Consider the following 41,263-nt stretch of genomic DNA (forward strand, 5'->3'; position numbering starts at 1 on the left):
CTCGACCCTTGGGTATCTCAGCCCTGCCGAGTTCGAAGCCCACCATCTTGCCAGACAGCCAGCCGCCGCTTAACTTGAAGTACGCAAAACCGGCACAACCTCAAGTTGCACATCGACGCTTTACCGGCAGTCTCTGCTCACTCGGCGCTCAACCCAGTCCTCTCTACGCTTAGTAGCGCGTCAATCCGGCAAGGCCACCGTACTCACTGACCAGTTTCTCTGCGTGTTCGCCGTACACCCGCTGAACCTCCAACCCGTACAGGGACTGCCACTGTGGCACCAGTTCCTCCAGGGTCACGCGTTCCATCAGACTGCCGTCCAGCGGGCTCTCGTGGACATTCTTCCGGCTGGTAAAGTAAGGCACCTCTGGATTGTGGCTGCGGTACAGGTGCAGTTGCGCGCCGTCCTCGGGAATGACGAGCAGGTGGATCCGGCCCTCCTGCACCATCTCGAGCACCCGTTCCATCTCCATCACGCCCTGCTCCTGCACCTGCTCCATCAGCCGGGTCTGGGCCCACTGGTGGTGCTCAGCCAGCAGGGGCATGAGCCGGTCGAGCAGCATCTGGTCCGGAGCGTCGCCGGTCCCCACCTCCACGTTCGTCTCCCCGATCACCTCGAAGGAAGTAACATCAGGAAGTTCAGCCCTGAACTCCGCGACCCGCGCCACCGGCCCGACCAGCGCGAGAAGGTTGACGCCCTGGTCTTTGAGCAGCTTCGAGAGCTGCTGCGCCGTATCGTTGTAAAAGCGCTGCTGGAGGGCGTCCAGGTGCCGCTGGAAGAACTCCTTGCCGCTGTCACTGCGCGGGCCGGTGCCCTGCGGCGCAAAGCCTCCGCCGTCCCAGGCACGAGCCGCGCCCGGTGCTCCCGGAACAGCGTGCGTGGACGCGGTCAGGTCATCGCGGTCCACATCGTCCAGAGCAGCGTGGGCTTCGCGGCGCAGTTCGATCAATTCACCCTGCTTCAGCACGAACATGCGGGCCCAGTCCCGGTCCACCGCCAGCACCCCGAGGGGCGGGTGGGCCTGTGTGGCGGAGAGCAGCATGCTGGGTAGAGGGTGACCGAAGTGGTAACGCTCGGGCAGGTCCAGCTGAACGTCGTAACGCTCGTCGAGATCTTCACCCAGCACGTACACGGCACTCTTGCCACTGGCTTCACGGGCCCGGGCGAGATCGGTCAGCAGGCGCTGACCCAGGGTCGGTGGAACGCCCAGGTCATTCAGAGCGCTTCGGACCCGGGTGGTGAGAGCGTCCCCATGATTGTCCGGATCAGCAGGATTGACGTGCACCACCGCCATCAGGACGGACTGGTCGGCAGGCAGGGCCTGAACGCGGTTGAAATCAGTTTGGGTGATTATAAAATCTCCTTGTGGCGCGATTCGTGATTTAAAGCTGCTGGTTGACCCGCTCCTCGGCGCCATCTGAATGTGAGTTCCAGCCGTGGGGTGCGGCCCCTGGGTTTTTCCACTCAGGCGCCTTGCACAGCTAAGTCCAGTGACCGGGCAGTCAGCACGGGAATAGGAGATTCGCGAACGATCTGCTGTGCCACCGAGCCGAACATCAGCCGCTCGAAGCCATCCCGCCCGGCCGTACCCAGCGCAATCAGGTCGTATGCGCCACTGCGCGCGCGTGCGAGAGCGACCTCGGCGGGGTCACCTTCCACGATCTCGCCCCCACCCAGACGGGCCAGCTGCTCGCGTGCCTCCTGAACCCACTCGCGGTTGCGTGCGGCGAGTGACGCGGCCGTGATGGCGCGTCCCGCTGGTGCAAGGGAGAGAGGCGCGGTTAGGGCAGTGGGTGATACGACATGCAGCAGGTGGGCGTTCGCATCAGGAAAGTACTGCTGAGCCGCGCTCAGGGCCTGATGCGCAGCCGACGAGAAGTCGGTCAGGACCAGGATCCGGCTGGCTGGCCCATGCCCGGCCTGACGGACGGTCATGACCGGACGCGCCGATTCCCGCACCACGCGCTCAGCGACCGAACCGAGCAGCATCCGGGACAGACCGCGTCGGCCACTGGTGCCCATGACCACGAGGTCGAAGGCATCACTCGCCGCGCGACGCAGAATCTCACTGGCTGGGTCACCGCCGTCTACCAGTTCACCGTCCCCAAGCGCGCGCAGCTGCTGCTGGGCTTCGTTTCGTGACGGTTGATCTGTACCTACCAGGACCACAGGACCGCCCAAAGATGACACTGTTTGAGGGACGGCAGGCAGGACGTGCAACAGGTGACACGCTGCGTGAGGAAAGAAGGAGCGTGCGGTCGCCAAAGTGGTCGACGTCATGTCGAGGGTGTCCAACGCAATGAGGACACGCGTGTTCATAAGCTCACCTCCTGAAGACGAGTGGCAGGGCGTGCCACCATCAGCCGGCAGCCACAGAAGCTGTACCGATCAGAGGTCGTCGTAGGCGTCATCCAAAGACAAGGGCGAAGCCCACCGACTGACTCCGCCCTGTCAGCGTATGGGCGCTGAATCCCTGAAGCCCTGCGGGCCTCTTTCTTCCCTTTGACCGTACACCACTCGTGTCATTCGTGCTTTGCAGGTTTCCTCAGTGTTACCTCAGGAAAAATGGTATTCAGACACCTGTCGAGACACTTGCGCTGGTCACCACGAGCGGGAAAGATACGTTCAAAGCTTCCGGACCGGATGGCGCCGGGAACGATCAGGGTCTTGGCCCTCAGACGTGAGTAGAGTGCGCCCACCTGCCCTGGAGGTCCGCTGCCCTGGGTTCAGCAGACCCGCGATCAGGGCAGGCACTGGCAGACGTGGCACCGGAACCTGATGAACGACCACGTGGTGCTGCTGTGTTCCATCTGGTCCGGATGGCCAGGCACTCAGCGCTTCAAGGGGGTCGTCAAGGTCACCTTCAGGCAGTCCCAGATGTTCACTCCATAGCGCCAGCCGCAAACTCCGGGCAAAGCCGCAGACGTCCACCGTTTGCCCCCCCATGCGTCCGGAGATCGTCTGGCCGTCCACAACCGCGAGGGCCAGTTCCGAGTCTGTGGCACAGCTGCGGCGGCTGACGTTCATCGAACCCACGATGGCAAAGCAGTTATCCACGACCAGCAGCTTTGAGTGCAGGTAGATACCGCGCCGGCGGGAACGCTGCCGAAGGTGAAACAGGTGGACGTTGTGCGGTGCTGCGGAACGAATCTGTTCAAGAACCTGATGGCGCAGCGTGTTATGAAAAGCCGCCACTCCAGGCAGTTCGTACACCCGGGTCATAACCAGCATGACCTTGACACCCCGGGCGGCCGCATCACACAGGCGTTCGGTGAGGCTACTGGGCCAGATCAGTTGATCCTCGATGTAGATATAGTGTTCTGCCTGCTCAATGGCCCGCTCATACGCCTGACGCAGGCTCTGATCTCCCTGAGGCGCGAAAGGGTACACACCGGAAGCCAGGGTGCGGAGTACTTGGACATGCTGCTGCCCACAGCGCTGACCCTCCGGTCGCGGAGTCCGGATGGGGCTCGGTGGCGCATCAAAGCGTCCCGGGAGCGTGCGGTCATTCCACCGCTGGGTGAAGTTGTCCCACACCTGCGTGGCGGCCTGCCCCGTTACCACGCATTGCACGTCGTGCCAGGACTCGAAGTCCCCTTGAAGCTCTTTGGGACGTTCCGCATGGACAGGCGTGTCCCACCGTCCACGGCACAGGTCGATTCCACCGACATACGCCTGCACCTGCTCTCCTGAGCGCAGCACGACCGCCTTCTGGTGATGCGAGCTCGGCACGTCCCGCCGCAGCCGCCCATCCAGTACGGCCTCTCCACCGTTCCGGCGCACCTGCCGAGCGAAGACCACATTGTCACGAAAGCGGGACAGAATCCATCCGGCTGGTGGAAAAGGAAACCGCCACAACAGGGCCCGCACCCGTACGCCCCTCGCACTCAGCCTCCCCAAGGTCGCGGCCAGGGTGGGGGACCCGGGCAGGTCAGGCCGCAGGCGTTCCGAAGCCGTCACTCTCCACCCGGAGAGGTGCACCTCGTCTCCTGCTTCCATTCTGTCCAGCTGACCAGCCAGGTGGGTGAAGTACGCCGCGCCGTCAATCAGGGCTTCAACCGCGTTGCCGCTGGTGTAATGGGGCGTAAGAGAGAGCTTGTCAGGCCCAAGAAACCAGTAATTTGGGTCAGTAACGGCCATGTGCTGCCCGATCCTCTTCGACCGCAGCTGTCACCTTCGGCAGGGCACCGGGCGCGATCAGTCCAGTGGCCTGCGCATGCTGCGCGGCAGAGAGACTGTCAGGGACCAGCTTCAGATCCACGCCTTCTGCCTCCAGTTCCCCGCGTAGCTTCACGACCTCCGTTTGGCGTCGACCTCCAGTCACGTTGCGGATGTAAATCGCGCGTACGCGACCTGGGAAGCGTCGTGCGGCCTCACGGTAAATTTCCGGGTCCTCCTGGCCGCTGTCGCCAATCAGAACGAAAGGCAGGTCAGGGTAGGTGGTCATCATCTGCTGGATGGCTTCCAACTTGTGGGTGTCGTGGGACCCCGCGAGGGTTTGCAGGTTCCAGTCGCGTAAGAGGAGTGGCCCAAGCGGCACCTCACGCTTGTTCAGGAACCGCCAGATAAGACCGTACAAGTTCCATGGGCTACTGGACACGTAGAACACCGGATTGTCCCCCCGGCCGTCCGGTCCGCGTGCCAGGGCATGGTACAGCTCACCGACGCCCGCGAAGGGCAGCCGGGTACGCGAGTTTTCAAACAGTACCGTTTCCAGCATCTGCCAAAGCTGGTGTGCTCTGGTCCGGATTACCGTGTCGTCCAGGTCAGAAATGATTCCGAAATCGGCTACGCCAACCACCCGCACCGGGACACTGCCGTGTTCTGCGTGGTCAGGCAGAGTGACCTGAGCAGTATGCCAGGCTGCACAGAGCGGTTCAGGCAGGGAGAAGCGCAGTTCAAAGTACCCCTCCCGACTCGTTGTGGCGCGCGCCTCCGTGCTTTTCAGGTACCCAACCACTGGTACTCCGCTCAACTCCCGACTGAGGAGACGCAGGATGATGCGCCAGAAGTTGAGCCAGGCAGAATCGGATGGCGTTCCAGGTTGGAAATCGTACTGACGCAGCACGCGACCTTTCACCGTGACAGCATGGGGCGTTCCAAAGCCGCAATAGGTCCGCAGATCAGGAGGTCCCGCCCGTCGCCAATGTTGCACGAGGGGGCCGAAGGTCTCGTCCAGCCCTCCTTTACCGGCTTGCAGGGCGTGCAGAAGTGCATGCTTCATTCAGCCACTGTAGGCATCGGGGGAAAACACCCTGCCAGCTTGTTATGTTTCATGAAGTCTGCACCCATTCATTCGTTCATCTCTCCCGCCACAGCGGGCAAGCATGACGTGTGCGCTGTGGCAGGAGTCAGGCCCAGTGGACCTGAGGCAGCACAACAATCAAACGCCCGCAGAGGCTGGCGGTGGATCATGTTGTCGTGTCAATTTTCAAGAAAGAGTACCAATCCTTGCAGTCGAGCATGTGTTTCAACATCCCTCACATTCATCAACACGTCCGGAAGATGAAAAGAATCGACACGGTGCCTGGAGGCACCGTGTCGAATGATTGAAAGTGTTAACGTCCAGCGTCTTTCGCGTCACGCTCACTGACGTTCTCATGCAGTTCGGCTTTGCCCCGGTCAACCATGCCTTTCCCTTTTTCCATCGTGCGGTCAACAGGATTGTCGGCCGTTTCCGCTTTAGCATCGTGAGCTTCAGCACGGCCCCGATCTGCCATCTCGTTCACCTTGTGTTTGGCAGCGTCGGCTGCATTTCCCAGACGCTCTCCAATGCTCTTGTCGTCTTCAGACATATGTTTACTTCCTATACCTTACTTTATTCCTCAAGGCTGGCGGGCGCCTCATGGTGACGCGACGGTCTGGAGGCCGCTGCTGTAAGTTGCCGGCTCAGCCACGTTCCTCCTGAAGTGTCACAGGCGAGGGATCGAGACTGGAGGCGCGAGCTCCCTGCGGATGTCTGTCAGGACAATGTGCTTCAACCCCCGGTACGCTGAACAGACCATGCTGACCGGCTGCCGACCCGCGCTCACTCTCCTCCTGACCGCCACCGCGTTGCTCAGCCCGGTGGCAGCGCAAACGCTGTACACCAGTAAAACGGCCTACAGCACCAGTGAAACGATCCGGGTCACATTCAAAGAGGTCCCGCTCGATCACGAGGTGGGTGGACCACGGTACGTGGTCGTCGTTCCTGCGTCGGCGCCGGACGCCCAGACCAGTGCCCTGGAAACGCAGTACCTGCAATCGGACCCTGACGGCACGGTCGTGTTCCGGGCACTTCAGCCCGGGACCTATCAAGCCCGCCTAAAGTACATGAGTTCAATGGGGCTGGTTCAGGCCCGCACGGCCTTTACTGTCGGTATGTCAAAAGCGGTTCCCACGCCACCGAACCCACGGCCTGCAGTGCCCGCCCCCACGCCGGGCGGTGCTCCGGTTCAGGTGCCCGTACCGGCTCAACCCGCAGGGCAGGCGATCTTACCAGCGAACCCACCCATGGGAGAGTACGCGGTGTACCAATGGAATGGTCCGGGTGGCTTCGTGTACGGGTACCGGTTTTCCCTAGTGGATTCGAAACGCTACCGGGTGCGTGACAACGAGTGGGGCACGTATGCGTACACTGCGTCGAGCAAGCGTCTCAAGTTCCTCACGGGTCCCTTGAAGGGCTTCGAGGGGCTGTATTACACCAAGGGGCGGAACGCGGATGGACCGACCATCGCACTGAGTCCTTCGGGGCCGGTGGTGAACCTGGAATCGCGAGCGAATGGGGCGTACCAGTTTGGGTTCTTCCGGCCAGGGGGAGTGAAGTAGGTTCCAGATAGACTGGGAGAAAGAAAGATGGAACTCAGGGCCTTGCCACAGGTGAGGTCCAGGACCCGCATGCCAGGACGCAGGTGCATGGACTCGCGCAGCCATTCCGTGAGCCCCAAGGCGTGGAAGCCCATTTCGTGCTGGACAATTGCTGCAGGATCATAGGCAGCTGACCGGGGGAACTGGGGAAGCTGCAACAGGTGCAATTGGGGACCAGAAGCTTCATCGGACATAGGTCCTCCGTGTATTGATCAGGCGGCCCGGGGCACTTGCCAGTTCAGCCCTACCGAAACTCCGTATACTCATTGAAACCGCCTTTTCTCAATTACGGGGAATAGCGGTTGACCCTCAGCAGCTGACACTTCGAGATTTTTGCGTTTCGGTGGCGGCCTTGATGGTCTGGAACCAGTTCCCGGCGACCAGGAGCGGCACAGCGCTTATCAAATGGATCACCGCAGTACCACCAGTCACCAGGTAAATGATCTGATTCCGTGGCGGAACAGGAAGAAAGGGAATGAAACCCGCCACCAGCGAGACCACCACGCTCGTCAGAATCACACCCATAAACGCTCGCTTTCCCAGGTCCGGCCGTCCCCGCCAGATGCCGAAGACCAGAACTCCCGCAGCGGCCAGAAGAACTAAGACAAGAATTGGATGCTGGAACGACTGAGCAGGAGACACATCAACAGCAGAACACAAGGACCAGCAGCATGATGCTGAACTTGCGTACGTCCTATACCGTCGCCAGCCCCGTGCCCTGCCTGTCGTGTCTGAGCAGAACCTGCCAGTCCTGTGCTGCGTGACTGACCATCCGCTCAGGGTGGAATCCCATGTTCCCGGCGAGCCGGAGTGACGGCGTATTCTCCGGCTGAATGATGCAGAAGGTGCTGCCAGGTTCCATCGCCGGGTCGGGTTTAAGGGGGCGGGGGCATAACAGCGACGTCAGCGTCGTCGATCTCGTCCAGCGCCCTGGCAATCCTGGCACTCATCCTGCCCCGGTGTACATGAACACGCGTATGCGTGCCGTCGAAAAACCAGCGGACCTCGCTGCCTTCATAGCGGCCTTCCGTCGCGCCAGGAGCGGTGGGAGGGAAGCCATACCGTTCCAGCCCCTCAGGTGCGCCTGGGACGTAGAAGTAGTATTCGTCGGTGAGGTGCCAGTGGTCCGTGTCATCGCCTTCGGTCCCGGTGGGGGGCACCGTGCCGTTGTCTTTGTTCATTCCTCACTGTGGCAGGTGCAGCGAGACTGGGCAAACAGGGATCTTCTGGTCGCTCGAGCGTGCTGCGCTGGTGCCCACGTATCGCTTCTATCTGGCGTGACGCGCCCCACATCTGCTTGCCCACCTCGTCCCTGACCCGGACAATAGGCAGGCACGCCTGACCTGACCGCTCTCACGACGACCGGAGCCCTCCATGACCTACACCCGCTCTGCTCAGCTGCTCGCGCCACTGGCCCTGACCCTCGGCACCGCCCTCGCTGCCGCGTCCTACCGCTCGGTGCATCTCACCCTGACGCACGGCGCCGGAGACCTGTCCATCACCCGGCACGACAACGCTTCGCCCACCCTGAAGGCTCCGAACGTGCGCGTGCAGTCCGGGGTCGCGCTGGTCAGCGCTGGACGCGAGGTCGGCGACTGGGCCCTCGGCCTGAGTCCTGCCACACCGGTCAGCCTGAAGGTCCGGCACAACGCCGGCGACATCCGCCTGGACCTGCGGGGTCTGAATGTGCCTTCGCTGGCCCTGACGCACACCACGGGCGACGTGAAGCTGGCGCTGGGCACCGCCGCAATGACCGGCACGGTCGCCATCGGCCAAGGTGACCTGATGATCAAGGTGCCGTCCAGCGTCGGCCTGCGTGTTCAGTCCCGCCTTGGCCAGGGCTACGTGAAGTTCCAGGGCCGCGCCCTCAAGGAGGGTTCACAGGTCAACGATGCCGCCCAGACCGACAATTACGCCACGGCCCACACCCGGGTCATCCTGAACGTCACCGTGGATACCGGCTCGGTCACGGTTCAGTAACCGCTCTGTCGTGGTCTGACGTGTCCCAATCTGAGATCAGCACGGGGGAATCCACAGCGGACGGGTGGGCGACGACCATAGAATGCAGACTCACACCCCCTGCCTTCTCCATCCCCCTCCACCCTATCTCCTCCCCCTTTCCCCTCCAGCGCCAGCCCTTTCCGGCATGGCCCGGGCAGCAGCACGGAAGGCACAGACCCAAGGCCGCGCTCCCCCTAGAGGTTGCGCCACCTCACCAGTGCGCAGTCGCCCGGTAGCCTGACCCTATGCCACTGGAACTCGTGCAGGCAGACATCAGTCAGGAGACCACCTGCGCCGTGGTCACGGCCGCAAACAAGGAACTGGCCGGGGGAGGTGGGGTTGACGGCGTCATCCACCGGGCGGCCGGACCGGAGCTGCTCCGGGCAATCCGAACACTGGGGGGTACCCCGACGGGCACTGCAGTGATCACCCCGTCGTTTGACCTGGCCCGTCAGGGCGTGCAGTACGTGATTCATGCGGTCGGTCCCATCTGGCGGGGTGGCCAGCAGGGAGAGGCCGCCCTGCTGGCTGGAGCGTACCGCGAGAGCCTTCGACTGGCTGTCGAACACGGGTGCGATTCCGTGTCGTTTCCCGCGATCAGTACGGGCGTGTACGGGTACCCGCTGCCGGAAGCAGCGGCGGTAACGCTGGAGACCATCCGGACGTTCCTGGCGTCTCACCCTGCCCTGAGGGTGCGTCTGGTGTTGCATGGGGCAGGAACGGTGAACGTTTTCAAGCGTGCGTTGAGTGAGCTGGAGCGGGCTAACACGCTGGAGTCGTGAAGATAGGGGGAGCAGGACTGAGTTGATTGGTGGGTGTACGGCACACGGCGCCTGATTTCGGCTTTCTCAACCCCTCCGGCTATGGCCCGGGCAACAGCAGGAAGAGCGCGGCCATCTGCTCCCAGGTTTTGCTCCGGCAGGCGTCCCGTAACGGCAGGTGAAGTTTCTCCGGAACGTTCTCAGGGATAGTGCCGTGCGCGAGCTTGTCCAGTGCTGCTAGCCCGAGATCGGTCGTGATACGCCGAGCGATAGCAGGGCCCACGCCTTTAACGAAGTGGGCGAGGTACGTCTCAGCGGGTTCAGTGCCACGCGCGATGATCTTCACAGTGCGCACGGCCATGCTGTGCTCGCGGGTGAGTTCGCCGTGACCCTGGAGGTAGTCGCCGGGTATGGCGGGTTCAGGGAGGGTACCGATCCAGGCGAGGGTGCGACCCTGGAAGTCGCGGATGACACCGCCGAGGGCGGTGCGTTCCTGCAGGAGACCGCTTACAAGCATGAGGGTTCTCGTCCTGGGGGATTCATGCCTTCTACGATGATGGGGCGCACGTGTGTCAAGCAAGGTTCAGGCTGTGGGGCGCAAAGAAGAAGGGAGCCTCGCGGCTCCCTCTGTGGGTTCAAAGGTTCTGGGGGTGACCCAGTGCTTTGTTCATGCCGTCAATCGAACTTCCTGCATCAGCCTCAGGAGCGAAGGCGTTTGCGGTGGTTCATGGCTTGAGCCTACTGAAGGATGGCCGACACATCTTCAAGGATCTTCACGTGCAACTCGCTGTCCGGCCACCGGGAAGCGAGGTCGTAGATTCCAGGCTTGTGGTTCATCGCGCCCTGTCCCGACAGGCTGGTGCCCAGTTGGTGGGCGTACTCCCACTTGATTCCGCTGGTCGACAGTTTCACCTGATGGCGGTCGCCACTGAAGGTGCCAGTGACAGAAAACCGGATGTTGGTGGTGCCGGAATCGGTGACCGACTGAACCACCTCGCCGGAAATGACGAGTTCCATTCCGTTTTTCAGCGTTGCGACTCTCGCGTAGATCCCGTCGTGCCGACTGAGTGTACCGGCGACCCGGGTCAGCACCGGTTTCAGGACCTGCGCCTGCCAGGCATCGAACTCCGCGATCTTGTTGTTGGGTCCGGCATAGGCAGGCGCTGAATGCGGCCTGGTCGGGGTCAGCAGCGAGGAAATGCCCGCCTCAAGCTGGCTGCTGGTCTGAGGAATCGGCTTATCCGTAGACTTGTTTCGGGGCCGCTCTTGAACCACGCTCTGAACACTGGCGTACGAAGTCAGCGTCGTCTTCACGGCGTTGTGGAAGGTCCGGAGAAACGCCTCCACCTGCTCGGGGGACACATCAAGTCGAGCCGCCAAGTATCTGATGTCCCGGGTATGGGTGTTGCACAGAATTCGTTGCTCACTCGAATCTCCGGTGACGCGGAAGTGACTGGTGAGTGTACCGGTGTAGGACATGCCCAGTTCCGTTCGGGCCTTCGTACCACTGGGCACGGGCACGGACCTGAACTCCCGCACTGTGTCCAGAGCGCTTTCCAGTCTGCGAATAAAACCGTCCTCAAATTCCCACAGCTTGCATTTCCCTCTCAGGTCACGGTAGCTGCTGGACATGGCGTAGAGCACAACCTCGACCGGTCTGTGTCGGCTGAGCAGCAGGGAGACCCGGTGCTGTTGTATCGACGTCAGCTCAACTTCAACTTCTGAAAACATAGCGGTCCCTATCGTCCAGATGGTTGACCGGCAGCAGGCCCAGCTCCTTGAAGTGACATTCGAAGGATGCTGCCCGCACTGAATTCTCGCCTGCGCCCTGGGTCATCCAGAAAGGGGACCCTCATGCAAGCACCACTGAACTACAAGCCAACCCGTACCGGAACCGCCACCCGCTCGCTCACCCTTACTGGCGGCGCCGTCATCGGCAGTCTGACCGCGCTCCTGCTGAGCCGGCAGGACAACCGCCAGTGCCTGTCCCAAGCCTTGGGCCGATCCCTCCGGAACTTGCGCGGCACCCTGGCCAGTGCAGTGCAGGTCACCTGGCCGCTGACAACGCTCAAAGCGTGGCTTCAGGCGTTCAGCACGGAGCAGCCACCCTGGTAGACACGGTGGCCGACGTGGCCCGACCCCTTCCAGGGGCACTGGCGGGCGGTGTCGGCGCTGTCATGCACACCCTGAGTTCAGCGGAGGACACCATGTGCAATGCCGCTCATGACGCCCTGCAGAACCACCGTCCATCACCGTCCCGCACCCCGGATTCAGCGCACCTTCGCGCCCTGGTGCAGACAGAAGTCAAGAACCAGATCGGCCGCCACCACCAGCAGCTGGAGCACCTCATCCACGAGCACTTCGACCAGCAGGACGCGGAACTCCGGAGGCTGGCCACCAGCCTGAATCACATGACCGTGGACGTCTGTGCCCGCCGGGGCGGCATCCCGTGGATTCTCCTGCTCCTGGCTGGGGGCGGGTACTACCTGGCGCGTCAACCCCAGGTTCAGGAGAAACTGAGGACCTACGCCGAGAAGCTCAGCCCGGACACCCGCAAGCACCTCCAGCAGGCCGGCGAGTCGTTGCATGAAGGGGTTGATCATGTCAAGAAGGGCGAAGATCCTCGCCCGGCCCTGCGTGACGCCATGCAGGAAACGCAGCAGGCTGTCGGGCAGGTGATGAGCCGCGTTCAGGAGAACGCTACGGGCGACCCGCCAGCAGCACCGGCCGACACCCACACCAGTGCCGTTGCCCCGAGTTCGCCGCCGTCCACCACTCCGACCCGTCCGGTGGACGCCCATTCTGGCCCCCAGGCGCCCGTGACTACGGATTCCAGGAACCACAAGAAGCTCATGTAAATCCCGGGAGCCTGCAGGCCAGTGGAGCGGGCGCGTCGTGCTCCCGCTCCACTCCCCAGTCGTGGGGAATCATCGCGCCTTGCCCCCGTTCTTTCGCCTGCAGGTGACTCATGATCACCAGAAGCGAGCCCGGTTTTAGCTCCACTCCTGACATCTGAAGGCATGACGCACAACCAGCAGCGCAGGACAAGGCGGTGACTGCATAAGTTTCTCTTCGCCTTCAGGATTTCGCTGACCACCACACGAGGGAGCCACATGCAGCAGAGGCACGTGAAGACGTTCGTGTTGCTCGTTGAAGACAACCTGCTCGACCTGGAACTCGCCCAGATCGCGTTGAAAGCCAGCGACATCTGCTGCGAAGTTCAGGTGGCTCAGGATGGCGCAGAGGCGCTCGATGCGCTCCGGCAGCAGCGGGTCCGGCCTACCCTGGTGCTGCTCGACCTGAACATGCCCAGAGTTAATGGTCTGGAGGTGCTGCGCGCCATGCAGGAGGACGAGGACCTGCGCCAGATCCCGGTCGTGGTCTTCACCACGTCCGCCGAACCGGTAGACCTGGCCGCCTGCCTGGCCGCAGGGGCCTTAGAATACCTTGTCAAGCCAGTTGACCCGGACGACCTGATCGTGATCCTGAACCAATTACATCAGCGATGGTTGAGCCCTGCCGCGGGATTATCGCCCGAGAACGGCTCATTCAGGATGCAGCTGGAATCAGAAACCTGAACCGTCTGGACGTGTCACCCTCCCGGGCCCCTCTGAACAGATCCTCCCGTTTACGACATGACGCTCTGACTACTCCGGCAGAGGACGACGGTATTGTCAGAAATGAAGCTGAAACGACCGCAGATGGGAGGGCCACTGAAAGCGTCGACCAGCAAAATGATGATTTTTTACGGGGGTCTGCTTCGAGGCTGGTTAACCATTGAAGTCACCCACCCGGAGCCGCAGAACTAACGTTCACAGGTCCTGCGGGCCGGGCCGGTCAGCGCGCAGGGTGACCAGTTCCTGCCGGATGGCCCGCAACTCGCTCTACAGGCTGACCACCTCTTTTTCGTCTGCCGGTGCCTGCTTCCTGTCCTGGTCAATGAACAGACTGGCGATGGCCGCCGTGATGTACCCGAACACCGCCAGCGCGTACAGGGCCAGCAGGAACGTGAGCAGGCGCCCCTCCAGGCTCACCGGCCAGTAATCCGATCCCAGTGAGGTCATCAGCATCGCCGTCCACCACAACGCTTCCGGGTACGTGTTCAACCCCGGCCTGCCGGGCGTCTCCGAGCGCTCGAAGGCCAGCATGCCAGCGGCGCCGCCAAGCGTCAGGATCACGGTCAGCAGGACCACGTAGCCCAGGCCCCGGTGCCGGACCGCCCCGCCCACGGCCTTGAGGCCCCGGTTCAGTGACGTCAGGAGCCGCAACAGGTTAATCGAGCGGGTCGCGCGCAGAAGCCGCAGGGCGCGGAAGGCCCGGAAGATCCTCAGGATGCGCAGGGCAGGCAGGAGCAACGAGAAGGCGGTCAGCAGGTTGGCCTGCAGGTAGCGCGACCGGTCGGGAGCCACGAGGAGGGCGAGGAGGAAGTCCAGGATGGACAGCCCCCAGATCAGGTTGCTGACGGTCTGCCAGAAGGGGGTGAGGTCCACGATCAGTAGGGCGAGCCAGACGAAGGCCAGCAGGGTCATGGGAACGTTCGTGAGGCGGTCGAGGCGCCGCAGGAGTTCCCAGCGTTGATGCTGCTGCTCGTGCTCCGAGGGGGGAACGGTCACGCCCGCAGCTTAACGGGACCAACCACTGGCCTGGGAGCAGGAGCAGCACCTGGGCTGACGTGAAGCCCGCAGGCTCAACATCAGGGCCGGGGTCAGGTGCAGCCATTCCTTGTCGGCGCCTCGCCCGTCAGCAGACCTGCCGCCCAGGTCACGTCGCCCCCCACCGTGACCAGCGGGATGAACACTCAGCCATGAGTGCTCCCACCCTGGATATGAGAGGCTGGACAGCCAATGAGACCGTCCGTCCGGAGTTCAGGGACCACCGCAATGACCCAGGTGGCTGCGTCGTGGTCGCCGTTCCGGCTGGGCATGACCGCCCTGGCCCTCCTGTTCACGCGGATGGTCTGGGGCGCGTACCAATTTCAGGTTCGAGAACTGACCACTGACCTGCCCGGGCTCACCCGCCCCGTGCGTGTCGTTCACCTGACGGACCTGCATTACGGCGCGCTCGTCCCGTCCTGGCAGGTCTGGCGGTGGGTTCGTACAGCGAGTGAGGCGGATCCGGACGTAGTGGTGATCACGGGCGACCTGGTGGACGAGCACCAGCCAGGCCGAGATGTGGCGGGACTGCTGCGGCCCCTGCAGGCCCTGCGCCCACCCTTGGGCGTCTGGGCAGTCTGGGGCAACCATGACCACCTCCGCTTTCCCGGTCACCTGACGTCGTTCGAAACTCAACTTCAGGCCGCCGGCGTGCAGGTCCTGTGCAACCGCGGTGTTCTTCTGCGCGATGACCTGTACCTCGCGGGCGTGGACAGTCTCCTGAGGGGGAATCCTGACGTGGAAGGGGCCTTACAGGCGCGTCCCCGGGCGGGCGCGTGCCTGCTCCTGAGCCATCACCCGAACGTGTTGCCCAGTGTCCCACCGGACCGCGTGGGCCTGGCGTTGTGCGGCCATACCCACGGAGGTCAGGTCGCGGTTCCAGGGCTCGCGTGGCTATACCGGCACACGCCGTGCGGGTCCCGCTTCCTCAAAGGCTGGGTAACGGCACCGGTCCAGGCGTACGTGTCAACTGGTGCCGGAGTGAGTGGCGTTCCATTCCGCTGGGGTGCTCACGCGGAAGTCGTCGTGCTGGATCTGCGTCCAGGCTGAACGCTTCACGGTGCCCGCGAGGACAGGGAAAGCCCGCTGGGCCCAAAGGAGTCCCGCACCAGGCGCGTCCACCCGGAGGGTGGAGGGGCGGAGCCTGCCGACCACTCAGATGTCAAAGCAGATGAACCGGCAAGAATGAGGCCGGGGATGAGTGTTCAGTTGCGCCGCCTTGAACCCATTCTCGTGAGCCGGGGATAATCGCTGTACGACGCTTCATGTGTCAGACAGGTCAGCCACTGGTGGGATGGTCATGATCCATGCACTGTGCCGAGTCTCCTGCTGGTCCGCGCGTTATCCTCCACCCGGTCCTTAGCTGAGGATCTGGGTGATCAGGAGGCGTTGCGCCGCCTGGACGTCATACACAGACGGCCCCAGCCGTTACTGGTCGATGAACAACGGTACGTCCTCCATGAAGTGATGGCGATCCACGAGCACCTCAAGACGAAGATGACGGATGATCACTCCGCTGCTTCTTGAGCTTTCCACGCTGTGAGGGTGTGCGCCGGACTAGCCGTCGCTGCGAAATCAGCTGTTACGGAGGCTGACGGAGATCTGCCTTCTAAAGGAAAGGAACGCAGATCAATCGTTTACCGCCTCACTTCATTCGTTCTGGTCGGAAACAGGGAAGAAATCCATAGGGCGGATCTTCTGGGTGTAGAGAGGCGTGTTCCTCCGCGCCATTGCACGTGTCTCATCGGCTTCGTGATGGTGCCTCAACGCGCGGGTAGGGCCAGGACCCGGCGCCCGTTCCGAACCCGGAGGACCTGCCGGTTCCTGAGGAGAGACTTCCCCTGGAAGCGCCTTCGGCGGACTCCTGGGGAGACACGGACGGGTGGTCGGATGACGGCATTCCCACGGATGAGGTGAGTCCATGGGAAGAAGACCTGGGCGGAGGATCCCCAGGGACCGCACCTGAAGAAGACTGGACTTCAGAGCCGTCATACGGCCGTCCTGAAGAAGAACGTTCCTGGGAGGACTTCTGGCCAAGCGGCTGAGGGTGGCGCGCTAATCCGTTCCGGGGAGGGTGAACTGTCACACCCGCATCTGGACAGGCGGCTTGTGGGATAACGTGCCCTATGGACATGTGGCTGTCGGTCTTGCAGGACCTTCTGACGCCGCAGGGCGGCTGGTCCGTGGAGTTCCTCGTACGCGTCATCCTCTCGGTGGTCCTGCTCTACATACTGGTGATTTTTATCGCGCGCGGCTTTGGCGCGCGCACATTCGCGTCCTTCACTTCCTTCGACTTCCTGATCAACGTCGCGGCGGGCTCACTGGTCGCCAGTTCGATCATGGGCCGGAACCTCACTGAGGGCGCACTCGCCCTGCTGTGCCTGGCGCTGCTGCAGTGGGCCACCTCCTTCCTGAGCGCCCGCTCCCAGCGTTTTCACGACGTGGTGGACAATCCCCCGGTGGTCCTGATCGAGTACGGCCAGTACCGTGAGGCGGTGATGCGCCGGGCACGCGTCTCCAGACAGTCCCTGGAACAGCAGCTGCGCAGCCAGGGGGTCAGTGATGTGGCGCAGGTGCGGTTGGCCGTCCTGGAGTCGGGTGGCAGTGTCTCTGTGGTTCAGGGAACCGAATCCAGACACCCCGGCACGTTTCCGCGTCGCGCGGATTGAACTTCCGCACGTTCCTCACCGCTGAACCGTCGACCTGGGTGGGATTGCTTCTGATCATGAACATCCACCGCTGAGAGCCGGTAGCCATGGAGGCCTGCTCCGACGGGGTGTGATCACCAGAAATTCAAAGCGGACCGGATTCACCCTGCCCGCCTGCTGCGCAAGTTCCTCAGTTTGGCATTGCCTCCCTGACATAGTCGAACACGACAGCCACACCCTCTAGATGGTCGTTCACGACTATCGGGTTCTCCGGGTGACCCACCACGATTTCGTACCCTGCTTCTGGCAGCGCCCGGCCACCGACCTCCAGTTCCATATCAGAGACACCGATATCCGCCGGGAACGACAACGTGTAGTGGTTGAACGCGAGGAGACCGTGGTAACTCCAGTTCTCGGCGTCGGTCAGAGTGCCTCCACTGGCCTCAATCTGCTCCCGTGCTTGATTCATGACGTCGTGAACGTAACTTTTTGCTTGTTCCCTCTGCTGAACCTTCTTCAGGTGCCGGACGCGTGCCTCATTCACCAGTTCCGCGAAATCTGCCATTTCTCACCTTCTCCGAGAAGTTGACCTCGCCAGAGCCTGCGGTCACCGTTGGAACTGCAAGTCGACCCGGGCTCGGTTGGTGGACCTTCTCGCTTGGAGTTCAACCGTCAACCGCTCATCGCCTCGTGCAAATCGGTATGTCGCCTCGGTGGCGCCTTCCCGCGTATCGCCGCTCTCGATAAATCCCTGCGAGATGAAGAACGGAAGCTAGAAGGCCGTGAGCTGCGACAAGGAAAAGTCACCATAAAACTGCAGACTGACGACGCCGTTGCGGTAACTGGCGAGATCAACAGGAACGTCCGCTGGAGGGGTTAGGAGCAGACGTCCGCGTTCTGCCTGCATGGTCTTCAGGTCAACGGGGCGGCGTACACCTCCAGGTCGAACGGCAACTGACTGACCATCAGACGTTCTGGAAGATTCCCGTCCCGGAAGCGGTACAACGCCTGCGTCACTTGCTCAGCGACCTGGATGATGCGGACCTCCAGGAGACGTTCATTGCGTCGCAGGAGCGCTTGCGCCCTGCCTTCCCCAAGCCAGGACCTGAACGTCAGCTCAAACCCCTGGCGTTGCAGTTGATCCACGGCAACCTCCAGCGCGTGACGCGCATTCAGGTTGTCGCGATAAGACAGCAGCGCCGACTGGGTGCCGGCGTCATATTTAGCACCGAGCACCCTGGCTCCAGAGCGAGCGCTCAGCTGCAGGCGGGATTCGTCCTTCTGCGGCCGGGATTTAGCCCCTGAATAGAGGCCCCAGGGCAGGCCAAGCGTGGTGCCTGAGAGCAGGCGTTCATGGTTCATCTGGGCGAAGGCTGAGCCTGGCACCAGACTTAACATCAGCAGAGCGAGACGCATCATAGAAACCTCCTGGTCTGGGTTGTGCGTTTGGCGCGCTCCTCTGAACGGCTTGGGGAAACGAAGCGCAGAGGAGAAGTGACAACATGCGGATTGATCTCAAGTCGCTGATCCTGTGCCTGCTTGCGAAGCACTGGACGAATCAGGTAGGTGCCAGGTGCCGCTCCTTCAGCTTTGAAAGTTATGGCAAACTGTTAATGAGCTTGTCGTAGGCGTATTTCGCGGCGTCATCCTGCTGTTGCCAGAGACTCAACAGGGTGAACTGCTGCTTCAGCAGGAGTTGCTGACCGTTCTTCCGTTCGAAGATCAGCTTCAAATCGAGTTTTCCCCAGGGAAGCAGAACTTTTGGAGCCTGGATGACAGGAGTGACCGTGATCACATCCTGGCCTGCGGGTGTCGTGCCCACTGTCGCTTTGGGGTAACGGCGTTTCAGCGAACCGGCCAGGTCATGACGCATGGAGTTGAGCACGATCGTGCGTTGCTGCTCGGTGAGGCCCTTGGGCTTCCCTTCAATCCGCGGGGGAAGAATGATGTACTGCGCGCCTGCCATGGCGGAGGTACTCCACGTTGCGCTTTCCTGTGCTGTGGGGAGAGCCCCTGCCGGCAGGAGCATGGCACTCACGCTGACCATCACCAGGGAGGACCAGACGACCCGGAAGGCTTGAGGCCAGGTCTTGCGCACTCTGATTCCGGCAGAGGTCATTCGACGTTCCTGGCAGCAAGGTTCAACACGAGTTCACGTGTCTCGCCATCACGCTGAATCATGAGTTCGACCGTTCCTCCACCCTGCTGGGAAACAAGTGCCGTCTGGATGTCCTGCAGGGTCGTGACCGGTTGTCCGGCAATCCTCGTGATGACGTCACCGCCCATCAGGAGCGCTGCCTCCCCCAGTTCAAGACGCCGCAAGCCGCCTTGAAGTCCGGCACCCGCCGCAGGGCTTGCTGGGGAGACCTCCTGCACCAGCACACCATCATCCGGAAGGTTGAACTCCTGACGCACCTCGCCTGGCAGCAACGCGACTGGAATGCCCGTGACGCCAATCCGGGGTACGTTGACTGTTTCTCCTGCCTTGAGGCGTGGCAGGATCGCCTTAGCAGTATTGATCGGGATGGCAAATCCAACCCCGGCGTTCTGACCCGTACCGGAGGCCGCCGTTCCTGGGGAAAGGATCATCGTATTGATCCCGATCACCTCAGCAGCACTGTTCAGGAGCGGGCCGCCTGAGTTCCCGGGATTGATGGCCGCATCAGTCTGGATGCTGTTCTGCGGGATGCCGTTGATGCCGGTCGGAACCACCCGGTTCTTGGCTGAAACGATGCCCTGAGTAACGGAGAATTCCAGGCCGAACGGAGACCCCATCGCGATGGCTTTCGCCCCGACTCGCACCTGATCACTGTCGCCCAGCTCCAGTGGGTCGTACAGGTCGTCGGGGATGTCTGTGGTCTGAAGGAGCGCCAGATCGTACTCGGGAGCCACACCGACAATCCGGGCCGGGAATTCTCTCTTCCGGTCAGGCAGATGCACGGTCACTTGCTGGGCTCCTTCCACCACGTGGAAGTTCGTCAGAATGAATCCCTGGTCGTCGACAAAAAACCCGGAACCCGTGCCCGTGACATCCTGGCCGGAGGCGTCTTCGCCTGCTTCGCTGGAGTCCATGCCGGTCCCGGGCATCTGGTTGCGACGCGTGATGAACACCACCCCGTTCTGGCTCTCGTCTGTGACTGAGATGGTGTTCTCCTCGTACTCCAGAGCCGCTGATTCAGCGGGTGCAGAAGCAGGGACTGAGGCAGTCACGGGAGTGCGTTGACTGGTCTGCTGTTCGCAGGCACCTAAAAGGATAGTGACTGCAAGCAGACCTGGTGTGAAAGTACGTAGCACAATTCACCTCCAAAAGTGAATGTGGTCATAGGAATTTGGAACTCTGATTGCGTTCGGCAGCACAGCACGATAAAATTTTGGTGTTTTCTGTACAGTGTAATATCTTTGAGTCATGGCTTATATCTACAATGCCAGCCTTTATTGTTAATAACAAAGCCTTACATCAGTCATGGGCTCATCTGCAGCGACAAGTCGAATATATCTGCCATGGATGATTCCAGACACCAGAAAGTATTTTGTCCGCCTAAGCAAGTATTCAGCTGGGATTCAGCCCAACATCTAATTCGGTTCAAGAAGCCCGTGCTGGACCGTTACATCCCGCCATGTATCTACCGTTATCCACTCCTGATCTACTTATTGTTTTGCGAGAAACCTCACCCTTTATAGATAACCACACTAAATTGATAACACCTTTTTCCGCTCTGCATTTAGTGTGGAGTGATGAATAGCTCTGGGGAAACGAAAGGCCATCAACCTGACCCCACCTCTTGGATGAAAGTACTGGCACGTCTCGGCTATTTCGTGAAAGGAATGGTTTACATCACGCTTGGCGTGCTCACCGCCAAGGCGGCAATCCTGGTGACGATCCACCCGCCAGGAACCCGTGGCGTTCTCGAAATGATTGGGGAGGACCTGTTCGGACAGGTAACCCTGGCCATCACCGCCGCTGGCTTGTTCGGGTACGCCCTGTGGCAAGGCTTCCGGGCCACTGTGAACCCCGAGCGGTACCCCCGCACCCTGAAAGGGGTCGCCAAGCGCCTCGGTCTGCTCCTGAGTGCAGGTGCCTACGCCAGCCTGACCTACTTTGCAACCGTCCTGGTCCTGTTCGATAGTCCAGACCGCCAGAACCTGAATGCCGAGGATGACTGGACAGAATGGCTGCTCTCCCTGCCCTTCGGACAGCTCCTCGTCGGACTTGGTGGCCTCGTCGTGGTGGCTGTCGCCCTGAACCTGTGCTACGTGGCGTACTCCGGCATGTTCATGAAGCGTCTGGAACTGGTAGGCGGCCATGAAACGCAGCGGCGCCTCATCACGACCATTGGCCGCCTTGGCATCGCTGCACGAGGCCTGGTGATCGGAATCGTCGGTATCTTCTTTATTCAGGCCGCGTGGGATTTCAGTCCGGAGAGAGCAGGAGGGCTCAGGGAAGCCCTGCGGGCCGTGGAGAATGGTCCATATGGACAGTGGCTCTTAAGCTTCATAGCGGTCGGGCTCGTCGCCTTTGGCCTCTACGAGTTGCTTCGCAGCCGGTACCGGAGGATCCCAGTGGACACGTAAATGGGCCACCCGCCGCTCTTCTCTCAATCACCTAGAGGGCCCCATGGTGTCAACGGTCCAGGAATTACGTGGCCCATGACCTGAACTCGGGGCAGAGTCCAGAGTGCTACTTGTGGTCGTCCTGCCGAAGCGGGGAAGTGAGGGTACGCTCAGGTCTCGCGCTTGAGGGTGACCTCAACCCGTGTTCCCTGACCTTCCCCGCTTTTCAACTCGATGCGGCCCCCATGCTGCTCCACAATCCAGGCCGCAATCGGCAGGCCAAGACCAGTCCCGCCAGGATCCCGACCCCGTCCTGGATCCGCCCGGTAGAACCGCTCAAAGACGTGCGCCTGATCGGCGGCCGGAATGCCCGCCCCTTCATCCTGGACCACCAGCAGGACATGGTTCTGGTCTTCTAGGACGATGAGGTCGACAGACCGGCCTGCGGGCGTGAATTTCAGAGCATTGTCCAGCAGGATCAGAATGAGTTGCCGGAGTCGGTCGGGATCACCGCAGACACGAACACCAGGTGCGACGGTGGCCTGAACGACCTGCCCACCCGCCAGGCGTTGGGCGTTCCTGAAGGCTTCAAGCGCAATCCTGGAGAGGTCCAGGGGTGCGGCGCGGAAGGGCACCCCGGCATCCCGCCGGGCGAGGAGGAGCATGTCCGAGACGAGCCGGGCAAGCCTCGTGGTTTCCTTTTCAACGTCGCTCAGCATCTCGTGCTTCTCCTGAGGGTCCATGTCGGGATGCAGTCTCAGGAGTTCCAGGTTGCCCTGCATGATGGTCAACGGCGCACGAAGTTCGTGGGAAGCGTCCGCCAGGAAGCGCTGCTGAACCTGAGATGACGCCTGGAGACTGCCGAGCATCTCGTTGAACGTCAGGGCGAGTCGCCCGAGTTCATCCGGGTGTTCCACCGGACCGACGCGGCGAGAGAGGTCGCCAGACTGCGCGATGTCCCCAGCCGTACTGGTCAGGCGAGCGACAGGTGCCAGGGCCCGCTTGGCAATGCTTCCTCCCAGGCCGATGACAGCGATCAGCGAAACCGCCCCCAGGGAGAACAGCAGATTTCTCAGGTCCCGGACCGCACGGTCGAGCGGTCCGAGAGGAGTGAGCGCTTCCACGAACCCGTGGAGGCGGTCCTCTTTTTTTAAGGGGAGTACATACTGCCGCCAGCGTTCACCCTTGACCATGAGGATTCCGAACGCGTTCCTGCTGGACTGCACTGGGTTCGCACGAAGGGCAGGCACCAGGGCTGCCGCTGAATCGTAAGCGGGTCCGGCGGGCGCAGTGATGGTCGCTCGAGGTGATGCTGGGGGCACCTGCTCCGCGCCCGGCGTGGCCTGCACGAGACGTTCGTTAGCGTTGTACAGCCGGAGGACGATATTGGCACTATCTGGTTTTGTGTCCAGGATGTACGACCGACCCGCGCCCAGCACGCCTGCAGCGACGTGCCGGGCACTGAGCCTGAGAACCTGATCCTGAGCGACGTACTGACTCCGCGTGAAGAGGGCGTAGCTGAAGAACGCCATGAGGAACAGAGCTGTGGCGCTGAGAATGCCGTACCACAGGGCGAGACGCAGGCGGATGGAGACAACGTTACTAGGCACGCAGCACGTAGCCCGCTCCGCGGATGGTGTGAATCACACGGGATTCGTCGTTCACCTCCAGTTTCTGGCGGAGCTGCTTGACGTACACCTCCACGATATTGTCATCCCCGTCGTAGTCCGGGTCCCACGCCTGGCTCAGGAGCATGGATTTGCTCATCACGCGTTCTGGCTGCTCAACAAAGACCCGCAGGACCTTGAATTCCTGTGCGGTCAGGATCACTTCCCGTTCGCCTTGCCAGACCTGATGCTTCGTGACGTCTACGACGATATTGCCGAAGGACAGCACGTCAGCCGTCCCGCCTTCAGAGCGGCGCAGCAGGGCACGAATACGGGCACGCAGAATCTCGAACGTGAAGGGTTTGACCACATAATCATCGGCCCCAGCCTCCAGCCCGCCCACCTGGTCCTCCGCCGCGTCCCTCGCGGTTAACAGGATCACGCAAAGCTGTGGATCTTCGGCACGCAAACGCCAGAGGACCTGCAGGCCGTCCATGTTCGGCATCATTACGTCGAGGACCACCAGATCCGGAGGATGAGTACGTGCGATTTCGAGGGCTTCCTCTCCTGATCCGGCCACATTCACCGTATAACCGTCGTAGGCGAGGCCCCGGCGCAGCATACTCGTGATGCCTGGATCATCATCGACCACCAGGATTCGCTGCATCAGATCAACCCTCCAAGGTATTTGACCTTCAGTTTACTCCTGTTCACGCAGACACCACGAACGGTTCAGCCGGGCTTCAACTTGAAAACAGTCCAACTTCAGGGCACGGAACTACTGTGGCCGTGGTCTTCAGGAGCAGGCTGCATTCGCACCTGAAATCCACCCGTGTGGGCTCCGACTCACCTGACCTCCCTGGAAAGGCCAGGCCTCTGGTCGGGACCCCTGGGATTAACCTCCTGACGCCACCGTGGCACAGGTGGGTTGCCTGGAGGCCAGGGCGCAAGCATCGTTCGGGTCCAAGCAGGGGGCCTGAGCGGCACCAGAACCCAGCTGAATGACGCGGAGGACCTTTTGGAAGGGGGATCTTCCGATGCGTCAGTTAGGGCAGCGTGCACGGCTTGCGCCACCACCCTGAAAGTTCATACCAAAGGAGACCACCATGAATACCATTCGTATCCTGACATCCGCTCTCGCGCTGCTCGCCCCTCTGGCCGTCACGGCTCAGGCTCAGACGCAACGGGCAGTCCTGTCCGGTTCGACCCTGGATATGCCCTGGACGGTCTATAGCCCCGGCTTTCTCCAGGGCCTCAACGAGAACTCTGCCAATCTGCGTTTCGCGCCACCCCCGAACAGCCAGGTGCTGGGTGTGAAGTACGACAACCGCACCATTACCCTGGCGTCGCGCTCCATGGCCAGCGTGAGTGCCCTGTATACGCACCATGACAATCAACTGCGTGAACAGGGATTCAAACGCATGTCCGTTGATCTCACGAACAATACTTACCGCGCGGTGTACAGCAGGGCCAACGACACGGTGGAACTGCGGGTGATGAAGTCATCGAGCAACGCCTACCGTGCCATGCTCAACCTGAGCGGAGTTCAAGCCGGTACTCAGGGCAACACATCGCTTCTCCTCAAGGACGGTACCCCAGAACAGCTTGGGTACGTCCTGTACGGCCCGGTGATGATCACGGACCAGTTGCGCAATGACCCGGAGAGAATCCAGCTGTCCGTGCCCGCCGGGGCCATCGTGGATGATGTCAATCAGGAGAACGAGGACTTCACGGTCAAAGTACGCTCTGGCCTGAGTCTCGCGCAGATGAACGAGTTCTACCGCGAGCAGTTCGCCAAGCAGGGCTTCAACCGGATGTCCGGTGGAGTACCGGAACGGGACAAGGTGGCCGCGGTCTATACGCGCGGGCAGAACCGCCTGGAATGGAGTGTCGAGCGTGAAGGGAATGACACCTATGAAATCCTCTTCAACTTTGAAGGCGTTCGAGATGGGAACAGTTGAGTCCCAATTGATTCCCGGGGTTGCTCCGTGGAAACGCGAGGCATCCCCACAAGGAACCCGACTGACGCATGCCAGCTGGCTGAAGACACAGACGTCCGGTGCGGTTCAGGACCACCAGGAGAAACTGCCCTTCCGGATGGCAGTGAGCACGAACCCTTTCCCGTGACCGCAGTGTCACTGCTTAAAACTGCACCTGGGTGTCAGCAGTGACCTTCTCACCATGGATTCAACGGTGCCAGACTGTCCTCTCGCTAAGCAGTTCCTCGTTTCAACCGGAAGCCATCAGGCCTGTGACCCAGGCCCCCGCATCACCAAGGAGACCACCATGCCGCACCTACACCGACTGTCCGAGATCTCCAGCCGCCACAGCCAGGACTTCCAGCAGGCTGGAATGCATAACCCGGTCGGCCAGCCCGCCCACATCAGCGGCGGCCAGACCATTGGCCGGGTCGCCGACGCCCTGGTGGACGATACCCAGGGCCGCATCCGCTACCTGGTGGTCGACCAGGACGGCGGTGACATCAACGGCTCGGCCCTGATCCCGATTGGTCTGGCGCGCATCGAGAACGACGGCGTGTACTTCGATGACCTCACGACCAGCCAGTACTCCAGCCTGCACCGGTACAGCGATCACGAGGAGTACACCTTCGAGCACCAGAGCAGCGATGAACGGGTCCTGCGTGGCGCGACCGGCACGGCAGCGATGACCAGCACCACCACGACCGAGACCACCCAGCACGGCTACAACTACCGCGACGAGGACACCAGCGACCGCCTGTTCAAGACGCCTGAGCGCCTCCAGCTGCTTGAGGAGCGTCTGGTGGTGGACAAGGAGCGGTACCTGGCCGGCAGCGTGCAGATCGGTAAGCACGTTGAAACCCGTCAGGAGAACGTGGCCGTGCAGGTCGAGCACGAGGAAGTGGTAATCGAACGTCACGCGGTGGGTGACGGCCGTCCGGTCGAGGGCAACGTCCATCTGGGCGATAACACCACGGTGCGGGTCGACGTCGAAGCCGAGCGTGCCAACATCGGCAAGCAGGCCTTCGTGACAGAAGAGGTTTCGGTCGGCAAGCGCACCATCACGGAGACGGAAACGCACACGGCCGAAGTGGGCCGGGAAGTGCTTGACGTCGATAAATCCGGGGACGTCAACCTGAACGCGACGCCAGACGATCGCCGCGACCGCTGAGCAGACATTCGCCGCATCAGGGAGGCTGCCTGAAGAGGGGACCGCAAGCGTCAGAAGCGTGAAATTCAGCGCCTGGTCCCTGGAGTGAACGAGCACACCATTCACAACGCCGTCCGAGGCTGGGAAAGCGGTTCCCTGGCCTGGCACTGCCGGATCGGATCTCAACTCAGTATGTTCATGCCTCGGTTCGCAGCCTGCGTATGTTCCCTTACTTGCATCACTTCAGGAGGCATCACCATGACCACCATTCAGAAGATCACGCTTGCACTGGCCCTTATCGCGTTTCCAGTCACAGCCGCGGCACAGACGGATGCAACCCCGAATACCGAGAACAACCCGGTTACCACACCTGCAGAGAGCGATGAGATTCCCGGTAATGAGGGTGGAGTGGTGACGGATCCCGACGCCATCGAGAACGATGCGGTGACCACGACGCCTGAGGATGACGGCATCGCCGGGAATGAAGACGACACTACCGGACAGACGGATGCGACCCCCAATACCGAGAACAACTCGGTCACCACACCTGCAGAGAGCGATGAGATTCCCGGCAATGAGGGTGGTGAGGTGACGGATCCCGACGCCATCGAGAACGATGCGGTGACCACGACGGCCGAGGATGACGGCGTTGCCGGGAATGAAGCGGAAACGGTCGCCGACGTGAGTGCGACGGAAAGTGTTGAGCGTGAGGACGGGAACTTCCCCTGGGGGCTTCTTGGGCTCATTGGTCTGGCCGGCCTGGCTGGTCGAGGTGGCAAACCGGAAGTAAAAAGGGAAGTCAAACTGGGTGGACCGACGGACGGCCCACGTCAGTAACGCACGTTACTACTAAGGCGAGCGAGATTCCTCCTGGTTTATTTCGGTCGTAGTGCGCCTCAACGAAGGTACTGTGCGACGGGCGCCGTGTACGACAACCTGATCATCAGCACCTAGAGTGAATGTCAACAGCAGGTCAGACGCCCACCAGCGGAGCTTACATTTGAGATGAGCAACCACGTCATGAGGGCCACAGGATCCGCCTCCCGTGAAGCATTCCTGGAGATGTCATGCACACCCAGCCCCTGTTTCCCCTGTACTTCCGCCCGGCAGCCGCCTGGTTCCTGATGACAACCAGCTTCAGCACCCTAGCCTTAACGCCTGCACAGCAACAAGCCCACGTGAGCTGGATGTTCCAGCAGGTCAACGCGACGTCCCACCCGTGTAGTTCGGCAGCGGGAACCCTTCCCATGAGGTGCGCCCGCACGCCTCTCCCGGTGGCTACGGTGCAGACCGCGTGGGAGAGTCACGCGAACCTAGGTGTCATGACGCGTTACCCGGCAACCAGCACGTCCAGCAGGTGGACGATGAACACGCAGGGACAACCCATGCGGGTGTACGCGCATGCGGACGGCGCGACGTATTCGGTCACCCTCGTGCCTGGAGCCAATGGAACCGAGATTCACCTGAGGTACCTCTCTTCCGGTGACGCTCTGGCGCTCCCGGCGGATTCCCGGCTTGCCCGTCTCATTCACCCTGCCGCCCGGCCAACGTATGCCGGGCCTTTGAAACCGCCGGAGTATCGCACGGCAGACATGGACGGACTGCGCGGGAACGTATCGAGCGTCACGACCCGGTCCTATGACGTGAAGCCCGACGGGAGGCGGACGCTCATCAGGACGCAGGTCTCCAGGTATGACGCCAGAGGACGACTGGTCAGCGTCAGCGGCCTGGACAATGCTAGGAGGCTGACGTTCACGGACACGTATGCCTTCGAAGGGAATCTGCTGAAGAGGCGGTCGTTCAGGAATGAGGCCGGGACGTTTCGTCATGACTTTGCTTATGACGCTCAGGGTCACTGGCGTGAACGGAAATCATTCGGTCCTGATGGGGGGGTGGACTGGCTGGTCAAGGTCAGAGTATTTCCGAACGGGTACGAGCAGACGTTATACGGGGCGGACGGGACCGTGTCCTCGCGTCGGCGCGTGCTCCTGAACCGCCTGGGGGTGCAGGTGGCCTCGGAGGACCATCAAGGTGAAGCAGGTGATCCCCGCGGGGTGTACGAGAACGACCGATTAGTCCGGCACATCATTGGCTCGGAGCAGTCCGGGTTCATGATCGTGACTGAATTTGATCCGCGGACCGGCGAGAAGCTGAAAAGCACGGTGAGCAGCACACAACTCGAGCCGAAGGTGAGCACCTTCACGTGCGAGGCGAGGGACCCTCAAGGGAACTGCAGGCTGACCGTGGAGCGGGGCTCAGCGTCCGGATCATCCTGGGCTGCCGGTGTGAAGGGCATCGTGGAGCGGACCATCCGGTATCACGACTCGGGATGAGCTCCGGTCAGGTGCGGGCGGTGGCATAGGCATGGTGCTCAGCACCATGCCTATGCCACCTGTGCTTTGTGCCTGACAGCTCGTCCCATTTACGCATAAGCCCCCGGCCGGCCGGTCTCCTCGCCCCCCACGTAAACCCGGCGAGCACTGCCCCCTTCCAGGGCCAGGGCGACAATAAGCGCAGCCTCAACCGGCCTTCAGCCAGGCTTCAGGACCCGTCCTTACAGTGCGCGCACGAGGAGCGGCCTGGAGGTTCTTCAATCTGGGGCGACCCTCGACATTCAATTCAAAGTCGGCGAGCCGATGGAGAGACTCGTGAGGTTGATCAGGACATGGTTACGGATGCTCCGTAAGGCGCACTACGCACCACCTGTCCCGGAGGTTTCCTGCGGGTGGGTGATCCAAGCATTCTGCACCTCACCTTCAGGCAACGCCCGTTGGCCAGCTGAAGGGGCATAGCGAAGGGCCAAGTTCCGAGCAGTCTTGGGAACTGGATTGCCAGCCGTCACGTGCGGTCATGACCGCGAGCATCGAGCGTGCCCCGTCTGCGCTACCGCCGTAGACCCAGGGCAACCCACGAAGGGAGCTCAGGCCCACACGCTCGTCGAGGTTGATAACCAGTTCCGCCAGCACGACACCTCCCAGCGCCATCAAGGCAGGCAGAAACCAGAAGCTGTCCCGAACGCCCACCCAGGTGGCTGCCAGGCGTCCTCTCACGAGCGGTTCTCCTCATTCGGTTTCCGCGACCGATCCTCGTGATACACCTGACGCTCGTGCAGGATGGGGATCACCCACCACACGCCGAGCAGCAGGGCCATCCCACCCGGCACGATCCAAGACAGGATCCCGGAGACGACCTGGGTCGCTACCATCCTCTGATGGCTCTGTGTCTTTGGGCTGACCGTCCAGACAAGTCCCAGCGAGAGGCACACTTACAAGGAGCCTGATGACTTCAAAACACACAGACACCACCCGCACACACCCGGAAACCCCTCGCATCGCGCTGGTGTTCGACTTTGACGACACGCTCGCACCGGATACCTGGGACGGGCTCCTCAGCGACCTGGGCCTTGACCCGGATGAATTTGACCGCAAGCACATAGACCCGCTGCTCCAGGACGGCTGGAGCTCGATTCCAGCAAGATTTTACGCGTTGGTCAACGCTTCCGGTACACAGGTCGAGACCATCACGCGGGAGCGTCTTGCCGCGTATGGACGCAACCTCACTCCCTATGAAGGAGTGAAGGACATGTTCAGCCTTCTGCGTGAGCGCGCGGCACGGATCACGCCGGAGGTCGAAGTGCTGTTCTACGTCGTGAGCTCGGGGTTCGCGGACATCATCCGTGCCACTGACATCGCCGAACATTTCGACGGCATCTGGGGATGCGATTTTCACTTCGGAGCGAACGGCGAGATTGAGTTTCCAAAAGTAATTGTCGAGCACACGGAGAAACCCCGTTACCTTCACCTCGTGGAGAAGGGCGTCAACAAGTACCAGGACCGTCCAGCGTACGAAGTGTTCCGGCACCTGCCGGAAGAAGAACTGCACGTTCCCCTTCACCAGATGATCTACGTGGGTGACGGTAGCAGTGACGTGGCCTGCTTTGTCCTGCTCACGTCACATCATGGTGTGGCACTGGGAGTGAACAAACCGGGAGCGCCTGTTCACTGGGGCAAGGACGGTATTGACACCGAAGAGCGGATCGATGACATTGCCGCACCGGATTACACCGAAGGTTCAGAACTGATGCGGTCGCTGTGCCTGGCGGTGGATAGCATCTGCTCACGCATCGCGATCGCAGGTCAGCCTGACCGGGAGTAAATGCCGACTGTCGAATGGTAGGAGCACACACGTGAAATCTGCTCGTGAAACCCTTGGTGATAGGACTGGCCGGACCCTGAAGAGCGGAATCTTTCGACTTTCGTTGACCACTAAAGTGTTCTGACCCGCATCCACTGAACTGGTGGTGTCAATTCAGTGCAGTTCTATCCGAACAGTCTGCACGCCGGCTTCGACCTCAACTCCTGGACTGTTGGCCCGGTCTTGGCGGTAATGACACTCAGTTGCCCGCTGCGTTCAAGCCGCGTTACCTGCACAATGGCTGTGTCGTCCACGCTGGCCTGCAACCGCAAATCATCATGCGTGACCAGCAGGCGCCGCATGGGGCCAGTCTGCATCACCCCATCCTGCACCACCACGCTCGCGGTGCCTTTCACCAGCTTGCCGAACCACGGCAGGACGAACGCTAGGGCCGACAGCATCCAGTGCATCCCAATCCCCCACCGCTTTGTCTGTCCTGGGAGACTTCATGCTCGCTGAGGTTAAGGTGCCAGAACCCGGGTGATCGACTTGAAGCAATCCTGTCAGACTCGGCGCATGTCGTTCGATCCGTCGAATCCTCTCATAGTGCAGGCAGACCGAAGTGTGTTTCTGGAGGCGTTTAATCCCCGTGCAGAAGCGGCACAGACAGACATTGCGCCGTTTGCAGAACTGATCAGCAGCCCCGAGCATCTGCACACCTATCGGGTCACGCCCCTGTCGCTGTGGAACGCGGCTAGCGCGGGCCTGACGGCAGACGACATCGTGGGCGCCCTGGCCCGGCACGCCAAATTTCCGCTGCCCGACAATGTGGCCACGGACGTCCGCGAACTGGTGGGTCGCTGGGGCCGCCTGAAGCTGGAACAGTACGACTTCGCGCTGCTGCTGATCGTCGCGCCCGGCGACGAGGCCCTGCTGACCGAACTCGGGCGCCACAAGGAGATCAGGCCGCTGCTGGGCGAGGTGATGTCGCCCACAGTTGTGACCGTTCCGGCGGCGCACCGGGGGGTGCTCAAGCAGCAGCTGATCGAGGTTGGCTGGCCGGTGGACGATCAAGCCGGCTACACCGATGGCGCCGCCTTCGCGGTGCAGCTCTCGGCAACACTTCAGGTGCGCGACTATCAACAGGAAGCCGCCGAAGCGTTCTACCGCGCCGGCAGCGAGAAGGGCGGGTCGGGTGTGGTGGTCCTGGCCCCGGGCGCAGGAAAAACGGTGGTGGGCATGGTCGCCATGAGCCTGGTCGGGCAGCGGACCCTGGTGCTGACCACCAACCGGACCAGCATCAATCAGTGGTACCGGGAATTACTGAACAAAACGGACCTGAGCCCCGAGGACGTCAGCGAGTACGCCGCCGGGAAAGCACTGACCCCAGTGACGCTGTGCACCTACCAGATGCTCACCCACCGCAAGCGGGGCAGTCTGAGTGGGGATGACGGCGCCTACCCGCATCTGGCATTGATCGGCGCTTCTGAATGGGGGCTGATCATTTATGACGAGGTTCACCTGCTGCCGGCTCCGGTGTTCCGCCTGACCGCCGAGGTGCAGGCCCGCCGCCGCCTGGGCCTGACCGCCACCCTGATCCGCGAGGACGGGCGCGAAGGCGACGTGTTCGCGCTCATCGGCCCCAAGCGCTATGACCAGCCCTGGAAGACCCTGGAAGCGCAGGGCTGGATTGCCCAGGCCCACTGCCTGGAAGTCCGGCTGCGTCTGCCGCCAGAAGAGCGTGTGCAGTACGCGGTCGCCCCGGACCAGGACAAGCACCGCATTGCCGCCGAGAACCCAGCCAAGCGCACGGTGCTGCGGCAAGTGATGGCGCGGCACAGCGGCCTGCCGACGCTAATAATCGGGCAGTTTCTGGATCAGCTCGAACTGATAGGCGCCGACCTGGAGGTCCCCGTGATCACCGGCAAGACGCCGCAGCGCACCCGCGAGGACCTCTTCCAGGCTTTCCGGGAGGGCCGCCTGAAGACGCTGGTGCTGTCCAAGGTCGGCAACTTCGCCCTGGATCTGCCTGACGCTGAAGTTCTTATTCAGGTTTCAGGAGCTTTCGGGTCGCGGCAGGAGGAAGCGCAGCGCCTGGGGCGGCTGCTGCGGCCCAAGGCCGACGGCCGCGCCGCCTATTTCTATTCTCTGGTCACCCGCGAAACCAGCGAGGAGGACTTTGCCCACCACCGCCAGCTGTTTCTGGCCGCACAAGGCTACTCTTACGGCATTCTGGATGAAGATGAGGTCTGAAGCTGATTCGGCAAAGCGTATGGGCCACCCGACTCCAGCCGCTGTGGCCCTTCGCTCCATTCGGGCGACAGGAGAGCAGACATGACCCAGGCACCCAGGAAACGTGGTCGCCCGCCCAAAAGCGGCAAGACCCTGCCCCCAGAGCCGGCGCCCAAAGAGGCCCAGCCCACGGAGGCAACGTTCCAGCCGCTCCTGCCGGGGGTACGGCGTGTGGTGGCCCATCGGCCCCTGAGTGTGCTGGAGGTGCAGGACAGCACCGATCTGGACATGCTGCTGCTGGACGCCCGCGTGGCGGGGCAGGTCGTGTCCCGGCTCGGCCCGAACTTTGCTCTGCTGGTTCCGGGCAGCGAGAAGGCGGTGCTCGACGCCCTGCGCAAGGCCGGTCACCTGCCGAAGGTAGTGGGGCCATGAGCGCCCCGAATTCGTCTCTGAGCCACTCGGCCCTGGACCCCTCTCCTCTACACCTGGAGGACATGGCCGACGTCTTCGGAACAGGACACTTCAACCGGGTGGCTAGGCGCTACAGCGGTGAGAAGGGAATCAACGGCAAGGCCGCCGCCCGGGAGGCACTGAGCCGGACCTTTGCCGATGCCAGACGCTTGGACGCACTGGCCGCCAGCCTGCATCCCACCGAGCTGCAACTGCTGGGTGAACTTCGTCGGCACGGCGGGGCCATGGACGGCTGGGCGCTGTACACCTTCGCGCGGCTGCGTGGACTGAAGGCGCCGCCGGTCAAGCTGAGTCCCTCCTCGTCGAATCTCTTCGAGGGGTACCAGGGCGCTGATTTTCCCGGAGCCGATCTGATCTGGTCGCTGTTCGCCGACGGCCTGCTGGTTCCGGTGTCGGTTCCCAATCATTGGTTGCGCGATTCTTACGCCTATTATCGCCACCGGCCCTTCCCGAACCTGCCGGCAACCTGGGTGCTGGCCGACCCTCGCCTGCTGACGCATCTCCCCCCGGTCGAGACTGTGCCCTTGACCGTCAAACTGGACCGAGTGCAGCCGCTCACGGTGCAGAACGGAACCCCATCGGCCGCGAGGCTGGCGTTGCACCTTCAGGAGGTGATGCGGGGCCTGCGGGTGCTGGGCGGCCTGGGCCTCACCCAAACGGGGACCTACAACAAAGCGGGCCTGGGCAAACTGAACAAACTGCTGCCTGCCCTGGAGGAGCCCGGGTTCTGGCTGGCCGCAGCACAGCAGCTGGGCCTGCTGCGACTGGACGTGTCGGGCAAACAGGTGCAGGTCTGCCCGGAGCAGGAACGGGCCCTGGCCCAGGCTGGCCCACAGCATCTGGTGAACCGTCTGGCGGCGCTGGTTGGCGTTCTGGATATGCCGGAAGACCAGGCACACCGCCTGCCGCATGCCGGGGCGCTGCGCTCGTGTCTGCTGGCTGTGCTGCGCGACCTGCCCGGGTCCATCACCGAGCCCGAGCTGCTGCGGCTCCTAGGTACGGTCGCTCCGCTGGAGCTGCGCCTGCAACTTCGTGACTACCGCGCCGCGCCGAATCCGCAGGCCTGGGCCGACTGGTTCGGTGCCACGCTGCGCGGCACCATGATCGATTTTGGTCTGGTGACCCTGGAGGACCGGGACGGACAGGTGGTGGTGACGCCGGGCGAGGCGCTGGGCACTTCGACAGCCAGTCCCGGGGCCAGTGCACCTGCCAGCGTCGCTGCACAGGCCCCCGTGTCAGCGCTGCCCGCCTGGATTCTGCAACCCAACTTCGAGCTGCTGGTGTATCCTGCCCACCTTCAGCCGCATCAGTTTGCCATCCTGTACGCCGCCGAGGCAGTGCGCTTCGATGCCCAGACCGCCACCTACCGCCTGACCCGGGACAGCGTGTATGCCGCGCTCGAAGGCGGCCTGAGTCAGGCAGACCTGCTGGCTGGCCTGCAATCGGGTTCGGCCACTCCCTTGGCGCCCAGCGTGCAGAGCACCATTCGGGACTGGGCAGCGCGCCGCGAGCGCCTGACGGTGCATCGGGGGGTGACGCTCTTGGAATACCCCACCCGCAGCCAGCGCGACGCCGCGCTCAGCTCAGGGGGGACGGCGATCGGTGAGACCCTGCTGATGCTCGCTCCAGGGCAGAAGGTCGGACCCGGCGTCAGCGTCCTGAAGTACGATCAGGCGCCCCCGAAACCCTTGAAATTCAACGATGACGGAACATTCACCATCACCGGCGCACTGGATTTCCTGACCCGCCAACTTCTCGAGGGCCGCATCGCGGCTGCGGGCCAGGACAGGTACACCCTCCGCCCCGCCCTGGCGGGCAGTCTGCCTGTCTCCTTCCTGAACGATCTGGAGGCGCGCAGCTCTGGCCGGCTGCCCGGCCTGCTGCGCCTTCAGCTGGGCGTTTGGAGTGGTCAGACGCCGCCACCACGCGTGGCAGCCGTGACGCTTCTTCAGCATCCACAGGCACAGGCCCTGGCACAATACCCCACTCTGAAAGGCCTCATCGGCGGCACTGTTGGCCCGAACCTGTGTATGGTGCAACCTGGACAGGAACAGGCCCTGGAGTTGGCCCTGGGCGCCCTGGGCCTAACCCCCCAGCATGAGATTCTTGCTCCACAGGGCGCCGCCTCTGATCTGCTGATGATCACCGATACCCGCAAAAAGCGCGAGTTCCTGGAAGAAGCCATTCGTAGCGGCCATAACCTGCTGATCCAGTACAACGAGGAAAAGAGCATTGGCGGCTGGTACAGCAGTCGGACGACGCCGGGCAAACGTCGTCTCGATGAATTTCAGCTTGTGCGGATTGACCGTGCCGGCGCCACACCGTATCTGGAAGCACAGAACCTGAAAAGCGGTGAGCAGGAGCGGATTCGCATTCAGTACATTACGGGGATGGCGCTCCGGTAGATGTGAGTGACGGGGGCCGTGCTGAATGTCGTGCCGGTGCACACGGCCCATACTCCACTGGTGAGATGTCGATGATGCTGCTTTCAGGGTTACCCGTGTGAGCGTCACCTACGCTTACACGGATTGCGCGGTGGCCACTTCTGGCGCCGCTGGCTGGGGGGTCGTCATTCACATCTCTCTCGAGTACCGGTCAGCAGGCACCCGGTCAATGCCGACCTTCTCCAGGCGGTCAAGGACGCGCAGCGCCTGTGGAACCGCCGCCGGCGCCAGACCCAGTCCTTTGAAGTATCCCTGCAGCACCTGACGGTTGTTGATCCAGATGCAGAAGGGGCCGATGTCCAACCGGGTCAGGGCGTCATTGGCCACCGCAGGCAGGACGGTGTCATACAGCAGGTTGAGAGAACCACGGCCGATGACATCGATATCCGCCTGGTAGAACTCCCGGTACCGACCCGCCTGGGGCCGCTCACCGCGCCAGACCTTCTGAATCTGGGACCGTGCTGACGTATGTGCAGGGTGAGCTGGCGTCCCTGGGTCTGGACAACCAAGCCATCGCTGGGCGCAGAAGCGGGCACTAAACAAGGGGGAGGCGGCGGACGGTTCAGCACTTCTTCGTCGGGAGTGACCTAGCGCATGCTGAGATCAATGCGCTGGGAACGGGGGCAGGAGACCCGCGATGGCGGCCGGGTCGAGACTGGCGTCCAGACTCGCTCGCCAGCGTCCCTCGTAGGTCAGCCTCAGTGCACCGGGACGTCTGCCGCAGCGGAGCTCAAAGGCCTCCCGCTGTTCCTCCACCTCCAGGCACTGCAGAGGCAAGTTACTGCGCCTCCTCATGTGCTGCCACAGGGCCTCAAGGAAGCAGGAAGGCGGAACACACGGATAAAGCGCAGGCTGGAGGCATGAGTAATTCAACTGGCCTCTTCGAGCAGGCGGATGAGTCCTACCGTCCCCTGGCTGAGCGCATGCGCCCGCGCACCCTGGACGACCTGGTCGGCCAGAAGCACCTGATGGTGCGCGGCGCGCCCCTGGAGGTGGCCCGGCGCACCCGCAAGGTGCAGACCATCATCCTACACGGCCCCCCAGGCACCGGGAAGACCACGATCGCGCGCGCCCTGGCCAAATCCGTCGACGCCGAGTTCATTGCCATGAGCGCCACCAACGCCGGCAAGGCGGAGCTCACCAAGGTGGTCGAGCAGGCGCGCGCCGCCCGATTGCGCGGCCGCAACACCATCCTGTTTCTGGACGAGGTGCACCGCTGGAGCCGCACGCAACAAGACGCCCTGCTGCCCGAGATCGAGTCCGGGAACCTCACGCTGATCGGCGCGACCACCGAGAACCCGGGCTTCACGGTGGTCGGGGCGTTGCGTTCCAGGAGCCGTATCGTGGAGGTCAAGCCGCTCACCCGAGACGACATCCTCGAACTGCTGGGGCGCGCCGAGGCCTTTGAGCACAAACGGTTGCCGCTGACCCGTGAGGCCAGAGCGTCGATCGCCGAGCAGTGTGACGGCGACGCCCGCATGGCGCTGGGCATGGCTGAAGCCGTGTGGATGTCCGAGCCCGACCATGACCTGAGCCCCGAAGAGCTCAACGTGGTCGCGCCGGTCGCCCGGGGACGTCACGGGAGGAACGCAGAGGCCTTGTACGACCTCTTGAGCGCCCTGCACAAGGCCATGCGCGGCTCGGACCCTGACGCTGCTCTCCTCTACACGGCCATGCTGCTCGAGGGGGGCGAGGACCCGCTGGCGATCATCCGCCGTGTGCAGGCCTGCGCGTCCGAGGACGTGGGCCTGGCCGACCCGCAGGCGATGGTGCAGGCTGACGCGGCGTGGTCGGCGATGCTGCGCCTGGGGCCGGCTGAAGGGCGACTGCCGCTCGGGCAGGCCGTCATCTACGTGGCCACTGCACCCAAATCGAATGCGGTCTACCACGGCATGAATCAGGCAACGGCCGTAGCCCGGGCGAATCCGACCCTGATGCCGCCGCTGCACATGATGAATGCGCCCACCGACTACCAGCGTAGTGTCGGACGCAAGGCCGGCTATCTCTACGATCACGACTTCGAAAGGGCCTTCTCCGGCCAGCAGCGCCTGCCCGACGAGCTGCGCGAACTGCGCCTCTACGAGCCCAGCACCCAGGGCTACGAGGCCAAGACCCTGGCCCCGCGGGTGGCCCACTGGCGCGCCCTGCGGGGAGAGATCCAGCCACAAGCCCAGGAGGACGAGGGCTGCCCGGTCGACCAGCGCATGGAACAGAAGGCTGAGGACAGAGCGCTGCTCAAGGCGGTGCCCCAGGTCTCTGAGGGCGTGATGATCAACCCCAGCAAGCTGGTGCAGTCCTCCAGCAGCGTGATCCCGGCCATCAACCTCCCCCCGGGCACCGACTGCCCCGCGCAGGCCATGCGCAAGGAGGACCGCGCCGCGAGCAAGAAGGAGAAGGCCGCCAAGAGCGCTGCGCCAGCCAGGCCCAAAGCCGCCAGGAGCAAAACCGCCGTCAAGGAGACGCCATAAGCTGCTTGACCCCCATAACTCAAGTCAAACCTGGGTGGACGTCAGGCCAGACGCATGAAGATTCCGCCGGGCCGCAGGTTGATGCGCCAAACAGCCTGGATCGCCTCCGCCACCATGCCATTCCTCCAGGCTGGACTCCTCCATACACTGAATGGACCGCCCACGCGGTAGAGGACGACCATGACTGCTGACCTGCTCAAGCAATTGCACACCTCACTCGATCATCGGATGCGGCCCTTGGCAGATGGAGCGCAATCTTGCGGTGCAGCGTGGATTCCGCCTGCAGGAGGGCCAGGAGCACTTCGGCCAATCTTCGCAGTGCATCTTGTCGGCGGTAAGGCAGGCGGCTTTTTAGGTGGGTTGCCAGCGTGTCAGCATGCAGTCGGGCGGTATCTGAGCTCGTCACAGAACCAGATACCGCCCTTTGTCATGCCGCACTGCGTTCAAGACGCCATTCCCCGCAAAGTGTCAGGTGCTGAGGGACCCGGGGAATGCATTCACAACAGTCTGTACCTGGGACGGTCGTGGACGTGATGGGGCTTCCGTGCCGCCAGGGAACTACCTCGCGGAGGGTATGATGGGCACCACTGATGAGGCAGTGAAGCTCGGCTACCGAACGAATCTCCTGCGGTTCGAGCGCCCTGAGTTCTGACCGCGCAGACACCACCCAGGCACACACCCAGCCCGCCGGCACAGTGCTGAGCGCGCCCTCCGCGATCCGTGAGGGGCACGCGACGTACCTGACGTTCCGTTCGGTACGGGGACTTCATTCAGTAGTGCGAATGTCGCAAGTGCCTGGTACGCGCGGAACATTCGTATCTGTGCGAACCTGATGCGCCGTCTCGTGCCGGGTGACCGGGCAGTGGTTATTTATGGCTCGGGCCACCTGGGCATCTTGCGGGAACTCCTGAATGGAGCGCCCGGCGTGGAGACTGTGGATATCCACAATTACTTGTAACGACCCGGTCGTGGGTGCCGACTGAAGAATGGGCACGGGAGGTGCGCCTGTCGCGTCTCACCAGTCCTGCTGGGCTGAACAACGGACACCATATGGTGTCCGTGCTTTTTCTACGTGATGGCTCCTTCAGGATCCGGGCGCGGCCCCCCGAAGTGCGGCCCAGTATCCGTCCAGCGCCTGGCAGCCAGTCTCTGTGATCCGGTAACTCGTCACCGGAACTTTGCCCCGGAAGGCCTTGTTCACCTCCAGGTAGCCGGCCTCTTCCAGTTTCGTGGCGTGGCTGGAAAGATTGCCCTTGCTGAGCCCCAACGTAGACTCCATGAACCTGAACTCCGCCTCCTGCACGCCAGCGAGCACCGAAAGGATGGCCAGGCGCACGGGTTCGTGGATGACCCGGTCCAGGCCCAGCAAAGCCTCCATGGCGCCCAGTTGGGTGGACTCACTCATGCTCGTCCTCACGTTCCTGGGCGGGCAACCCCAAACGGCTGCGCACTTCGCGCAGTTCTGCCGTCACCTGACGCGCTTCGGCGTGCTGGCGACGCGCCTGCCATATCAGGAACAAGGTGAGGGCACCCAAAGCGGCCAGTTGACAGGCGAAGGCCTACGAAGACGATACAGGCAAATGCATTGGTTAACCAACAAGATTCGACAAATCTGGCTAATATAGCAAGATGATTCAGCTTGACGAGGCCGATCGGACGATCCTTGTGCTTTTGCAGCAGGATGATCGCCAGACATACGTGCAGATCGGCGCACAGGTGGGCCTCTCCCCGGCCACCGTGCATGACCGTGTGCGCAAACTCGAACGGCGCGGCGCCCTCATGGGCTATCAAGCGCGCGTTTCCCCACGTGCGGTCGGTCTACCCGTCACGGCCTTCATCTCCCTGAATCTCGACGGCGGACAGAGCTGCCGAAGCGTGACGCCCACCCTCGAAGCCTTTCCAGAAATCGAGGAGTGCCATAGTGTTGCAGGAGACACAGACCTACTGCTCAAGGTGCGAGTGCCCAGCACCGAAGCGCTGGAAGAACTGAACTACCGGCTCAAGTGTCTGGAAGGGGTCGTGCGGACGCAATCCCTGATCATCCTTTCCACCCGTTTCGAGGATCGCCCACGCATTCCCGCCCCCCTGGGAAGGGAGGAGCACGTGTGAGCACCGTGGCGGTCATGTCGGCGACCCCCCGTGAACGTTCAATCGGGTACACCTGCGCGCTCGTTACCGTGCTGATCTGGTCCGGGTTCATCCTGGTGTCGCGCCTCGGCGCCCAGGGCACCCTGTCTGCCTTCGACGTGGCTGCCCTGCGTTTCGGCGTGTCCGGCCTCGTCATGCTGCCGTATCTGCTGCGGCATGGTGCGGGTGGATTGACCCTACCCCAGGTTGCCGCCCTGGGGGTGAGCGCGGGGCTGGGGTACGCCATGCTGGCGTATTCGGGGTTCCAGCTTGCCCCTGCAGCGCACGCTGCGGTATTCATGCCTGGCATGCTCCCGTTCTTTACTGCTGCGCTGGCGTGGTGGTTCCTGGGGGAGCGTTGGACACGCGGCCGCCTCCTGGGACTGGCGGTCGTGGCGGCGGGTGTCGCTCTGCTGGTGGCGGACGAACTCGGGCGCGGTGGGACGGCGTGGCGGGGCGACCTGTTGTTCCTGAGCGCGTCTCTTTCCTGGGCCGTATATGGAGTGCTGGCGCGCCGGTGGCGCGTGCAGCCCCTTCAGGCGACAGCGGTCATCGGGGTGTTCTGCCTCGTCACGTACTGGCCACCATACCTGCTGTCAGGACATTCGAATCTGCTTGAGGCGCCACTGGCGGAGATCGTCACGCAGGGGGTGTATCAGGGCCTGCTCGCGGTGGTGGTCGCGCTGATTACCTACACCCGTGCGCTGCAGATTCTGGGGCCCAACCTCACCACGACCATCACGTCCCTCACGCCGGCCGTCGCTGCGCTTTCGGCCGTTCCCCTGCTAGGGGAGGGGCTCTCCACGCTCGCGGTGCTGGGCGTGGTCATCGTGACGCTGGGCGTGCTCGTGAGCGTGATCCGTCCACGAGCAACAGCGGTTGCCCAGGTTGCCCGCGATGGCTGACTGCGGCGCTACGGTGTAACGGACAGCCTTTAGGAGCGTCCGTTGCGTTTGGTGCCGGAGACTTCAGTGGAAGTTTCACCACCGAGCGATCCTGCAACCCGGATCGTCGCCCTGGCCCATCTGCTGTTCCTGTTTCGCGGTATGCCCAAAGGGCGCACTGCTAACGTGCAGTGCAGGGCGGCATGAGGTTGTGCCGGTTTTGCGTACTTCAAGTTAAGCGGCGGCTGGCTGTCTGGCAAGATGGTGGGCTTCGAACTCGGCAGGGCTGAGATACCCAAGGGTCGAGT

At 62.4% G+C, this 41,263-nt stretch carries 41 protein-coding genes and 1 pseudogene; 21 read left to right on the top strand and 21 right to left on the bottom strand.

Going from position 1 to position 41,263, the window contains the following annotated elements; translation table 11 throughout:
* Positions 1 to 169: 169 nt before the first annotated feature.
* The 5 genes from IEY49_RS18730 to IEY49_RS18750 all read right to left on the bottom strand — a co-directional run bounded on the left by IEY49_RS18730 (position 170) and on the right by IEY49_RS18750 (position 5,795).
* Positions 170 to 1,294, bottom strand: a complete 1,125-nt coding sequence (locus IEY49_RS18730) for a VLRF1 family aeRF1-type release factor (RefSeq protein WP_229780907.1) — start codon at positions 1,292 to 1,294, stop codon at positions 170 to 172.
* 170 nt (positions 1,295 to 1,464) lie between these two features.
* Positions 1,465 to 2,319 carry a universal stress protein gene (locus tag IEY49_RS18735; RefSeq protein WP_189011575.1) on the bottom strand — a complete coding sequence of 285 codons (855 nt, stop codon included), beginning with the start codon at positions 2,317 to 2,319 and terminating at the stop codon, positions 1,465 to 1,467.
* 306 nt (positions 2,320 to 2,625) lie between these two features.
* Positions 2,626 to 4,140 carry a phospholipase D-like domain-containing protein gene (locus IEY49_RS18740; protein WP_189011577.1) on the bottom strand — a complete coding sequence of 505 codons (1,515 nt, stop codon included), beginning with the start codon at positions 4,138 to 4,140 and terminating at the stop codon, positions 2,626 to 2,628.
* Entirely contained in the window at positions 4,127 to 5,224 is a 1,098-nt protein-coding gene (locus tag IEY49_RS18745; RefSeq protein ID WP_189011578.1) for an App1 family protein phosphatidate phosphatase, read from the bottom strand. Before IEY49_RS18745 ends, IEY49_RS18740 begins: the two co-directional genes overlap by 14 nt.
* Positions 5,225 to 5,558: 334 nt before the next feature.
* Positions 5,559 to 5,795, bottom strand: coding sequence for a hypothetical protein (locus IEY49_RS18750; RefSeq protein ID WP_189011579.1), 237 nt, complete (start codon positions 5,793 to 5,795; stop codon positions 5,559 to 5,561).
* Between the two features lie 208 nt (positions 5,796 to 6,003).
* Between IEY49_RS18750 and IEY49_RS18755 the strand changes: the two genes are divergently transcribed.
* Positions 6,004 to 6,807, top strand: coding sequence for a hypothetical protein (locus tag IEY49_RS18755; RefSeq protein ID WP_189011580.1), 804 nt, complete (start codon positions 6,004 to 6,006; stop codon positions 6,805 to 6,807).
* Between the two features lie 348 nt (positions 6,808 to 7,155).
* Here the strand turns inward: IEY49_RS18755 and IEY49_RS18760 are convergent, their stop codons facing one another.
* The gene (locus tag IEY49_RS18760) at positions 7,156 to 7,488 is read right to left on the bottom strand and encodes a hypothetical protein (protein WP_189011581.1); all 333 of its coding nucleotides are present in this window, start codon (positions 7,486 to 7,488) and stop codon (positions 7,156 to 7,158) included.
* Between the two features lie 233 nt (positions 7,489 to 7,721).
* Positions 7,722 to 8,027, bottom strand: coding sequence for a hypothetical protein (locus IEY49_RS18765; protein ID WP_189011582.1), 306 nt, complete (start codon positions 8,025 to 8,027; stop codon positions 7,722 to 7,724).
* A gap of 193 nt (positions 8,028 to 8,220) precedes the next feature.
* Between IEY49_RS18765 and IEY49_RS18770 the strand changes: the two genes are divergently transcribed.
* Positions 8,221 to 8,826, top strand: a complete 606-nt coding sequence (locus IEY49_RS18770) for a toast rack family protein (RefSeq protein ID WP_189011583.1) — start codon at positions 8,221 to 8,223, stop codon at positions 8,824 to 8,826.
* 266 nt (positions 8,827 to 9,092) lie between these two features.
* Entirely contained in the window at positions 9,093 to 9,629 is a 537-nt protein-coding gene (locus IEY49_RS18775; protein ID WP_189011584.1) for a macro domain-containing protein, read from the top strand.
* A 79-nt stretch (positions 9,630 to 9,708) separates the two neighbouring features.
* Here IEY49_RS18775 and IEY49_RS18780 read toward each other — a convergent pair whose 3' ends face one another.
* Positions 9,709 to 10,125 (bottom strand): hypothetical protein, encoded by a 417-nt coding sequence (locus IEY49_RS18780; RefSeq protein WP_189011586.1) that lies wholly within the window; start codon positions 10,123 to 10,125, stop codon positions 9,709 to 9,711.
* A 221-nt stretch (positions 10,126 to 10,346) separates the two neighbouring features.
* Positions 10,347 to 11,240, bottom strand: coding sequence for a hypothetical protein (locus IEY49_RS18785; RefSeq protein WP_189011587.1), 894 nt, complete (start codon positions 11,238 to 11,240; stop codon positions 10,347 to 10,349).
* A gap of 222 nt (positions 11,241 to 11,462) precedes the next feature.
* Here IEY49_RS18785 and IEY49_RS18790 point away from each other — a divergent pair, with 222 nt between their 5' ends.
* The 3 genes from IEY49_RS18790 (at position 11,463) to IEY49_RS18800 (ending at position 13,186) form a co-directional block, all read left to right on the top strand.
* On the top strand, positions 11,463 to 11,723 hold the full coding sequence (locus tag IEY49_RS18790; protein WP_189011588.1) for a hypothetical protein: 261 nt from the start codon (positions 11,463 to 11,465) through the stop codon (positions 11,721 to 11,723).
* Entirely contained in the window at positions 11,684 to 12,466 is a 783-nt protein-coding gene (locus tag IEY49_RS18795; RefSeq protein ID WP_189011589.1) for a hypothetical protein, read from the top strand. The genes IEY49_RS18790 and IEY49_RS18795 overlap by 40 nt, the downstream gene beginning before the upstream one ends.
* A gap of 270 nt (positions 12,467 to 12,736) precedes the next feature.
* A complete protein-coding gene (locus tag IEY49_RS18800) occupies positions 12,737 to 13,186 on the top strand; it encodes a response regulator (RefSeq protein WP_229780908.1) in 450 nt (149 codons plus the stop codon).
* Between the two features lie 306 nt (positions 13,187 to 13,492).
* Here the strand turns inward: IEY49_RS18800 and IEY49_RS18805 are convergent, their stop codons facing one another.
* Positions 13,493 to 14,221, bottom strand: coding sequence for an ion transporter (locus IEY49_RS18805; protein ID WP_229780909.1), 729 nt, complete (start codon positions 14,219 to 14,221; stop codon positions 13,493 to 13,495).
* Between the two features lie 267 nt (positions 14,222 to 14,488).
* Between IEY49_RS18805 and IEY49_RS18810 the strand changes: the two genes are divergently transcribed.
* On the top strand, positions 14,489 to 15,310 hold the full coding sequence (locus IEY49_RS18810; protein ID WP_229780910.1) for a metallophosphoesterase: 822 nt from the start codon (positions 14,489 to 14,491) through the stop codon (positions 15,308 to 15,310).
* Positions 15,311 to 16,392: 1,082 nt separating this feature from the next.
* Positions 16,393 to 16,929: a DUF421 domain-containing protein gene (locus IEY49_RS18815; protein ID WP_229780911.1), complete on the top strand. Its 537-nt coding sequence runs from the start codon at positions 16,393 to 16,395 to the stop codon at positions 16,927 to 16,929.
* Between the two features lie 169 nt (positions 16,930 to 17,098).
* On the opposite strand, the gene IEY49_RS18820 is transcribed toward IEY49_RS18815, so the two are convergent.
* The 4 genes from IEY49_RS18820 to IEY49_RS18835 form a co-directional block, all read right to left on the bottom strand.
* Complete coding sequence (locus IEY49_RS18820; protein ID WP_189011592.1) at positions 17,099 to 17,473, bottom strand: hypothetical protein; 375 nt, start codon at positions 17,471 to 17,473, stop codon at positions 17,099 to 17,101.
* 347 nt (positions 17,474 to 17,820) lie between these two features.
* Positions 17,821 to 18,327 (bottom strand): hypothetical protein, encoded by a 507-nt coding sequence (locus IEY49_RS18825; RefSeq protein ID WP_189011593.1) that lies wholly within the window; start codon positions 18,325 to 18,327, stop codon positions 17,821 to 17,823.
* Positions 18,328 to 18,505: 178 nt separating this feature from the next.
* On the bottom strand, positions 18,506 to 18,946 hold the full coding sequence (locus tag IEY49_RS18830; RefSeq protein ID WP_189011595.1) for a hypothetical protein: 441 nt from the start codon (positions 18,944 to 18,946) through the stop codon (positions 18,506 to 18,508).
* Positions 18,947 to 19,023: 77 nt separating this feature from the next.
* Positions 19,024 to 20,118 carry a S1C family serine protease gene (locus IEY49_RS18835; protein WP_229780912.1) on the bottom strand — a complete coding sequence of 365 codons (1,095 nt, stop codon included), beginning with the start codon at positions 20,116 to 20,118 and terminating at the stop codon, positions 19,024 to 19,026.
* A 576-nt stretch (positions 20,119 to 20,694) separates the two neighbouring features.
* Here IEY49_RS18835 and IEY49_RS18840 point away from each other — a divergent pair.
* Positions 20,695 to 21,480, top strand: a complete 786-nt coding sequence (locus IEY49_RS18840) for a DUF1206 domain-containing protein (RefSeq protein WP_189011596.1) — start codon at positions 20,695 to 20,697, stop codon at positions 21,478 to 21,480.
* Between the two features lie 149 nt (positions 21,481 to 21,629).
* Here the strand turns inward: IEY49_RS18840 and IEY49_RS18845 are convergent, their stop codons facing one another.
* Positions 21,630 to 23,069, bottom strand: a complete 1,440-nt coding sequence (locus IEY49_RS18845) for a sensor histidine kinase (RefSeq protein ID WP_189011597.1) — start codon at positions 23,067 to 23,069, stop codon at positions 21,630 to 21,632.
* Complete coding sequence (locus IEY49_RS18850) at positions 23,062 to 23,733, bottom strand: response regulator transcription factor (protein ID WP_189011598.1); 672 nt, start codon at positions 23,731 to 23,733, stop codon at positions 23,062 to 23,064. Before IEY49_RS18850 ends, IEY49_RS18845 begins: the two co-directional genes overlap by 8 nt.
* A gap of 439 nt (positions 23,734 to 24,172) precedes the next feature.
* Here IEY49_RS18850 and IEY49_RS18855 point away from each other — a divergent pair, with 439 nt between their 5' ends.
* The 4 genes from IEY49_RS18855 (at position 24,173) to IEY49_RS18870 (ending at position 28,528) form a co-directional block, all read left to right on the top strand.
* Positions 24,173 to 25,027 (top strand): hypothetical protein, encoded by an 855-nt coding sequence (locus tag IEY49_RS18855; protein ID WP_189011599.1) that lies wholly within the window; start codon positions 24,173 to 24,175, stop codon positions 25,025 to 25,027.
* Positions 25,028 to 25,352: 325 nt separating this feature from the next.
* Complete coding sequence (locus tag IEY49_RS18860) at positions 25,353 to 26,216, top strand: DUF2382 domain-containing protein (protein ID WP_189011600.1); 864 nt, start codon at positions 25,353 to 25,355, stop codon at positions 26,214 to 26,216.
* Between the two features lie 237 nt (positions 26,217 to 26,453).
* Positions 26,454 to 27,032, top strand: a complete 579-nt coding sequence (locus tag IEY49_RS18865; protein WP_189011601.1) for a hypothetical protein — start codon at positions 26,454 to 26,456, stop codon at positions 27,030 to 27,032.
* A 527-nt stretch (positions 27,033 to 27,559) separates the two neighbouring features.
* On the top strand, positions 27,560 to 28,528 hold the full coding sequence (locus IEY49_RS18870) for a hypothetical protein (RefSeq protein ID WP_229780913.1): 969 nt from the start codon (positions 27,560 to 27,562) through the stop codon (positions 28,526 to 28,528).
* Positions 28,529 to 28,951: 423 nt separating this feature from the next.
* Here IEY49_RS18870 and IEY49_RS18875 read toward each other — a convergent pair whose 3' ends face one another.
* Positions 28,952 to 29,245, bottom strand: a complete 294-nt coding sequence (locus IEY49_RS18875) for a DUF2254 family protein (RefSeq protein ID WP_229780914.1) — start codon at positions 29,243 to 29,245, stop codon at positions 28,952 to 28,954.
* A gap of 229 nt (positions 29,246 to 29,474) precedes the next feature.
* Between IEY49_RS18875 and IEY49_RS18880 the strand changes: the two genes are divergently transcribed.
* Positions 29,475 to 30,350 (top strand): HAD family hydrolase, encoded by an 876-nt coding sequence (locus IEY49_RS18880; protein ID WP_189011604.1) that lies wholly within the window; start codon positions 29,475 to 29,477, stop codon positions 30,348 to 30,350.
* Positions 30,351 to 30,514: 164 nt separating this feature from the next.
* Here IEY49_RS18880 and IEY49_RS18885 read toward each other — a convergent pair whose 3' ends face one another.
* Positions 30,515 to 30,790, bottom strand: coding sequence for a YetF domain-containing protein (locus tag IEY49_RS18885; protein ID WP_189011606.1), 276 nt, complete (start codon positions 30,788 to 30,790; stop codon positions 30,515 to 30,517).
* Between the two features lie 115 nt (positions 30,791 to 30,905).
* On the opposite strand from IEY49_RS18885, the gene IEY49_RS18890 reads away from it, so the two are divergent.
* The 3 genes from IEY49_RS18890 (at position 30,906) to IEY49_RS18900 (ending at position 35,437) form a co-directional block, all read left to right on the top strand.
* Entirely contained in the window at positions 30,906 to 32,582 is a 1,677-nt protein-coding gene (locus tag IEY49_RS18890) for a DNA repair helicase XPB (protein WP_189011608.1), read from the top strand.
* A gap of 81 nt (positions 32,583 to 32,663) precedes the next feature.
* Positions 32,664 to 32,993 (top strand): hypothetical protein, encoded by a 330-nt coding sequence (locus IEY49_RS18895; protein WP_189011610.1) that lies wholly within the window; start codon positions 32,664 to 32,666, stop codon positions 32,991 to 32,993.
* Positions 32,990 to 35,437: a helicase-associated domain-containing protein gene (locus IEY49_RS18900; protein WP_189011612.1), complete on the top strand. Its 2,448-nt coding sequence runs from the start codon at positions 32,990 to 32,992 to the stop codon at positions 35,435 to 35,437. Before IEY49_RS18895 ends, IEY49_RS18900 begins: the two co-directional genes overlap by 4 nt.
* 168 nt (positions 35,438 to 35,605) lie before the next feature.
* On the opposite strand, the gene IEY49_RS18905 is transcribed toward IEY49_RS18900, so the two are convergent.
* A complete protein-coding gene (locus IEY49_RS18905) occupies positions 35,606 to 36,019 on the bottom strand; it encodes a class-II aminoacyl-tRNA synthetase family protein (RefSeq protein ID WP_189011614.1) in 414 nt (137 codons plus the stop codon).
* 317 nt (positions 36,020 to 36,336) lie between these two features.
* On the opposite strand from IEY49_RS18905, the gene IEY49_RS18910 reads away from it, so the two are divergent.
* Complete coding sequence (locus tag IEY49_RS18910; RefSeq protein WP_189011616.1) at positions 36,337 to 37,944, top strand: replication-associated recombination protein A; 1,608 nt, start codon at positions 36,337 to 36,339, stop codon at positions 37,942 to 37,944.
* Between the two features lie 763 nt (positions 37,945 to 38,707).
* Positions 38,708 to 38,902: pseudogene (locus IEY49_RS21970) on the top strand (DUF5694 domain-containing protein); the annotation flags it as partial.
* Positions 38,903 to 39,028: 126 nt separating this feature from the next.
* Here IEY49_RS21970 and IEY49_RS18915 read toward each other — a convergent pair.
* On the bottom strand, positions 39,029 to 39,349 hold the full coding sequence (locus tag IEY49_RS18915; protein WP_229780915.1) for a winged helix-turn-helix domain-containing protein: 321 nt from the start codon (positions 39,347 to 39,349) through the stop codon (positions 39,029 to 39,031).
* Positions 39,342 to 39,479, bottom strand: a complete 138-nt coding sequence (locus IEY49_RS18920) for a hypothetical protein (protein WP_189011618.1) — start codon at positions 39,477 to 39,479, stop codon at positions 39,342 to 39,344. The genes IEY49_RS18915 and IEY49_RS18920 overlap by 8 nt, the downstream gene beginning before the upstream one ends.
* A gap of 94 nt (positions 39,480 to 39,573) precedes the next feature.
* Here IEY49_RS18920 and IEY49_RS18925 point away from each other — a divergent pair, with 94 nt between their 5' ends.
* Positions 39,574 to 40,053 (top strand): Lrp/AsnC family transcriptional regulator, encoded by a 480-nt coding sequence (locus IEY49_RS18925; protein WP_189011620.1) that lies wholly within the window; start codon positions 39,574 to 39,576, stop codon positions 40,051 to 40,053.
* Entirely contained in the window at positions 40,050 to 40,976 is a 927-nt protein-coding gene (locus IEY49_RS18930) for a DMT family transporter (RefSeq protein ID WP_229780916.1), read from the top strand. The genes IEY49_RS18925 and IEY49_RS18930 overlap by 4 nt, the downstream gene beginning before the upstream one ends.
* Positions 40,977 to 41,263 lie beyond the last annotated feature (287 nt).

This window comes from Deinococcus malanensis, from assembly GCF_014647655.1.
Taxonomy (GTDB): Bacteria; Deinococcota; Deinococci; order Deinococcales; family Deinococcaceae; genus Deinococcus; species Deinococcus malanensis.

Bases quoted from the DNA above. Each gene is read 5' to 3' on its own strand.
- IEY49_RS18730 (WP_229780907.1), bottom strand. From the start codon at position 1,294: ATGGCGGTGGTGCACGTCAATCCTGCTGATCCGGACAATCATGGGGAC.
- IEY49_RS18735 (WP_189011575.1), bottom strand. From the start codon at position 2,319: ATGAACACGCGTGTCCTCATTGCGTTGGACACCCTCGACATGACGTCG.
- IEY49_RS18740 (WP_189011577.1), bottom strand. From the start codon at position 4,140: ATGGCCGTTACTGACCCAAATTACTGGTTTCTTGGGCCTGACAAGCTC.
- IEY49_RS18745 (WP_189011578.1), bottom strand. From the start codon at position 5,224: ATGAAGCATGCACTTCTGCACGCCCTGCAAGCCGGTAAAGGAGGGCTG.
- IEY49_RS18750 (WP_189011579.1), bottom strand. From the start codon at position 5,795: ATGTCTGAAGACGACAAGAGCATTGGAGAGCGTCTGGGAAATGCAGCC.
- IEY49_RS18755 (WP_189011580.1), top strand. From the start codon at position 6,004: ATGCTGACCGGCTGCCGACCCGCGCTCACTCTCCTCCTGACCGCCACC.
- IEY49_RS18765 (WP_189011582.1), bottom strand. From the start codon at position 8,027: ATGAACAAAGACAACGGCACGGTGCCCCCCACCGGGACCGAAGGCGAT.
- IEY49_RS18770 (WP_189011583.1), top strand. From the start codon at position 8,221: ATGACCTACACCCGCTCTGCTCAGCTGCTCGCGCCACTGGCCCTGACC.
- IEY49_RS18775 (WP_189011584.1), top strand. From the start codon at position 9,093: ATGCCACTGGAACTCGTGCAGGCAGACATCAGTCAGGAGACCACCTGC.
- IEY49_RS18780 (WP_189011586.1), bottom strand. From the start codon at position 10,125: ATGCTTGTAAGCGGTCTCCTGCAGGAACGCACCGCCCTCGGCGGTGTC.
- IEY49_RS18785 (WP_189011587.1), bottom strand. From the start codon at position 11,240: ATGTCCAGCAGCTACCGTGACCTGAGAGGGAAATGCAAGCTGTGGGAA.
- IEY49_RS18790 (WP_189011588.1), top strand. From the start codon at position 11,463: ATGCAAGCACCACTGAACTACAAGCCAACCCGTACCGGAACCGCCACC.
- IEY49_RS18810 (WP_229780910.1), top strand. From the start codon at position 14,489: ATGACCCAGGTGGCTGCGTCGTGGTCGCCGTTCCGGCTGGGCATGACC.
- IEY49_RS18815 (WP_229780911.1), top strand. From the start codon at position 16,393: ATGTGGCTGTCGGTCTTGCAGGACCTTCTGACGCCGCAGGGCGGCTGG.
- IEY49_RS18820 (WP_189011592.1), bottom strand. From the start codon at position 17,473: ATGGCAGATTTCGCGGAACTGGTGAATGAGGCACGCGTCCGGCACCTG.
- IEY49_RS18825 (WP_189011593.1), bottom strand. From the start codon at position 18,327: ATGATGCGTCTCGCTCTGCTGATGTTAAGTCTGGTGCCAGGCTCAGCC.
- IEY49_RS18840 (WP_189011596.1), top strand. From the start codon at position 20,695: ATGAAAGTACTGGCACGTCTCGGCTATTTCGTGAAAGGAATGGTTTAC.
- IEY49_RS18850 (WP_189011598.1), bottom strand. From the start codon at position 23,733: ATGCAGCGAATCCTGGTGGTCGATGATGATCCAGGCATCACGAGTATG.
- IEY49_RS18855 (WP_189011599.1), top strand. From the start codon at position 24,173: ATGAATACCATTCGTATCCTGACATCCGCTCTCGCGCTGCTCGCCCCT.
- IEY49_RS18860 (WP_189011600.1), top strand. From the start codon at position 25,353: ATGCCGCACCTACACCGACTGTCCGAGATCTCCAGCCGCCACAGCCAG.
- IEY49_RS18865 (WP_189011601.1), top strand. From the start codon at position 26,454: ATGACCACCATTCAGAAGATCACGCTTGCACTGGCCCTTATCGCGTTT.
- IEY49_RS18870 (WP_229780913.1), top strand. From the start codon at position 27,560: ATGAACACGCAGGGACAACCCATGCGGGTGTACGCGCATGCGGACGGC.
- IEY49_RS18880 (WP_189011604.1), top strand. From the start codon at position 29,475: ATGACTTCAAAACACACAGACACCACCCGCACACACCCGGAAACCCCT.
- IEY49_RS18885 (WP_189011606.1), bottom strand. From the start codon at position 30,790: ATGCTGTCGGCCCTAGCGTTCGTCCTGCCGTGGTTCGGCAAGCTGGTG.
- IEY49_RS18890 (WP_189011608.1), top strand. From the start codon at position 30,906: ATGTCGTTCGATCCGTCGAATCCTCTCATAGTGCAGGCAGACCGAAGT.
- IEY49_RS18895 (WP_189011610.1), top strand. From the start codon at position 32,664: ATGACCCAGGCACCCAGGAAACGTGGTCGCCCGCCCAAAAGCGGCAAG.
- IEY49_RS18900 (WP_189011612.1), top strand. From the start codon at position 32,990: ATGAGCGCCCCGAATTCGTCTCTGAGCCACTCGGCCCTGGACCCCTCT.
- IEY49_RS18910 (WP_189011616.1), top strand. From the start codon at position 36,337: ATGAGTAATTCAACTGGCCTCTTCGAGCAGGCGGATGAGTCCTACCGT.
- IEY49_RS18915 (WP_229780915.1), bottom strand. From the start codon at position 39,349: ATGAGTGAGTCCACCCAACTGGGCGCCATGGAGGCTTTGCTGGGCCTG.
- IEY49_RS18925 (WP_189011620.1), top strand. From the start codon at position 39,574: ATGATTCAGCTTGACGAGGCCGATCGGACGATCCTTGTGCTTTTGCAG.